This is a genomic window from Weissella fangxianensis (genome assembly GCF_024718545.1).
Taxonomy (GTDB): Bacteria; Bacillota; Bacilli; order Lactobacillales; family Lactobacillaceae; genus Weissella; species Weissella fangxianensis.
The window spans coordinates 1-57,671 of sequence record NZ_JAMXDB010000008.1; the positions used below are offsets into that span (position 1 = coordinate 1).

Annotated in this window: 53 protein-coding genes, 1 pseudogene, 1 riboswitch and 1 other annotated feature (1 of these 56 running past the window's edge); of the genes and pseudogenes, 28 read left to right on the plus strand and 26 right to left on the minus strand. The window is 38.5% G+C overall.

Annotation, left to right across the window (positions count from 1 at the left end; genetic code table 11):
• Positions 1-175 precede the first annotated feature (175 nt).
• Positions 176-961, minus strand: a complete 786-nt coding sequence (locus NGR58_RS03685) for a hypothetical protein (protein ID WP_258088299.1) — start codon at positions 959-961, stop codon at positions 176-178.
• 134 nt (positions 962-1,095) lie between these two features.
• Between NGR58_RS03685 and NGR58_RS03690 the strand changes: the two genes are divergently transcribed.
• A complete protein-coding gene (locus NGR58_RS03690; RefSeq protein ID WP_258088300.1) occupies positions 1,096-1,659 on the plus strand; it encodes a TetR/AcrR family transcriptional regulator in 564 nt (187 codons plus the stop codon).
• Between the two features lie 63 nt (positions 1,660-1,722).
• Here the strand turns inward: NGR58_RS03690 and NGR58_RS03695 are convergent, their stop codons facing one another.
• A complete protein-coding gene (locus NGR58_RS03695) occupies positions 1,723-2,325 on the minus strand; it encodes an aldose epimerase family protein (protein ID WP_258088301.1) in 603 nt (200 codons plus the stop codon).
• A gap of 245 nt (positions 2,326-2,570) precedes the next feature.
• Between NGR58_RS03695 and NGR58_RS03700 the strand changes: the two genes are divergently transcribed.
• The gene (locus NGR58_RS03700; protein WP_258088302.1) at positions 2,571-3,719 is read left to right on the plus strand and encodes an aminotransferase class I/II-fold pyridoxal phosphate-dependent enzyme; all 1,149 of its coding nucleotides are present in this window, start codon (positions 2,571-2,573) and stop codon (positions 3,717-3,719) included.
• 31 nt (positions 3,720-3,750) lie between these two features.
• Entirely contained in the window at positions 3,751-4,746 is a 996-nt protein-coding gene (locus tag NGR58_RS03705) for a D-2-hydroxyacid dehydrogenase (protein WP_258088303.1), read from the plus strand.
• Between the two features lie 93 nt (positions 4,747-4,839).
• Here the strand turns inward: NGR58_RS03705 and NGR58_RS03710 are convergent, their stop codons facing one another.
• Positions 4,840-6,147 carry an NCS2 family permease gene (locus tag NGR58_RS03710; RefSeq protein WP_258088304.1) on the minus strand — a complete coding sequence of 436 codons (1,308 nt, stop codon included), beginning with the start codon at positions 6,145-6,147 and terminating at the stop codon, positions 4,840-4,842.
• Positions 6,148-6,474: 327 nt separating this feature from the next.
• On the opposite strand from NGR58_RS03710, the gene NGR58_RS03715 reads away from it, so the two are divergent.
• Positions 6,475-7,158 carry a hypothetical protein gene (locus NGR58_RS03715; protein WP_258088305.1) on the plus strand — a complete coding sequence of 228 codons (684 nt, stop codon included), beginning with the start codon at positions 6,475-6,477 and terminating at the stop codon, positions 7,156-7,158.
• Positions 7,159-7,520: 362 nt separating this feature from the next.
• Here NGR58_RS03715 and NGR58_RS03720 read toward each other — a convergent pair whose 3' ends face one another.
• From NGR58_RS03720 to NGR58_RS03730, 3 genes are read right to left on the minus strand one after another with little or no spacing between them, the layout of a single operon-like run.
• On the minus strand, positions 7,521-8,231 hold the full coding sequence (locus NGR58_RS03720; protein WP_258088306.1) for a hypothetical protein: 711 nt from the start codon (positions 8,229-8,231) through the stop codon (positions 7,521-7,523).
• Entirely contained in the window at positions 8,231-8,938 is a 708-nt protein-coding gene (locus NGR58_RS03725) for an ATP-binding cassette domain-containing protein (RefSeq protein ID WP_258088307.1), read from the minus strand. The genes NGR58_RS03720 and NGR58_RS03725 overlap by 1 nt, the downstream gene beginning before the upstream one ends.
• A complete protein-coding gene (locus tag NGR58_RS03730; protein WP_258088308.1) occupies positions 8,925-9,317 on the minus strand; it encodes a GntR family transcriptional regulator in 393 nt (130 codons plus the stop codon). Before NGR58_RS03730 ends, NGR58_RS03725 begins: the two co-directional genes overlap by 14 nt.
• Before the next feature lie 124 nt (positions 9,318-9,441).
• On the opposite strand from NGR58_RS03730, the gene NGR58_RS03735 reads away from it, so the two are divergent.
• The gene (locus NGR58_RS03735; RefSeq protein ID WP_258088309.1) at positions 9,442-10,140 is read left to right on the plus strand and encodes a ribonuclease H family protein; all 699 of its coding nucleotides are present in this window, start codon (positions 9,442-9,444) and stop codon (positions 10,138-10,140) included.
• A gap of 284 nt (positions 10,141-10,424) precedes the next feature.
• Here the strand turns inward: NGR58_RS03735 and NGR58_RS03740 are convergent, their stop codons facing one another.
• Positions 10,425-11,246, minus strand: coding sequence for an HAD family hydrolase (locus NGR58_RS03740; protein WP_258088310.1), 822 nt, complete (start codon positions 11,244-11,246; stop codon positions 10,425-10,427).
• A 52-nt stretch (positions 11,247-11,298) separates the two neighbouring features.
• Positions 11,299-12,642, minus strand: coding sequence for a TrkH family potassium uptake protein (locus NGR58_RS03745; RefSeq protein ID WP_258088311.1), 1,344 nt, complete (start codon positions 12,640-12,642; stop codon positions 11,299-11,301).
• Between the two features lie 733 nt (positions 12,643-13,375).
• Here NGR58_RS03745 and rlmH point away from each other — a divergent pair.
• The 3 genes from rlmH (at position 13,376) to NGR58_RS03760 (ending at position 16,093) form a co-directional block, all read left to right on the plus strand.
• Positions 13,376-13,855: a 23S rRNA (pseudouridine(1915)-N(3))-methyltransferase RlmH gene (rlmH, locus tag NGR58_RS03750; protein WP_258088312.1), complete on the plus strand. Its 480-nt coding sequence runs from the start codon at positions 13,376-13,378 to the stop codon at positions 13,853-13,855.
• 244 nt (positions 13,856-14,099) lie between these two features.
• On the plus strand, positions 14,100-15,194 hold the full coding sequence (locus tag NGR58_RS03755; protein ID WP_258088313.1) for an alpha-hydroxy-acid oxidizing protein: 1,095 nt from the start codon (positions 14,100-14,102) through the stop codon (positions 15,192-15,194).
• Between the two features lie 38 nt (positions 15,195-15,232).
• Complete coding sequence (locus tag NGR58_RS03760; RefSeq protein ID WP_258088314.1) at positions 15,233-16,093, plus strand: formate/nitrite transporter family protein; 861 nt, start codon at positions 15,233-15,235, stop codon at positions 16,091-16,093.
• A 136-nt stretch (positions 16,094-16,229) separates the two neighbouring features.
• On the opposite strand, the gene NGR58_RS03765 is transcribed toward NGR58_RS03760, so the two are convergent.
• Positions 16,230-17,162 (minus strand): hypothetical protein, encoded by a 933-nt coding sequence (locus NGR58_RS03765; protein ID WP_258088315.1) that lies wholly within the window; start codon positions 17,160-17,162, stop codon positions 16,230-16,232.
• Positions 17,163-17,456: 294 nt separating this feature from the next.
• Here NGR58_RS03765 and NGR58_RS03770 point away from each other — a divergent pair, with 294 nt between their 5' ends.
• The gene (locus NGR58_RS03770; protein ID WP_258088316.1) at positions 17,457-18,554 is read left to right on the plus strand and encodes a lipocalin-like domain-containing protein; all 1,098 of its coding nucleotides are present in this window, start codon (positions 17,457-17,459) and stop codon (positions 18,552-18,554) included.
• 57 nt (positions 18,555-18,611) lie between these two features.
• Here NGR58_RS03770 and NGR58_RS03775 read toward each other — a convergent pair whose 3' ends face one another.
• From NGR58_RS03775 to thiS, 7 genes and pseudogenes are all read right to left on the minus strand, one after another.
• Positions 18,612-20,009: an MDR family MFS transporter gene (locus tag NGR58_RS03775; RefSeq protein ID WP_258088317.1), complete on the minus strand. Its 1,398-nt coding sequence runs from the start codon at positions 20,007-20,009 to the stop codon at positions 18,612-18,614.
• A gap of 50 nt (positions 20,010-20,059) precedes the next feature.
• Entirely contained in the window at positions 20,060-20,512 is a 453-nt protein-coding gene (locus tag NGR58_RS03780) for a MarR family winged helix-turn-helix transcriptional regulator (RefSeq protein ID WP_258088318.1), read from the minus strand.
• A 123-nt stretch (positions 20,513-20,635) separates the two neighbouring features.
• A pseudogene (locus NGR58_RS03785) lies at positions 20,636-21,862 on the minus strand (dicarboxylate/amino acid:cation symporter).
• Between the two features lie 3 nt (positions 21,863-21,865).
• Complete coding sequence (locus tag NGR58_RS03790) at positions 21,866-23,071, minus strand: Zn-dependent hydrolase (protein WP_258088319.1); 1,206 nt, start codon at positions 23,069-23,071, stop codon at positions 21,866-21,868.
• A 2-nt stretch (positions 23,072-23,073) separates the two neighbouring features.
• Positions 23,074-23,844, minus strand: a complete 771-nt coding sequence (locus NGR58_RS03795) for a thiazole synthase (RefSeq protein WP_258088320.1) — start codon at positions 23,842-23,844, stop codon at positions 23,074-23,076.
• A gap of 13 nt (positions 23,845-23,857) precedes the next feature.
• The gene (thiF, locus tag NGR58_RS03800; RefSeq protein ID WP_258088321.1) at positions 23,858-24,508 is read right to left on the minus strand and encodes a sulfur carrier protein ThiS adenylyltransferase ThiF; all 651 of its coding nucleotides are present in this window, start codon (positions 24,506-24,508) and stop codon (positions 23,858-23,860) included.
• 18 nt (positions 24,509-24,526) lie between these two features.
• Complete coding sequence (thiS, locus tag NGR58_RS03805) at positions 24,527-24,724, minus strand: sulfur carrier protein ThiS (RefSeq protein ID WP_258088322.1); 198 nt, start codon at positions 24,722-24,724, stop codon at positions 24,527-24,529.
• Between the two features lie 225 nt (positions 24,725-24,949).
• Positions 24,950-25,039, minus strand: a riboswitch (TPP riboswitch).
• A gap of 248 nt (positions 25,040-25,287) precedes the next feature.
• Between thiS and NGR58_RS03810 the strand changes: the two genes are divergently transcribed.
• On the plus strand, positions 25,288-25,425 hold the full coding sequence (locus NGR58_RS03810; RefSeq protein ID WP_258088323.1) for a putative holin-like toxin: 138 nt from the start codon (positions 25,288-25,290) through the stop codon (positions 25,423-25,425).
• A 106-nt stretch (positions 25,426-25,531) separates the two neighbouring features.
• On the opposite strand, the gene NGR58_RS03815 is transcribed toward NGR58_RS03810, so the two are convergent.
• Positions 25,532-26,368 (minus strand): DUF368 domain-containing protein, encoded by an 837-nt coding sequence (locus NGR58_RS03815; RefSeq protein ID WP_258088324.1) that lies wholly within the window; start codon positions 26,366-26,368, stop codon positions 25,532-25,534.
• Between the two features lie 196 nt (positions 26,369-26,564).
• Between NGR58_RS03815 and NGR58_RS03820 the strand changes: the two genes are divergently transcribed.
• A complete protein-coding gene (locus NGR58_RS03820) occupies positions 26,565-27,089 on the plus strand; it encodes a GNAT family N-acetyltransferase (RefSeq protein ID WP_258088325.1) in 525 nt (174 codons plus the stop codon).
• A gap of 380 nt (positions 27,090-27,469) precedes the next feature.
• Here the strand turns inward: NGR58_RS03820 and NGR58_RS03825 are convergent, their stop codons facing one another.
• Entirely contained in the window at positions 27,470-28,828 is a 1,359-nt protein-coding gene (locus NGR58_RS03825) for an amino acid permease (protein ID WP_258088326.1), read from the minus strand.
• Between the two features lie 291 nt (positions 28,829-29,119).
• Entirely contained in the window at positions 29,120-29,788 is a 669-nt protein-coding gene (locus tag NGR58_RS03830; protein WP_258088327.1) for a potassium channel family protein, read from the minus strand.
• A gap of 194 nt (positions 29,789-29,982) precedes the next feature.
• Between NGR58_RS03830 and NGR58_RS03835 the strand changes: the two genes are divergently transcribed.
• From NGR58_RS03835 to NGR58_RS03875, 9 genes are all read left to right on the plus strand, one after another.
• Positions 29,983-33,687, plus strand: coding sequence for an NEAT domain-containing protein (locus tag NGR58_RS03835; protein ID WP_258088328.1), 3,705 nt, complete (start codon positions 29,983-29,985; stop codon positions 33,685-33,687).
• A gap of 4 nt (positions 33,688-33,691) precedes the next feature.
• A complete protein-coding gene (locus tag NGR58_RS03840) occupies positions 33,692-34,465 on the plus strand; it encodes an NEAT domain-containing protein (RefSeq protein ID WP_258088329.1) in 774 nt (257 codons plus the stop codon).
• A 6-nt stretch (positions 34,466-34,471) separates the two neighbouring features.
• Positions 34,472-35,335, plus strand: coding sequence for an ABC transporter substrate-binding protein (locus NGR58_RS03845; protein ID WP_258088330.1), 864 nt, complete (start codon positions 34,472-34,474; stop codon positions 35,333-35,335).
• A gap of 9 nt (positions 35,336-35,344) precedes the next feature.
• Positions 35,345-36,286 (plus strand): FecCD family ABC transporter permease, encoded by a 942-nt coding sequence (locus tag NGR58_RS03850; protein ID WP_258088331.1) that lies wholly within the window; start codon positions 35,345-35,347, stop codon positions 36,284-36,286.
• On the plus strand, positions 36,273-36,959 hold the full coding sequence (locus NGR58_RS03855; protein ID WP_258088332.1) for an ABC transporter ATP-binding protein: 687 nt from the start codon (positions 36,273-36,275) through the stop codon (positions 36,957-36,959). The genes NGR58_RS03850 and NGR58_RS03855 overlap by 14 nt, the downstream gene beginning before the upstream one ends.
• 145 nt (positions 36,960-37,104) lie before the next feature.
• On the plus strand, positions 37,105-37,473 hold the full coding sequence (locus NGR58_RS03860; protein WP_258088333.1) for a hypothetical protein: 369 nt from the start codon (positions 37,105-37,107) through the stop codon (positions 37,471-37,473).
• A 136-nt stretch (positions 37,474-37,609) separates the two neighbouring features.
• Entirely contained in the window at positions 37,610-38,350 is a 741-nt protein-coding gene (locus tag NGR58_RS03865; RefSeq protein ID WP_258088334.1) for an ABC transporter ATP-binding protein, read from the plus strand.
• Positions 38,328-39,491 carry an ABC transporter permease gene (locus NGR58_RS03870; RefSeq protein ID WP_258088335.1) on the plus strand — a complete coding sequence of 388 codons (1,164 nt, stop codon included), beginning with the start codon at positions 38,328-38,330 and terminating at the stop codon, positions 39,489-39,491. The genes NGR58_RS03865 and NGR58_RS03870 overlap by 23 nt, the downstream gene beginning before the upstream one ends.
• Positions 39,492-39,504: 13 nt before the next feature.
• A complete protein-coding gene (locus NGR58_RS03875) occupies positions 39,505-40,149 on the plus strand; it encodes a TetR/AcrR family transcriptional regulator (protein ID WP_258088336.1) in 645 nt (214 codons plus the stop codon).
• A gap of 80 nt (positions 40,150-40,229) precedes the next feature.
• Here NGR58_RS03875 and NGR58_RS03880 read toward each other — a convergent pair whose 3' ends face one another.
• The 7 genes from NGR58_RS03880 to rpmH all read right to left on the minus strand — a co-directional run bounded on the left by NGR58_RS03880 (position 40,230) and on the right by rpmH (position 45,795).
• Positions 40,230-40,892: an amino acid ABC transporter permease gene (locus NGR58_RS03880; RefSeq protein WP_258088337.1), complete on the minus strand. Its 663-nt coding sequence runs from the start codon at positions 40,890-40,892 to the stop codon at positions 40,230-40,232.
• An 11-nt stretch (positions 40,893-40,903) separates the two neighbouring features.
• Positions 40,904-41,755 carry a transporter substrate-binding domain-containing protein gene (locus tag NGR58_RS03885; protein ID WP_258088338.1) on the minus strand — a complete coding sequence of 284 codons (852 nt, stop codon included), beginning with the start codon at positions 41,753-41,755 and terminating at the stop codon, positions 40,904-40,906.
• Positions 41,756-41,926: 171 nt separating this feature from the next.
• Complete coding sequence (locus NGR58_RS03890; RefSeq protein ID WP_258088339.1) at positions 41,927-42,733, minus strand: sugar phosphate isomerase/epimerase family protein; 807 nt, start codon at positions 42,731-42,733, stop codon at positions 41,927-41,929.
• Between the two features lie 815 nt (positions 42,734-43,548).
• The gene (lepB, locus tag NGR58_RS03895; RefSeq protein WP_115470570.1) at positions 43,549-44,178 is read right to left on the minus strand and encodes a signal peptidase I; all 630 of its coding nucleotides are present in this window, start codon (positions 44,176-44,178) and stop codon (positions 43,549-43,551) included.
• A gap of 156 nt (positions 44,179-44,334) precedes the next feature.
• Complete coding sequence (locus NGR58_RS03900) at positions 44,335-45,168, minus strand: YidC/Oxa1 family membrane protein insertase (protein WP_258088340.1); 834 nt, start codon at positions 45,166-45,168, stop codon at positions 44,335-44,337.
• 27 nt (positions 45,169-45,195) lie between these two features.
• Positions 45,196-45,552, minus strand: a complete 357-nt coding sequence (rnpA, locus tag NGR58_RS03905) for a ribonuclease P protein component (RefSeq protein WP_075270587.1) — start codon at positions 45,550-45,552, stop codon at positions 45,196-45,198.
• Positions 45,553-45,660: 108 nt separating this feature from the next.
• On the minus strand, positions 45,661-45,795 hold the full coding sequence (gene rpmH, locus NGR58_RS03910) for a 50S ribosomal protein L34 (RefSeq protein ID WP_075270588.1): 135 nt from the start codon (positions 45,793-45,795) through the stop codon (positions 45,661-45,663).
• A gap of 696 nt (positions 45,796-46,491) precedes the next feature.
• On the opposite strand from rpmH, the gene dnaA reads away from it, so the two are divergent.
• The 8 genes from dnaA to NGR58_RS03950 form a co-directional block, all read left to right on the plus strand.
• Positions 46,492-47,910, plus strand: coding sequence for a chromosomal replication initiator protein DnaA (gene dnaA / locus NGR58_RS03915; RefSeq protein WP_258088341.1), 1,419 nt, complete (start codon positions 46,492-46,494; stop codon positions 47,908-47,910).
• Positions 47,911-48,112: 202 nt separating this feature from the next.
• Positions 48,113-49,243 carry a DNA polymerase III subunit beta gene (gene dnaN / locus NGR58_RS03920; protein ID WP_258088342.1) on the plus strand — a complete coding sequence of 377 codons (1,131 nt, stop codon included), beginning with the start codon at positions 48,113-48,115 and terminating at the stop codon, positions 49,241-49,243.
• A gap of 189 nt (positions 49,244-49,432) precedes the next feature.
• The gene (gene yaaA, locus NGR58_RS03925; RefSeq protein ID WP_075268726.1) at positions 49,433-49,675 is read left to right on the plus strand and encodes a S4 domain-containing protein YaaA; all 243 of its coding nucleotides are present in this window, start codon (positions 49,433-49,435) and stop codon (positions 49,673-49,675) included.
• Positions 49,675-50,826, plus strand: coding sequence for a DNA replication/repair protein RecF (recF, locus tag NGR58_RS03930; protein WP_258088343.1), 1,152 nt, complete (start codon positions 49,675-49,677; stop codon positions 50,824-50,826). Before yaaA ends, recF begins: the two co-directional genes overlap by 1 nt.
• A 23-nt stretch (positions 50,827-50,849) precedes the next feature.
• Positions 50,850-52,796 carry a DNA topoisomerase (ATP-hydrolyzing) subunit B gene (gene gyrB / locus NGR58_RS03935; protein ID WP_115470565.1) on the plus strand — a complete coding sequence of 649 codons (1,947 nt, stop codon included), beginning with the start codon at positions 50,850-50,852 and terminating at the stop codon, positions 52,794-52,796.
• Positions 52,797-52,817: 21 nt separating this feature from the next.
• Positions 52,818-55,409 carry a DNA gyrase subunit A gene (gyrA, locus tag NGR58_RS03940; protein ID WP_258088344.1) on the plus strand — a complete coding sequence of 864 codons (2,592 nt, stop codon included), beginning with the start codon at positions 52,818-52,820 and terminating at the stop codon, positions 55,407-55,409.
• 102 nt (positions 55,410-55,511) lie between these two features.
• Positions 55,512-56,927, plus strand: a complete 1,416-nt coding sequence (locus NGR58_RS03945) for a C69 family dipeptidase (protein WP_258088345.1) — start codon at positions 55,512-55,514, stop codon at positions 56,925-56,927.
• A gap of 91 nt (positions 56,928-57,018) precedes the next feature.
• Positions 57,019-57,241: a binding site (T-box leader), on the plus strand.
• A gap of 361 nt (positions 57,242-57,602) precedes the next feature.
• Positions 57,603-57,671, plus strand: partial view of an acetoin reductase gene (locus NGR58_RS03950; protein WP_258088346.1) — the 5' portion only. Its footprint extends 702 nt past the window's final position; only the first 69 of its 771 coding nucleotides appear in the window; the start codon lies at positions 57,603-57,605; its stop codon lies off the right edge, out of view.

The following is a 57,671-nucleotide window of genomic DNA, read 5'->3' on the forward strand; positions in this document are numbered from 1 at the left end:
TCCGTATTTTATAAGGCGGAATACCTTGTAGATACATTGTGACAGCTTCAATTTGTACTTCTTTTGAAAACATAGTAAAACCCCGTAAGTTTTGGAAATTACTCCAACTTACGGGGTTCAGTTCAGGCACACAAGAAAATGTGCCAACCTTTTTTACTAATTTACGAAAAATATATTAATCTAATTTACCAGTTTCTTTTAAACCACCGTAAAATTCCATGGCCAAATGTAAAGCATGACCATCTACAATTTCATCAGGTGTATTTTCTGGCCAATAAACTGCCATCTTAGCCTCAAAACCATCTTCGGTTGGCTTAAATTGATGGAATGGAATGTTCACAGCAACTTCACCACCGGTCAAAAACGTTTCCCCAGCCATTGCAATTGGGTACTCAGGATCCTTGTCGGCTTTAATCGCATCACCTAACTCTTCGTCTGGAACCATCTTAACTTCTACTAAGGTTGGCGTACCGTACATTCCAAAAGGTTCAATCCCAACTAATTGACCGTCGTCCCAAGTCACTGAACAAATAAAGTGCTCAGGATGAACAGATAAACCAACTCGGTCATCTGTTTGCATAGAACGCATCATAGCCATGTATTCTTTCAGACTAACGCCACTAACCTTCATTTCAGTTCTAGAAACCTTCATTGGTTTATCTTGACTGAAGCCAAGTTCTTTCCAGAATTCATCAGACTTTTTGATTGAGTCTTTATAAATATTAATAATATCTTCACCAGTATGTTCCAAACGATTGTCAATTGAAACATCCCACGCCTTTTGCGTAGTTAGATAATCAATATCATCATCGCTTAAAGTCTGGTTGCCATCTTTAATATCAATGCCATGTTGCTTCATTGAATGCAAAATGTGTAAATTGCGTTCATATTCTAACCGTTCTAATTGCTTTTTATTCCATGTTTCACCATTTAATGTGAAAGAATATTGTACGTCACTCATTAAAGGTTCCTCCTTAAATTATGGCTATTACACACTATTATTGACTTTGTACAACAACACGTTGTACCTTTACACTTATAAGATAACAAGTCACACAACAAAACACTACAACACGTAAGGGGGATACTGTTGTTTTGAGTAATAAAAATGAAAAAAAGTCTGCGCAAACGCGACAATGCTTGATAACTGCCTTTTGTCTCATCTACCAAGAAAAATCATTCGAAAAAATATCTGTCCAATCTGTCACCAAAAAAGCTGGATTTGACCGCACGACCTTTTATCAATATTTCTTAGATTTAGATGATTTATTGAATCAACTGGAAGAAGAGCTTTTAACCTATATTACAAGTAAACGTCCTACCATCACAGAAGAAAACAACGAATACTACTTTATGAACGCTTTGGTTGATTTATATCAAGCACGTGCAGTAGAAGTTAACGCCTTATTGGGTCCTCATGGTCAATCTCATTTTACCGCAACGCTCAAAAACAAGTTAAACTTTGAATTATTTCACCTTGATAAGGGAAAGAAAAGCCACTATCAACCATACTTAATTGAATTTCGCTTGTTTGGCGCCCTGGATCTTTTTTCACTATGGCTAGAGCGTGGCCAAGACTTAACCGTTGCTGAACTGGTCAAAATGGTCATTAAACTTTACCAAACAAATCCTGGACTAAAAGAGTTGGCAGATCAGTAATTATCAAATCATTTTAAGTAAAAAGAGATTGGGACCTTTTTGTCCCAATCTCAAAATACATAACTAATAATCAATCTGGTAAGTAATTTCCTTCGTCTTGGCATCACCTGATTTTAGTGAAACGTCCCCAAAGCTTGGGTGATTGACCGCGTCAGGTAGCGTTTGTGGTTCTAGCGCAATTGCCGCATGCTGATGACCAGCTCCAGATTCAAACGTTAACTTCTTGTCGATCGCATTACCCGAATAAACGACCAACCCATTACGTTCTGATAAGAAGGTCACTGAACGATCTGTTTTTGGATCAGATAGCTTAGCAATTTGCTTATCTTTATCTGGATTAACCTTGAACATCGTATCAAAGCCTTGCTCCTTGGTACTCATCAACGGATCAAGATGGTCCTTCAATGGCTTAGCCTCAGAGAAGTCATAGGCTCCCTTATTATCGAGCAATTTACCAGTTGGCACCTTTTCTTTATTCAACTTCAATCGTTGCGTTGAATTCATTGTCAATTCTTGGTTTTTAATTGTCTTTTCCTGACCTAAGTTAAAGTACGCGTGAATTGTTGGATCGAAAACAGTGTCCTTATCACTTTTAGCACTCATTAACACCTTAACTTGATTATCATCAGTCACAACAGTCTTTACCAATCCGTTATTATGACTCATGACAACCACGTCCTTTCTTAAGCTTGTTTTAAATATCACTAATTTAACATTATAAGAAAGCGGTTACAATGAAAAGCCCTTCAATTAATTTAGTTATTATTACGAATAAACAATGAACTAATTATGCCCTTTCCTATGTATTAAAATACAATTTTTGTGTATATTTTCAAAAAATTCTTCGCACAAGCCACCAAAAAAATGTATAATATGATTAAAATAAAATGAGAATTTATGGGGGATTTCACATGGCACGTAGCCTTTCTAATTTATTTCAAAATCCAGCTGCCAATATCATGTCTGATATTGGTAAGAATGCAGCATTAATGACTGATGTTATCAATCTATCAATCGGTGATCCAGACATGATTACACCTGAACCAATTCTAAATGCTGCCAAAGATGCTTTAACAGTGGGAAAAACACATTACACCGCTAGCGATGGTGATCCAGAATATCTTGATGCGATTATTAATTTTTATCAAAAGAGCTTCAATCTAACCTATGCTAAAGAAAATGTCCGAGCAACTGTCGGTGCTGGTCATGCGACCTTTTTAGCTTTTGGTGCAATTCTTAATCCTGATGATGAGGTCATCATCTTCTCACCTTACTTTTCACCTTATGAAGTACAAATTGAGGCTCATCACGCAAAGGTTGTTGTTGTTAACTGCACAGCTGAAAACAACTTCCAACCAACCAAGGAAGATATCGCTGCAGCAATTACAGACAAAACGAAAGCCATCCTAGTTAACACACCTAATAATCCGACCGGTGCTGTTTATGATCAAGAAACCTTACAAGCACTGGCCGATTTGGCTAAAGAAAATGATATCTACCTACTTGCTGACGAAGTTTATTGGCCATTTGTCTATGGCGATAACGACTTCATTCCTTTGGAATCACTTACACCTGAACATACTTTGGTAGCCGGTTCTTTGTCAAAAGTGTTTGCCATGACCGGATTTAGAATTGGATACTTGATTGGTCCTGCAGATGTTATTGCCGCTGCTGGTCTGCTCAATGAAGGAATTGATTTTTCAGCTCCAAGTGTTTCACAAGCAGCTGGTGCGTATGGTCTGCAACATATTGATGAAATCACGCCCGCATTAATAGCACAATTTGGTGAGCGTCTAGAATATGTAACAACTGAACTCAATAAACTACCCTGGTTAAAGATACTACCAGTTGCTGGTAGTATTTATCTTTTCGCTGACATTTCTGCTACTGGTATGGATGATATTGAATTCAGTAATTATTTACTTGAAAAAGCTGGTGTACTAGTTATTCCTGGTCAGGCATTTGGAGAAGCTGGTAAAGGCTATATCCGCATTGCGGCCACACAAAACATGGCGACTCTTGAAAAAGCAGTAGCTGCTTTCTCAAAGCTGTCATTTTAGATTTAGTTATCATCGATAAGGGAGATATTTAATGAAAAAGGTTTTACTGTATAACATCATGGATGATGAAGAAATTGTTGTTAAAGAATGGCTAAAAACCCATCCAGATGTGGAGGTAGATTCTAATAAGGTCACGTTAAACCCTGATACAGTCGATTTAGCCAAGGGATACGATGGTATTTCTACCGAACAGGACAATCTAATTGATGATCCCGTTGTTTACCAAAAATTACATGAATTCGGCATTAAGCAAATTACATTACGTATCACTGGTTATGACACGATCGACTTAGATTTAGCTACTCAAAACAAATTAAAAGTCACGAATGTTCCTGCTTACTCACCACGTTCAGTATCGGAAATGGTCTTAGCACAAACTATGTGGCTGCTACGCCATCTGCATGTTGCACAAAGTCGCGAGCAATCATACAATTTCACCTGGGAAGGTCTAGAAGCCCGTGAAATTCACGATTTAACAGTCGGTATTATTGGTGCTGGTAAAATCGGTAGTGAAGTCGCTCGAATTTTCAAAGCATTAGGCGCAACTGTCATTGCTGCTGACCCTGTCCACCGTCCCGAACTCAATAGTATTTTAGATTATGTCGATCACGAGACTGTGTATAAAGAAGCAGATATTGTGACGACCCATACACCATTATTGGATAGCACTTACCACCTGTTTGATGAGAGCATATTCAAAAAAATGAAGCCAAGTGCTATTTTTATTAATGCTTCCCGTGGCGGTGTGGTGGATACACCTGCGCTAATTGCTGCTTTGCAAAATCATGAGATTACAGCTGCTGGGCTAGACACTATTGAAGGTGAAGCCAATATATTTAGTGATGACTTCTCAGAAAAGCCATTTGAAAATGACTATTTGAAGACGATTTTGGAATTGCCAAATGCAATTATTACACCACACATTGGTTTTTATACTGACAATGCCATTCGCAATATGGTCGATATTTCTATGGATGACATGTTGACCATTATTGCAGGTGGCGCCAGTGCTCACGAGCTCAATTAACAGGCAATAAATTTATAAAACGATTTACAATATTTTCCTATATAAAAAAGTCGGGACAAAATGTCCCGACTTTTTTTGTTTCACATGAAACAATCAACCATTTGTTTGTAAGATAATAACGAATATGATAAAAATGATGCCCAAGGCATACATAATTGGATGAACCTTCTTACCACGTCCTGTAACTAGCATCAACAATGGATAAACGATAAATCCTAATGCAATACCATCAGAAATTGAGTATGACAATGGCATACCCAAAACTGTTAGGAATGATGCAGCAGCAATTGGGAAGTCTTTCCAATCAACTTCGGCCAAATTACTTGCCATCAAAACACCAACGATAATCAATGCTGATGCTGTCACATTAGATGTCACAACAACTAGCAATGGTGAAAAGAACAATGACAATAATAAGAACAATCCAGTAAATAGTGATGTTAATCCGGTACGACCACCAATGGCAATACCCGTTGAAGATTCAACATAAGCCGTTGTTGGTGATGTTCCCAAAAGTGAACCACCCAACATACCGATGGCATCAGCCATCAATGCTTTACCTGCACGTGGCAATTCATTGTTGACCAAGTATCCACCAGAACGTGCAATTCCGATTAACGAACCAGCTGTATCAAAGAATGCCACTAGCAAAAATGTCAGAATAACCGGTATCATCTGCCAGGTAAACACATCCTGCAACCCGAAAATAGCTTGACCAAAAGTTGGTGCCAAACTTGGGACACCAGAAACGATTGATGAAGGCATCGGAATTAGTCCTGTAACCAAACCGATAATTGAGGTTGCAACCATTCCAATAAAGATAGCTCCTGGCACTTTACGAGCATATAGCGCAAAGGAAATCAACACACCAACAAGCGTTAGCATGACCTTAGGATCACTCCAATCACCCCAACCAATAATAGTTGACTTGTCAGCAGCAATCACGCCACCGTCAACTAAACCAATCATTGCGATAAAGAAGCCAATACCACCAGCGATAGCTGCTTTTAAGTCAGCCGGAATGGCATTAATGATGGTTTCACGGATTTTGAAAACCGTCAATAGCCAGAAAATCACGCCGGCAACAAAGACACCTGCCAAAGCAGTTTGCCACTTGATTCCCATACCAATAACAACACTATAAGCGAAGAAAGCATTGATACCTAGTCCGGGAGCAATCGCAAATGGGTACTTGGCAACAAGCCCCATAAAGATGGTTGCAATAGCACCAATTAGACCTGTGGCAACAAAGACAGCATTTTTATCCATACCTGTTGCACCAAGTACTGAAGGGTTAACGAATAAAATATAAGCCATTGATAGGAAAGTTGTTAAACCAGCTAATAACTCAGTTTTAACAGACGTTCCTGATTCAGATAGCTTGAAGTAACGCTCAAACATGTAAATCAGACCCCTTAATAAATAATTCAATTTTAAAACAACCAATTTATTGTATTATATATACCCGTAAAAAATCAAAGAAAATCTTATTTTTTTCGTAAAAAGGTGCTGATTAATAGCAAAAAGCGAACTTTAACACGCTTTTCCCGAACAATAATAAAATTACCTGACAATATGAGACAACTTAACCTGTTACCGGGCAACCCCTGATCACTGTTCAATTTTTCTAACACTTGCTGAACATCAGTATTCCTTCAAAACTTGTCAATCACTTCACCAAAAGTTTGTTAGAATGAAAACCAAGGTTATTTATTCTAGAGGTATTTTATGTATAACGAACACGGGCATCTTCGGCGACTATCTTCACATGAAATCGTCATCTATTTTCTAGCAGGACTACTATTTAATACATTTGGCAATGGTATTACAGTTGCGACTAACATGGGTTCAGCACCTTGGACCGCATCTGCAGCTAATCTTGCCAATGTCACGGGCACATCAATTAGTACATTTTTATTCTTTTACGGTGTTTTAGCTGCAACGTTGGTCTGCATCCTGCAACGCAGTATTGACTGGCCACACGTCATTGGTAATATTATCTTCGTGGTTGCTTTCAGTGGTATTATCGGAATTGTTTCAACGCGTCTAGCGGTTCTTGAAACTTTCCCCTTAGCTTGGCGAATCATTATTGATTTTCTTGGGATTATCAGTATTGGCTTTGGTGTATCAATCACCCAACGGTTGCAATTCATTCTTCATCCAATTGATGATTTGACAAATCTAACGCGATTTATGTTTTTTAAAGGCAATGCGGCAATTTCTCAAATTATCAACTTTTCATTTCCAATGTTGATTTCATTACTTGTTTGGGCATTTTCAGGCAAGATAACCGCCATCAACATCGGTACCCTATTTTCATTTTTCTTACAAGGTATGTTCGTCGGTTACGCTGACCACCACGTCTTCAGCCACCTCGACCATAAACTTAGTAATATTAAAATCAGCCATTAACAGAGAGCGTGACAAAAATTGTTTTGAAGCTGGTGTGTAACGTGGTTTGTGGCATTTTTGGCCGTAGCGCAGCGTAGGACAGGAATGCCACAAATTTCGTTACATTGAAGCTTCAGATTTTTGGAACGCGTTTATACAGAGCGTGACAAAAATTGTTTTGAAGCCGGTTGTAACAATTATGGTGCTGTTTTGACTCGTAGCGCAGCGCAGAGGCAGAATTGCGCCATTGTTGTTACATTAAGGCTTCAGATTTTTGGAACGCGTTTATGCAGAGCGCAACAAAAGACGTTTTGAAGTTGGTTTGTAACAAGAACTTGTGCAATTTAAAAGGTCGGGACAAAATGTTCCGACCTTTATTTTTATTATTTTGCTTCATTATGATATCTTAACAAATACCAAATTAGTCCAAGCATGATAATATCAACGATTATATCAGCGATCCAGTTATCTGGTACCCAAGAAATTGCATAACCCATGATAAAAATCATCGTAATCAATCCTAAGACTTTTACGCGTTGCTGCCACTTATCACTGACGAACCCCATCAACCAATTATTTGTAACCACTGCTAAATTAACAAACAAATAAAGGGCAATCGTCGCATCAAACGCCATACCAATTTCGGACAGCGGAATCGACGTTAAAACGCCCACAATACCCGCATGATATGAAGAATTCAAGAACCATTCGAGTCCTAAGAACGCAATAGACGTCACAAATATCGAAAATAAGCCGACTACAAAGCGCGCAACTAAATTCCAAACAACCACTTGCCAAACTTGTGCAGGCAACAAAATGTATTTTGATTTATTCCACGACTTGGCGGCCGAAATAAACATGCGCGCACCAAGCAGCAAATTAATACCAATAACTAACGTCCCCACATAAATAATTAACCGATCGGTAAACGATGTTGGTGTTATTGTGCCGGTAATTTCTGCATGCGGTACAAAAGGTAATAATTGCCAAATAAAAATAAAAATACCGACAATGGCGCCAACCCCGATAATAAATAGATTATGATTTAAGGAATCTTTCGCAAAAATTTTAAAGAGTCGTGTGTTGGTTAACATTATTCACGTCCTCCATTATCTTCGATATACAACTGTGTATAGTATTTTTCTAATGACAACCCTTCTTCTTTACGAATCTTTTCTACAGATTCATAAGCTAGCAAACGACCATCCTTCAAAATAATCGCATCATCTACCAAATTTTCAATTTCCTGGATATAATGCGTTGAAATAAGTACTGTAGCTTCCTCAGGTAACCAGTGTAACAAAGACTGCATAATTTTTTTACGTGCAATCACATCAACACCACCAAAAGGCTCATCTAATAAATAAACCGATGTGTCCCGCGAAATCGTTAAGGCAATCAGTAATTTTTCAATTGTTCCCGTTGATAGTTTAGCAATGCGGCGCGTACGGTCGATACGCATGAATTTAATCAATTCATTCATCCGTTTCTCATTGAAATCCGGATATCCCATCTTAAAATAGTCTACAATGTCACTGACACGATCATAGTTATTTGCCCAGTCTAGTGTCGAAACATATGACAAATGCGCTTTTATTTTTGCTCCCATGATACCGTCAATCATGATATCTGAATGTGGATTGGGCTCAATAATCCCTGAAATTAATCGCATTAAAGTTGTCTTACCAACACCGTTTTCTCCCAGCAAAGCCACCGTACGATGTGTTGGTATCTTAAAGCTCAAACCACGCAGAATAACGTGGCGGCTTTTTGTATAATGCAAATTGTTAACCTGTAACATTGTTCCTCCTAGCCCGTGCGCCCTCATACTCTTTCATCGCATTTGCGACTAAGTCCGGTATTTCTTGTGCCTGTGCAACATGCATAATTTCATTAATGTATTCTTGCGTGATACGCATCTTCTTATTCAATTTAATATTGTCAATCTTGGTGGCATCTTCAGTCACAAAATTGCCTTGCCCACGTTTTGTGATGATTAACCCACTCGTCACTAACTGATTAACGGCATTTTGTACTGTACGTGTACTAACAATCAGATGAACTGCCAAGTCACGGACACCTGGAATCTTATGACCAATTGGATATTTTCCTTCAAGAATCTGTTGTTCCAACCAAGTTGCTACTTGTAAATATATGGGTTGATTTGAACTAAATTCCATATTGGCTCCTTTCAGTGTTGTACTGTTATACTACACTGAAACAAATAGCCCTGTCAACTTGGCAAACAAAGGAAAAATACGTTATTATTAGAGGCAATAACTTCATGATTAAGGACGATTTATAATGAAAACATATGCTATTGTTGGTAATCAATACGAAGGCCTTTATACCAAGCCTTGGTCAGCAGTGAAAGCTTACACACAAACAAAACCAGCCCCAAAATTTAAAGGATTTACTACCAAATCCGCAGCTCAGGTATGGTTTGATAGCCAGGTTTCAGCGAAAAATGATACATCACGCCAATACACCACTGCCTATAACGGTACATTTCGTGCCGATCCTAATCAGTATTATATGTTTACTGATGGTGGTAGTCGCAATACCGGCAATGTGGCTGGTGGTCACGTCAAAACGACCGATAAAGCTGGTTGGGCCATCGCGATTTACCGTGGTTCTAACCTCAATGAACCGGTATTCACTGATAGCGGCGCAGATTGGGGTCGTACCAACAACGAGATGGAGATACTCGCACTGATCAACGCCCTACTACAAGCCGCAAAAGTGTCAGCACCAGTCACAATTGTTAGTGATTCTAAGTATGTGCTAGATACTGTTACCAATTGGATGTATAACTGGGTAGCTAATGGCTGGCGTAAAAGTTCTGGTGAAATTGCCAATCTAAAAGCCTGGCAACAAATTTACGCGCTCATTCAGCCAATTGCACCGCGTTTATCATTTATTTGGGTTAAAGGTCACGCTACTAGCCATGGTAATATCACGGTTGACCAGTTATTAAATGATGCGATGGACAAATTATCATAATAAGTTTTAAAGATTCGTGCCAAACGGGTCTTTTTTATTTTCTAATCATTGTAACATTCATCACAATACAATGGTTAATTATCACGCCATTACTTTCACACGCGTTCCTTTATAGGGGAACAAATTATTAACAGGGTTAAATAGATGGGTTTGTTACGATAATTCTAGCGGATCTCCTAAATGCATATTTATACACAGAAAAAGCCAGCCTTGAACTGAACCCCGTAAGTTTTGGAAATTACTCCAACTTACGGGGTTCAGTTCAAGGCTGGCTTTTTATATTGTTATTTGATTAGCGTATCTACCGTTTTTAAGACACCGTCATGATTATTATCATCAACAGCTAACGGATAAAAGGCCTTTAGTGATTCATCACCATTAATCATGGCAAAAGGATAGGCGGCTGCTTTCAACATTTCAGCATCATTTAATCCATCACCAAAAGCTACCAAATTTTCATCTAATTTCAATCCATAATGACTAGCTAGTACTTGTAGGCCATTTGCCTTATTAATATTTGGCGCCACGATATCTACCGATCCATAACCAGATGTCGTGACATGCGCACGACTGCCTAAACGTAATCTTGCTAAGTCAATAAACTCTTGTGTTTTCTCTGTCTCAAAGGTAATCGTTACTTTTAAAATAGGTTCGTGAATTTGATCCACAAAATCGATGAACTGTAAATTTTCATGCACTTTTTTCATTGTTGCCTTATGCAATAGATTCAAACTTGCTTGCGATTGTAACATAAATGTTGTTTCAGCCCCGGTAAAAACAGCACCATGCAATGGTTCAAACGGCATTTCATTGACAACTGCCATGATATCCGTAACGTCTGCCACGTGCAAACCAACCATTTGTAGTAATTCGCCATCCGCCGTCTTAACAACAGCACCGTTATCAGCCACCAAATCATACCGACCGGCAAACGACTTAAAAAGGGGGTCAACAGAATCAACATCGCGACCAGACGCAATAATGAAATGACCACCTTGTACAGTTAGCTTGTCCAAAACTTCCGCAAAATGGGTTTTATGATAATGCTTTTTATCATTAAAGAAGGTGCTATCCAAATCTGAGGCAATCATCTTGATTTCTGACATGCTTAAACTCCTATCATTTTCTACCTATATAGTGTACGAAATTTGTCACTTTTTAGCCAATAATTACTTCCTCAGTCGGATATTGATAACTTTTTGGCTTATCACGGATATTCATGACTGAAAACATCACAGTATACAGACCAACACGACCGATAAACATGACAATCATAATCACGATTTTACCGAAACTAGTCAAGTGAGAGGTTAAGCCCAACGAAAATCCTGTTGTTGAGAAAGCAGAAATAACTTCAAAGACAATATATTCCATACCTTGACCTTTAGGAATTATCTCAGTAATCGTCAGCAAAAGTGAAGCCATCGCCACGAAAACAATCGAAATAACGACTAGCATCATTGCCTTAATCACAACTTTTGGACTAAAACGCCGCCCACCAAAGTTAACCTGTTCCTGACCACGTAATGCGGCTAATGTTTGCATCCATAAAATACCCAGTGTAGTTGTTTTAATACCACCAGAGGTCGAACCTGGCGTTCCACCAACAAACATTAGTAGGGTAATAATCATAATACCCGCCGTTGAGACATTGGTCAAAGGCACAACATCTAGACCCGCTGTACGAGGCGCAACGGCCAAAAACAGACTATCAATAATACGGTGACCAATCGATGAGGTATCTGCTAAAGGTGCCAAGAAATTCTCCGTAAATAAAAACATGACAAAACTCAACCCGATTAACCAACCAGATACATGCAAAGCTACCTTAGTATGTAAACTAACTCGTCGCCGCTTATAAAATAGTAATAAATCTCGCCAAACTAGGAAACCTAATGAACCTGCCATAATTAACAACATCCAAATGATCAATACATACGGATCATTTTGTAAAAACGTCACTGGTTGATCAAAGAATGTGAATCCCGCATTTCCAAATGCCGAAATAGACGAGGCAACGCTCAGATAAACACCTTTTGTCATCCCAAAACGGGGCACAAAGTCAGGCAACATCAGTACCGCACCAACAATCTGAATAATAGCTGATAGCGAGAAGACGTATGATAATACACTTTTAACATCCGCTAAATTACGTAAATTTAGCGCTTGCTGCGCCATCAACCGCGCTCTTAAGTCCACCCGTTGGCCGGTTATCGCAAATAGCAAGACGGCAAACGTAATAAAACCAAGCGCACCGATCTCGATCATAATCAACAAGATAACTTGGCCAAACGTTGACCACGTTGCTGCCGTATTCACAACAGTCAATCCCGTAACTGTCGTAGCAGATACGGAAGTAAACAGTGCATCAAGGAAATTAACATGTGCACCAGTTTGCTGTGAAATAGGCAACCTTAATATAAAAGCCCCAACAAATATAATCGCCAAAAATCCAAACGTTAATACCTGAGGTGGCGTCAATTTGTTAAATAATTTTTTCATAATTAAGTATCTCCCAACTTCCTTATATTATACAGGAGCAACGCCAAAGTTTTTCACAGAATTTTGTGGACAACTAGGGGAAAAGTCCACGTATTCCACTGCTTTCTGTGGAAAACTTGTTAATAACTCCTGATTTGTTGTTGAGAAAGCCCATTAAATCAATACATATGCAAATGTGGATAACCTGTTAAAACAAATTGTAATAAGCAAAAGTCTGTTAAATTGGGGTTTTATCTTAAAATTAGGTTAAACCTTGCAAAATTAACGACATTTTACCTAACTTTCAGTTATTTTCCAAAAATCATCCGTTTTTAAAACGTTTTATTTACAAATATACAGTCTATTATTCCTAAAAAGGGGCAAAATATCGAATGTTAACTTAGCTTTTTCCTCATATATTTTGTAAAATAATTAGACACCAATTTCTTGTATTGTGTATAACTTTTTTTATACTTATTTTTAATGAGTATAATTTCACTAATTTAGCGTTTACAAATGCCGTTATCATCACTTTTTACAAGTTTTCCACAACCAGCATTCACAACAGTGGATAAGTGACTTAAAATATTCACAAAAACCGGCGCACACTTTGATATAATAGTGCTCGCGGGCTTTTTTGAGGTTGTGGTTAACTTGTGGATAACCTGTGTATTACAATTTATTTTAGTGTTTATCCACATCTTACAAAGCAATTGATAAAAATAACAAACTATTTAAGGAAGGTAGACGAACAATGAATATAAAAATCATCGGCGTTGGCAAATTAAAGGAAAAATATCTGAAAGATGGTATTGCAGAATACACAAAACGTTTGCATAAATTCGCTAAAGTAGAAATTATTGAAGTGCCTGATGAAAAAGCACCTGAACAATTATCTCAAGCACAAATGGATCAAGTCATGTCCAAGGAAGGTGAACGTATCCTTAATAAAATTAAAGATAAAGAATACGTTTTTGCACTAGCCATTAAGGGAACCGAACGTTCTAGTGAAGAAATGGCTGCTGAAATTGATCGTTTAACAACCACAGGTAAATCTGATTTAACTTTTGTGATTGGTGGTTCCTTAGGATTATCGCCAGAAGTACTCAAACGCGCCAATACACAAATCAGTTTTGGACGCTTCACACTACCTCATCAATTAATGCGTCTTGTATTAACTGAACAAATTTATCGGAGTTTTATGATTAATGCACATACGCCATATCATAAATAGGTCATATAAATCACGGACGGGCTCCTCGTTTTTGTATATATAAACATAATGAAAAATATGTACTCATTTGTATCGAATGTCCCATATGTGATTTAATAAACAATGTATTTGCATGATAAATGGTATTAAATTTAATATTAAATCTTGTATTTCGGAATTAAATAGTGTAATGTACTCCTTGTAGGTTTAGTGTAAGCGGTTGCACCAATTGAGATTTTATTTAATTATTAGGAGATTTATACACATGACAGAGTACATTACTAGTGAACGTGAACAAAAAATCGATTTTGTTAATACAACCGATTTGGAAGAAGGCGCTGCAAAAGTCATTCCAAAGGGTGGTTATGGTTATATCCAGAGTGGTGCTGGCGATTTAATTACATATAAGAACAATGTTAAGGCATTCGATAAGAAGGTTATTGTTCCTGGTGTCTTACGAGATGTTGAAGATCCCGATACATCTGTTGATTTCCAAGACATGCACTTAACAGCACCAATTATTATGGCACCTGTTGCTGCCCACGGTTTAGCTCACGTTGAGGGTGAGAAGTACTCAGCAAAAGGGGTTTCTAACTTTGGTTCAATCTTCACTGCTTCTTCATTCGCATCAACAACATTAGAAGACATTCGTGAAGCTGGTGGTCAAGATGCTAACCAATGGTTCCAATTCTATATGAGTAAGGATAATGGCATTAACGATCAAATCATCGAAACTGCAGAACGCAATGGTTCAAAAGCAATCGTTTTGACTGCTGATGCAACACTAGGTGGTAATCGTGAAGCCGACAAGCGTAATCACTTTACGTTCCCACTACCAATGCCAATTGTGGCTGCCTATCAATCAGGGGTTGGCCAAACAATGGATGCTGTGTATAAGTCTGCTAAGCAAAAGTTAGCTCCACGTGATGTGGAATATATTGCTAGCCATACTGATATTCCTGTTTATGTTAAGGGTGTTCAAAGTGCTGAGGATGCTTACCGATCACTAGAATCTGGTGCTCGTGGCATCTGGGTCACTAACCATGGTGGTCGTCAATTAGATGGTGGTCCTGCAGCCTTTGAATCACTAGAAACAGTTGCTGAAGCCGTTAATGGCCGCGCACCCGTTGTCTTTGACAGTGGTATCCGTCGTGGTCAACATGCCTTTAAGGCACTAGCTTCTGGTGCTGATTTGGTTGCCATTGGTCGTCCTGCTATTTACGGTCTAGCACTTGGTGGTGCAACCGGTGTTGAACAAGTCTTCAACTTCTTTAAGGATGAATTAGCACTTGTTATGCAATTGGCAGGTACACAAACAATTGATGACGTTAGAAAATTCACCTTGCGAGACGCATGGTAATCAAAAATAAAAAATAAATTAACACTTTAGGAGAAGATATGGATATTCCACAAGATAGAAGTTATGAAGCTGATGTTCCTAGCGTAGAGGCTAAAGAAGCGCCTGCTGAGAAATCACCTTTATTCCAAAAAATTGATGCAGCTTTAATGAATAAAGTTGCGCTATTTAACAATAGTTATGCACGCTATGCTGCACGAGCAATGCTCGCAACTTTATTCCTAACACTAGGAACTGCTGCCGCATTCGGAACAGCGCTAGAAGCTGAAAAAATAGCCCCTGGTTCAGGAAAGTTTACTTTTGCTTTCATGTTTAGTTGGTCACTTGTCATGATCATCTTCATGGGGGCTGAACTTGGAACCTCAAACATGTTATTTATGACTGTTGGGGTCTATCGTAAAAAACTTTCAGTTTCTAAAGCATCTAAGATTCTCGGTACCACATTACTATTTAACCTAATCGGTGGGATCCTGTTTGCTTATATGATTTCCCTAACCGGCCCATTCCAAGATTTGCCAGCTGGTAATTACCTATTTACTGGTATCGCTGGTAAGTTGAGCAAGTCATCACTTCAGATTTTCGTCGAGGCCATCTTTGCTAACGTTATCGTTAACACGGCCTTCACGATTAACTTACGTATGAAGGATGACGCTGGTAAAGTGATGGCAATTATCTTCGTTATCTTCATCTTTGCTTTCTTAGGATACGAACACGTTATCGCCAATTTCCCAGCATTCTCATTAGCTTTCTTTGCTTCAAACGGTACAATTGCCGGTATGACGCTTGGAAGTGTACTACACAATCTATTCTTTGCCTTGATTGGTAATTATGTCGGTGGTGCATTGATCATTGGAATGACATATGCTTGGTTGAACCGTACCAAGACATCATATGTTGACTAATACAAATTAACTATAAAAAGCATTGCAATCAGTGAGTTGCAATGCTTTTTTGTGTTATTGAATTATTCTTCTAAAAAGAGTTTATTGGACAATAAAAACCATAGTCACATGATGTTAATGACTATGGTTTTTATACTTAATATTCAACTACTGTTTGACGCTTCTTAGGTGAAATAACACCAAATAGAAGGGTTATTACCATCAAAACCAAATGAACAACAACTAACCAAGGCTTATCCTGGAATACACCAATATAGAATCCCATATACATAGAAACGATATAGCTTAATCCAAATTGCAAGATAAATGCCCAGTCAATATTTTTGAAGAAATCAACTTGCCGTTTCATGAACACTGCGTAAAGCATGTACAGCAAAATACCAATGAACAAAGCCAAAAATGCAACGATAGCAAATGAAGCAACGAAATTATTGATTAACGCAAAGATTGCAACAACAACAATAAACGCAGCTAATCCTTCTAGATAGTTGATTAATGAGAACCAAAAGCTTCGTGCATTGCTGTCTTGTACGTGGAATTTACGCTTGTTGAACGCCATAATCATTGATAGCGGTACAATGGCACCTGAATATCCCAAGTAGTTCATCCATGGAATACCATACAATGCGTCAATCGTCACCTTCAAATCCGTTGGGTAACCATGCCAAATCCACATACCACCACTTGTACGAATAGCAATAATATCCCAAATCAAATCCCAACCAATAACGATTACATACGCAATGAGTCCAGCAGCAAAGGGCGTCTTCACAATTTTCTTAGCTGCTGAGATAGCTAATGGCATGAGCAATCCCCAGCCAAGACCAACCCATAAAGGCACACTCTTTAAGGCACCCGCGTCACCAATATTAATCAGAAAATGAGAATAATAGTGGTACGTTTTAAAGATATAGACACTAAATAACTCTAAAGAAACACCCAATAATGAACACGTAATCAACTGAAATAATTGTTCGGTTCGTTTATTTTTAACCAGCACCACGGCTGCCGAAAGATAAACAAAATAGAAGACCACTTCAATTGTTCGTGCTAATACCATATTAGTCACAACATTAAACCTCCTAGTATAAATGAGAGTAATAGCACAATAATCAGTTAAATCATAACGAACTAATTGATGTTATTTTAAGACTAGCCTTTACACGTGTCAAGTTTTTAGCGTTCGCAATTTTTCAGGCAAGGATTCAGCGAAAAAAGTAAATTCTTTGTGTTAGCTTAGCAGTAAAGCCAATAACACAATACCAAACTTTTTAGCCAGTTTTATTGGTTGAGTAACTACCAACTATGACACTATAATGAGTATGTAAGATTAATAACGAAGATATAAAAGGGGGAATTTTACATGGCAAAAGCACGTTTAATGGACCAACCCGCAGATTTTGAAAAATTAGGCATTGATCCTAATAAAGTTCAAACTTGGGAAGATGGTCGTCGCGATACTGACACACCTGGTACATCAGAAGTTTGGTATTTTGATGCTATTTTAGATGATGGTAGTAAAGCTGTTCTCTACTTCCATCCAAAGTCACCATATAAACTACAAGAAGCTGGTGACCATCCTGATATTGGTATCTTAATTACTTCACCAGAGGGAGAAACCTATGGTCAACAAATCATTGATTATCCAGCCGAGGAGACATATTTTGGTAAAGATAAGTGTGATGTAAAGGTTGGACCACACAGCGTTGTCGGTGACTTCAAAGATTACGAAATTCATATTGATCCAGTAGCTGATGTGGCTGCCGACTTACATTTCCATGCACTTGTTAAGCCATTCCGACAAGGAAATACTGGTATCATCACATTAGGAGACAATGATGAATATCACTACACTGACTTAAGTGTGGTGAAGAATCAAGTCACTGGAACCTTAACTTACAATGGTGAAACTCATGAAGTCACTGGTTCAGGTTACCATGATCACCAATGGGTAAATATTTCACCAATTGTAGCTTGGCATCACTGGCTTTGGGGACATTTGTATACTGAGAACTATACAGTAGTCATTTATGATTTCGTGGCTTCTAAGCAATTCGGTTATAAGCAAATTCCATTCTTCGGTGTAATGGATAACAAAACTGGTGAAGTTATTTTCCAAACAGATGGTAACTTCACAAAAGAGACCGAATTAACCTTACAACCAGAAATCAAGAAGCATTTCCCAAAGACTTCAAAGTATACCTTCGCAAATGCAGATGGTGAGACAGTTACGTTCACAACAAAATGGCAGCAAGAACTTGAGGTTCGTAACATGTATTGGGGTGCAACGGATGAAGTTCGCGCACAATATGATAAGATGGGCATTCAACCCGGTTATATGCGTTACTTTGCAAAGGGAACCTTGTCATTTGAAAAGGATGGCCAGCAAGTAACTGAATCAGGAGATATGATTTACGAGTATAATTACGGTGGTAAAGAAGATCCTGAAGCACACGTTTAATTTCACAATTTAAAAATTAAAAAACAAGGCACATGTTAATAACATGTACCTTGTTTTTTATCGCACAACTTTTTTCGTAGGTAAAAATAGAGATGCCAATAAACCAATCAACGCAAACCCTATCATCAAAATAAAGGCCCAATAAAAGCCATGCTCAAGCGCAATTTGATGGGGCCTATGCGATTGCAAAGTAATCGTTAACGTAACAATCAACATCGAAATTGCTGTTCCAAATGAACCACCAACTTGTCTAAGGGTTGATGACGCTGCATTCGCATGTGCTGTTAAATCAGACTGTACCGCATTAATAGCTGCCGTAAACGTCGTCATCATCGTAAAGGAAATACCAACCATACGTACAGCGTAACTGATACCAATAACTAACAAACTAGTTGTTGTATCAAACATCAACATTGGCAATGTCCCCAGTATCAGCATACCAAAGCCGAATAACGATAATTTCTTGATACCCAATTTATCGTACAAAACACCAGATACCGGATTACAAATCATCATGACTATTGCACCTGGCATCATAATCAAGCCAGAGGTCAATGCCGTTTCATCTCGGGTAGTTTGTATATACAATGGCAATACTAACTCAACACTAACCATCGCAATATTACTGATCATACTTAATAATGTGCAAATATCAAATTGAATATTTTTAAACACACGAATATCTAATAATGGTTGAGATAGCTGTAATTGTCGGCGACCGAAAAGATAAATTGTCACAAGCCCGATGATAAACAAAACTGCTAACAACGGCGTGACTTTACCGGTATTACCAACTTCTGACAACGCATATAACAATAAACCAAAGCCGATAATTGATTCTAAGAACGATAGCATATCTGTTGTTTGCTTATTAGGTACATGTAAATTACCAATCGTAAATATAGCCACAACACCAATTAATGCACTAAGCGCACTTAAGATAATAAACAACATTTGCCAGTGGCTATACTGTAAGATTACCCCTGATATCGTTGGGCCGATTGCGGGACCAAATCCAATAACCAACCCTGTAATTCCCATCGCCATCCCACGTTTTTCTGGTGGAAACATCATCAAAATAACATTTTGAATAAACGGCATTAACCCACCAGCTGCGACCGCTTCAATTATTCTACCGGTCAACAAGATACCGAAATTAGGTGCGAAAACACAAATCAACGAACCAACAAAAAAGATACCAATCATGGTTAAATAATTTTGTCGTAGATTAAATGACTCAAAAATCCAAGCAGACAAGGGAATCATTAAACCGACAACCAATAAATAGGCCGTCGTTAACCATTGTGCTGAAGACTGTGTCACTTGAAAAGCCGACATGATCGTTGGTATTGCATTATTTAGAAACGTTTCTGCCAGCAAGGCGACAAACGCACCGGCTAACAACACAATCATCATGACGGTTCTCTTCTTTGTACTAATTGCTTGAGACGTCATACTTCCTCCTTAAAATATGTAGCATGCTACACTTTATGCAAAAAACACCATTAAAAATGATGAATAATCGTACTTAGATACTGTTGTAATTGTTGAATATCTGTATCACTTAACTGACTGACAATTTGCTTATTAACATCTGTCATCGTTTGTTGGATATCATCAATATGCTTTTCAAGTAATTGAAAACCCTTATTTGATAAGGAAAGCGTCACTTGGCGATGATCCGTCTCTAAATAACCAACATCAATCAAGCCCTGATTAGCTAACCGTTTGACAATACTACGAATCGTTGGGTGACTTAACACAAATTTGTCAGCAACTTCCTTTTGCGTGATCGTTCTACCTTTTGATTCATATAAATAAACCATTAGCGTAATTTGCGGTCCCGTTAAAGGGTATTCGTTAATTAAACTTGCGACCCGACTATTTAGTTCCTTTTCAATTAACGTATTCGCGATTTTTATCTGTGGTCCAATTTCATCCAAGAATGTTTGTTGCATAAAACCTCTCCAAAAATATGTTGCTTGCTACACTAAATTCTAACACTTACATTTACTTTGTAAATAACCTAAAGGACACAAAAAGCGTTTAGAAATCGCTATATCATTTCTAAACGCTTTTAATTAATTTTTCGCTGGTAAACCAACTCGTTTTAACTGCTTCTCATCAGCAGCAATCATAATAGCCGTTGTTGTATCACCAACAACATTGAGCACCGTCCGGAAAATACCGGCAAACCAATCAATACCTGCCAATAAAGCAATACTCTCTAAGGGCAGACCGAGCGTTGGTACGATAATCGTAAGGGCAACTAAACCACCGCCAGGTACCGCAACTGTCCCTAAGCAAGCCACAATGGCTAACATCACGATTTTAAACATCATGATAAATGATAAGGACAAGCCATAAAATTGTGTCATGGTCACACAAGATAATGCTAAGTACATCGCGAGGCCGTTACTATTCAGTGCCATCCCCAAAGGTAACACTAATTCACTAATTTCCTTCTTAATACCTAATCGCTTTTCGGCATCATGCATTTCAACAGGTAGGGAGGCTGCTGAAGATGTTGTCGTCATTGCAATAATTAAGATATTAGCGAAACCATACATGACCGTTCGTAAAGACATATGCGCGCGAATCATAATCATACCAAACAAAACGGCTAAGAAAAGCAACGTACCCACGCCGAATAATGCCAAAAATTTAAATAACGGAATCAATACCGTTAAGCCGTTTTCAGCAGTCACTGAGGCAATTAAAGCCCCAATACCAAGTGGTGCGAGTCGCAAAACTAATTGAATCAAGTCAACCAATAATTGATTGAGCTTTTCTAATCCATTAACCAATCCCTGATACTTTTGCTGGCTATTTGCCTTACTCAATACAACCCCAAAGCATAGCGCAAAGATAATGACTTGAATCGTATTACCTTTGGCAAGTGCATCAAAAATATTAGTCGGGAAAAAGCCCAAAATCATATCTGAAGTAGAAACTGGATGACCAGTTAATTTTTCGACTATCTCAGGATTTAGTTTTAGATCAATCCCAACACCTGCCTTGAACCACCAACCTAATACAAGGCCTACTAAAGCCGCTATAAAGGTCGTGCCCATAAACCAGGCTGCTGTTTTGACTCCCAATCGTCCTAATTATTTGATTGGTAATTTACCAATGGCTGCAATTACCGTACAAAAAACTAGGGGAATGACGGCCATTTGGATGAGTCTTAAAAAGATATCACCAATAATTTTGACACCGGCAATTTTGGTACCGAAAACAGCGCCCAAAATCACCCCAATGAACATCCCAATAATAATTTGCGTTGTTAGTTGGATTTTTCCTCGCATTTTTTATGCCTCATTTGCTTGAGCAGACAGACTAGCAGTTAACAATGCCACACCAATTAATAAATCAGACATTTTTGTATGTTCAGCCGGCGCATGACTAATGCCTGTCTTACTTGGCACAAAAATCATGGTTGTTGGCACGACTGTGTTCATAATCTGACTATCATGACCGGCACCCGAAAATAACTCTTGGAAGGGGAACTTCATTTGAGTAGCTATCTTAGCATTTCGCTGTCTTAATGCCTGTGATAGAAGGGTAGCAGGAACATGTAATGTCTGTTCGACTGTGACGTTATCAAATTGCTTGATGACTGTGTTCATAGCTGACAAAAAGGTGGCTAATCGTTCATCGGATTCCTCGCGACAATCAATCGTAAATGTACAACTTTCAGCAATGACGTTGCTAACATTAGGTGACACGCGAATTTCACCAATCGTAAACGTCAAACTATTCGAAGACTTATCTGCTAAATCATATAAACTTGCCATTAGTCGGCTCGCAGTGGCAATCGCATCTTGACGTTGCGCCATCGGTGTCGTACCAGCATGATTTGCTTGCCCATGTACCGTCACTTTATAACGGTTTTGCGCAACAATGCCTGTTACTAACCCGATTGGTTGATGTGCCTGGGCCAAACGTGGTCCTTGCTCTATATGCAATTCCGTAAAACTAGCTGGCAAGGGCGCTCGCTGTCGCCTAACATTCATAGCCTGCAATTGCTTAACCGCATTTGACCTAGCTTGTTCAAATGTTATCCCAGTCTCATCAACCAAGGCAGCCACTTGCTGTTGTTGGCCTGTATAATACTTTGATCCCGTAAAAGCTGCCGGAAACCGACTACCTTCTTCTTCGCTAAAAGAAATTAACCGTAGCGGCTTTTTAGGCAAATCGCCTTGTTGATACATTTTTTGAATGGCACAAAAACCACCAAGGACACCATACAAACCGTCATAACGACCACCTTGTCGGACTGTGTCCATGTGTGATCCGGTCGCAATAGGTAATGTCTCTTCTTGTCCTGGAAAATCTAATGACACATTGCCATAATCATCAACCATTGCTTGTGCACCATGATTTTGGCCCAATAAAATCAATGTTTGCTGATTGTGCACCCACTGTTCACTATAAACTAAGCGATTTTGACCAGTATCAGCTGTCGTATTAAATTGATTTAACAAATCAGCTAGTTGGCACTCTTCACTAAACATAATTATTTACTAATACCACTAACTGGTGATGATGCAGCGGCCTTTTTGTCCAAGACACGTCCTGGATGAGCCAGATAACCTTTACGACCAGCTTCAACAGCCAACTTAAAGGCTTCTGACATTAGTGGAATATCACCAGCCGTTGCCATAGCTGTATTAGCCATGACCGCTGCAGCACCCATTTCCATCGCTTCGGCAGCTTGGCTTGGACGACCAATACCAGCATCAACGATAATAGGTTCATCAATCTCGTTAATCAAAATCTGAATCAATTCTTTAGTTGCCAAACCTTTGTTAGTCCCAATTGGTGCACCTAATGGCATCACCGCTGCGGCACCTGCTTCGACCAACTTACGGGCAGCATTTAAATCAGGTAGCATGTATGGCATCACAATGAATCCTTCATCAGCCAACACCTTCGTTGCCTTAATGGTTTCCTCATTGTCAGGTAACAAATACGTTGAATCTGGCACGACCTCAAGCTTAATAAAGTCACTACCACTTAACTCACGGGCAATGCGTGCCATACGAATAGCTTCCTCAGCATTCTTACTACCAGATGTATTTGGCAAAATAGTCACATCATCTGGAATATAATTCAAAATGTTCTCTTCACTCGTAGAAGTACGACGTAATGCCATCGTAATAATTTGGGCACCAGCATGGTGAATGGCAGAATCAATTAATTCATATGAATACTTACCTGATCCCAAAATAAAACGTGAAGAAAAGTGGTGACCACCAATAATTAAATCATCATTACTTTCGACCATGATTATTTATCTCCTATTCTGCTAAAACGGGTTGCTCAGTCAGTAACCGTAAAATGGCATTGGCTTCATGACCGGCACACACCATCACACGGGGTGCCATCAATCCTTCAGGGCCTTTACTATAACCATCCCCGCAAATATATACATTTGATAATTGCTGCTTCGTCTGCATCTCATTCGTTATATGCAATCCAGCCATCCCATTACCCATGACAAGTGGCTTGTCAGGATAATAATTAGTTACACCGTCTAACAACATTGCTTTTGCCATCGGATTATCGAAAGCCTCACAAACGATATCACAATCAGCAAATAACGTTTCAATATTGTCAGGTGTAATTTCAACTTGATGGATTTCAATATCAATAAATGGATTGAATTCTAACAAATTCTGCTTTAATGCCACGACCTTCGGCATCCCAACTTGGCTAACTTTATATTGTTGTCGATTCAAATTACTCATTTCGATGGTATCAAAATCAATAATTGTTAGATGACCAACGCCACTACGCGCTAATGCAATCGCAATATTTGAGCCCAAACCACCAGCACCTGCGATCGTGACACGTGCATTCTGTAAAGGCTCAGTTGTACCAGCCACGTTACGTTCCTTCATTCCCATAAAGAAATCGTTAACCGCAACTCCTTGAAACTTTGGCGTCATTTTATTTTTTCCTCTTTTCTAACCACCACCAACAAAAGAAATTAGTTCAACATGGTCATTTTCTGACAATGTTTGCTTTTCTAATTCCTCACGATGCATAATCTTGCCGTTTAACTCCACCACAACGTTTTGCATCATATCTGTTTTTTCTTGTAATAAATCAGCTAATGTTTTGCCAGCCATGTTGGCTGTTTCTTCACCATTTAAAATAATCAAAAAAACGCCCTCCTTTCTGATCTTGAAAGAAGGGCATTTGCACACAGTCAAATATTGCACTTCCTTCGATCGTATTAACGACATCAGGTTCATGGGTATGTTCTCAGCCTTTCGGCACCCCAGACGATGGTTGTTTAGATTTAGTTTTGCCAATTGCTCTATGCAATCCTTATAAAATAAAAAAGCAGTCTCTTTGTTTTCACAAAAAGACTGCCCATCAAAATCTATATACGGACTGTATCTTCCTGCGCAGGTTTTAACCAAATCAGGTTCAGTGGGTATGTTCTCAGCTTTTCAGCACCCCAGATACGTTAATTAACTTAACAAGATAACCATAGCATGTTTATCTGTAGAATACAACCAATTTCAGAAACCGCTTTCAAAAAATGTTAATATATTGCCTTTATTAACGTTCAAAAATTAGATAATCAATCAATATTTGATTCTGTATAATACGACAAGTAGAAAAGTTAAGATGGTAGCTATTCCTATGCTAAAGAGGAGGTGGTGCTTATGGTGTAATAACCATATTGAAACCAGATTCTAAAGAAAGGGGTAGTTGGGTGTCGATTTCAGATGCCCTACAACTGATGCTGATGTTTGGCACTTTTATTGTGTCCTTAATCACATTAGTTGTTGAGCTAATTAAAATTAGCAAAAAAAATAACCGTCTTAGCTTGGCAGAGCTAACGGTTATTTAACCAATCTTTGCTACCGTCTAACGGTTCTACAAGGAGTCCTGTTGCCACAGGGCTCTTTTTCTATTCACATTATAACATGAGATTTTTACGTATAACAATCCCTCAACTACATCGTTGCAGGCTTAACCGTCTGTTCTAAACGACCCATCCACCAACCTAACCATGTTCCCAAAGCTAGTAGGCCAATTGAGAACAAGTAATGCCAAATAGTGAAGCCAGTATAATCTACGGGGACAATCATAACTGTTGAAGCCATGACAATACCAAAAATCATATGGAACAGCTTCGCGTAGGCAACTTTGAAAATATAGGCCATGACCTTAGCTAACACAAGGACAATCACTAGTAGTCCTAATATTAGCGGGACCAAAACCGTCAAATCACCGGTCTTAATACCATCACTCATCCCTTTATATAGTCCCAAATAAATCAAAAAATTAGATGGGCTTAATCCCGGAACGAGTAATCCTAGTCCAATCAAACCGCCCGCTAAGAACCAAGCATGCATACTTGGCTCAATCGTTGAGAATAATGGCCGACCAAACCATAAAAATACTAACATTAAACTACCCGCAAGCACGACTAAGCTAATGTCCCATTTTGAACGCCCCATTTTCCCTGCTTCATACCATAATGTGGGCACGGTTCCTAAAATTGCGCCGATAAAAAACCATCGGGCCACATTCTCAATTTCTCCGAGCATAAAGCTAATCAAAAATGATAGTAAAAAAATCCCAATCACTGCGCCAATACCCACAGGCATAAAGAAACGCACATTTGCTTTAAAATTTTTCAATGGATTAGCCATAAACAAAATTAATCGTTCATATAATCCAAATACGGCAGCTAAAGCACCACCACTAATGCCTGGTAAAATAAATCCTGATCCAATTAATGCACCTTTAACAGCACGGAAGATACTATCTCCTGGTCGTTTTTGCATTGATTATTTCCTCATTTCATTTAATTCATCGTGTATTAGTCATTACGAGCAAAAATCCCTTACTGTTAAGTATAACTAGACTTTCCTTATAATAAGTTAAAAAATCAGGTTTTATTAGCTTATTTTTTAAATACTGTCATGAACATTATTTGATATAATTAAATACAAAATTCAAACATGTAAGGGGATAAATCCTATGCCATTAACTTATACTCGTCAAGCGAGGTCCTCAGATATTGATGATATCTACCGCATCATTCAACAAGCTGTCGCCTATCTCGGTAGTCAAAATTCACCACAATGGCAAGGATCAGCCGAACCACGTCGTGAAGAATTCGAAAAAGATATTCAACAGGGCATTATGTATGTCTTAATCCATAATCACAAAGTGGCTGGGGTTGGCAAACTAGTCCCTGGTCCAGAAAAAGCCTACGAAGAAATTAATGGTTCTTGGTTAGGTAACGAAACCCAGTACATGACCTTACATCGTATCGCAATCGATGCTGAAGTTCGTGGTCAAGGACTGGCTCATCAACTTATCCATGATTTAGTGATATTATCTTTGGACCATGGGTATCGTGACATTCGCATTGATACGCATGAGATGAACAAAGGCATGCAAAAGACCGTTAAGAAAGCTGATTTTGATTATCGTGGTCACGTCCAGATGCCTGTGCCAAACGGGGATCGATTGGCGTTTCAATTGTTGTTGACGGATTAGTGATCAGGCCAAAATACGCTTAGAACAAAAAGTGGTTGAGACATTTACTTTGTCTCAACCACTTTCTTTAATATCCTATGGTTTGCCATTAAGTCCATCTTGAAATCCATCAATAAAACTCATTATAAAGTCGTTGATTGCTGGAATTAAAAATAAAATGACTGTAACGGCTATTAGTATAATAATATGTCTGGGAACAATTTGATCTAATTTATGCCAATCTAGTTTAAACATAATGATAATCAAAAGAATAGCACCTAAGTCCATAAAATACGAACTAATGTGATAAACATCAATACTAGATATTTTCAGACCAATAAATTTGAAGCAAATAAAAATTGGTTGGAAATTTTTAAGACACTTTCCAACCAATCAATAATTTATACTTTATTTAAATGTTTTGACCATGAACTATAACCAATCAACATCAATCCAAAGAAGATGATGGTTAAGAAGACCGATAATCTTGTTGATGGGTCAAATGCCAAAATAATTAGCACAACGACAAAGAACCCAATCGTTAAGTAGCTGGTTGCTGGGAACCAAGGCATCTTGTATGGATTATGAGCAGATTTCTCCGTTTGCTTATATTTAATATGAGCAAACAAAATTAATATCCAAACAAAAATAAAACTCATCGTGGCAACACTTGTGATCATTTCGAAAATTTTTGATGGGTAGAAATAGTTTAGCAACACGACTGCTAAAAAGACGATTGCTGATGCTAACATCCCGGTAACAGGCACCATATTTTTCGAAACTCGCGCCAATGACTTTGGTGCTTGTTTATTTTTAGCTAACACATATAACGTACGTGACGTTGAGAAAATTGCTGAATTAGCAGCCGATAGGGCAGCCGTTAATACCACAAAGTTTACTAAGGTTGCGGCAAAGTTAATCCCCATCCCTGAAAATACTTGAACGAATGGTGATTGTGACGTGTCAATTTGGTCCCAAGGATAAACTGACATAATAACAGCAATTGCACCAACGTAGAACAAACCAATTCTTAATGGCACCGAATTAATAGCTTTAGGTAAATCACGTTCCGGATTTTCTGTTTCACCAGCAGTTAAACCAACCATCTCAATTCCGGTAAAGGCGAAGATTACCATTGGAAAAGCCATGATAAAGCCCTTAAATCCAGTGGCAAAGAAACCACCATGTGAAACCAAATTACCAAAGCTGGCAGTATTACCACCAGTATGGAAGCCAGAAAGGACCAAGCCAATTCCAACCACGATTAAGGCAAGTATCGCAAATACCTTAATAGAAGCAAACCATGACTCCAACTCACCAAACCAACGAACATTAATCAAATTAAAAGTGACCAAGACAATAATAACAATTAATGGTGTTACCCATTGTGGCAAGGAAGGAAACCAATAACGCAAATAAATACCACTGGCAGTCAAATCCGCCATCGCCAAGCTTGCCCAACTTAACCAATATGCCCAACCAATCGCAAACTCCCATTTATCACCCAAATAAATTCGGACGAAATCAATAAATGATCGTATCTTTGTATTTGATAGTAGCAATTCACCAACTGCGCGCATCATTAAATATGCAAATAACCCTGTTATTGCATAAGCCAAAATAAGCGCTGGACCTGCCGCTTTGATTGCCGATCCTGATCCTAAAAATAGACCGGTTCCAATCGCGCCACCAATAGCGATCATCTGCACATGGCGTGCTTTAAGACCACGTGATAATTCACGTTCCGACTGATTATCCATAAATATACCTCACTGCATGAGGATACAAAAAAGTCCCCATGCCAAATTAAATTTGACATAGGGACGTTTAATAACGCGGTTCCACCCTAATTCTTAGTCGCTGACTAAGCCACTTAATTACAGGTAATTTTCGTCTCTCCAAAAGCTCCTTTACTAGCCGATAATAATTTGTTTTCACCAGACACAAATCTCTCTAGATATTATCAATAACTAATAACTTCTTTTTTCCGCAAGACACAAATTAGTATGACTAACTATATGCCGTTTGACCGTAATAGTCAATAGTAATGATTACCTAATTTTCGCTACTAATGATTCAAAGCGCTTCACATCTTTTGCTTCACCAGCAACAGTTAACACATCACCAACTTGAATCAGTTCATCAGGTTCTGGTGTGATAATGACGCGGTCTTCTGAACGGATAGCTATGATATTTAGACCATAAGTTTTCCTAATATCAATGTCTTCTATCGTTTTATTAGCAAAACGCAAACTGCCAATTTTGATTTCTCCCAATGAATATTTACCCCCTAAATCAATAAAATTAAGTAGGTTAGGGGTCATCAATTGTTCAGCCAAACGGTGCGCCATTTCATTCTCAGGCCTGACAACCTGGTCAGCACCAACTTTATCTAGTACGCGTGCATGCAAATTAGTCTCAGCTTTAGCAATCACATGACGAACACCATTATCCTTCAATAGAATAGTTGTCAAAATCGAAGCCTGTTGATTATGACCAATCGCTACCACAACATGGTCGAAACTGGCCAAATCTAAATCACGCAAAGCATCCTCATCCTGAGCATCCGCAATGACCGCATGGGTTGCAATATCCATATAACTTTCAACCAAAGTCGGGTCTTTATCAATCGCTAAAACCTCTTGATCAGCGTCTATTAGCGATTCTAGTAATGAGCTCCCAAAACGGCCCAAACCAATAATCGCATATGTCTGTTTCATATCGGTAACCTCTCAATTTTTCTTTAATTTATTCTATCACTAATGATATCGAGACTATAAATTTAAATAGCTTGATTAACCTAAAAATAAGCTTTAAAATTAGCTATGTTCAATTATGAACTTTTCATGAAATTTATGTGAAGTCTGATATATAGGACAAAATTAAATATTATATAGGGAGTTTTAGGACAGTTATGAGTACTTTTTCACGAACTGCATCATTGTTTTCAACAGTTGTTCTTGGAAGTATGCTAGCAACGACAACTGTTTCAAGTGTTAACACCGTTGTTAACGCTTCCGAAACAGGGACAACACAAGCTGCTACAACTAAAAAGAATTACGATTTGAAGATTTTGCAAGGAAACAGCGACGCAACCTCGACTGCATCGCAGTTTTATTTAGACACTATTTCATTGGAGAAGCAGGCTAATGGTAATTACTATGCTTACTTAACTTCAAATACACCCGTCAACCTAGGTGATAAGCCAATTTCGAGTGAAGATACCCAGCACCAAGTTGTTGAAATGGGCACCACCGAAAAAAATGGTCATAACCAGACAGTTTATCGTCTAACTTTGACCGCAGATGAATTGGCTAGTGGTCAACCTATCAAAACAAAGGTTCACGTTAAGCTTGATGCGATGGATTATGATCATAAATATGATATTCGCCTAGCAATTCAAGGATTTAAACCAGAAACGGCTACTAGCTCTAGCGCTAACACAAGTTCTTCTTCAAGTTCAGTTAGTTCTGCTAGCTCAGAAAGTTCTTCTGTAACTTCTTCTGTAAGTTCAAGTTCTTCAATTGCTAATTCAAGCACAACCACGAGTGTTGCACCTTCAAGCTCAAGTCAAACAAGTAGTAGCAGTTCACAGTCATCTAATAATGACACAACTGCCTCAAGTGTTGTGACTGACGATAAAGCAGAAAGCAATGACACTAAGTCATCAACTGTTGATGCCAAAGATAAGAGTGATTCGTCAACAGGATCAACAGTTAACATTACTGCCGATCAAGGTATGTCACGCTTTTTGAAAGACACTGCCAAAATTGACGTAAAGGGTGATCAAACAGATATTACGTTAAGCCTAAAGGATGCTTCAGCGGCAAAAATGATTCCATCAATAACACTTGCTGGTCAAAAAAAGTCAGTTAGTGGCCAAGAGACGACCTTTACTATTCCAACGAAGGATTTAACACCTGACGAAAATGGTAAGTTGACTCTTAAATCACTGACGCATGTATCTGCTCAAGGTTATACACATGATTATCCATCAAATATTACTTTTGACGTTAATAAACTGGTAGCCCAAAGTAACCTAAAGACAGGCGACTACAAAATTGCGGTCAGCCCTGATAGCCAGATGGATAAATTCTTCGCCAAGGAATTCAATTTCAAAGTTGGTGCGCTAACTAGTGTTGTTAGTGTAACTTACCAAGTTCCTAGCATGATGAAGATGATTCCATCGGTCACTTTTGATGGTCAGACAAAATCAGTTGTTAATAATGAAACCACAGTTGATTTCACTATTCCAACTAAGGATTTGACACCTGACAAAGATGGTAAAGTGACTTTGGCGTCATTCACCAGTGTACCAATGAGTCCAAGTAAGGGTTATAACTCAAATATTACTTTTGACATGACTCCTGCACTTGCTGGTACAACAAGTGATAGTAACAATTCATCTAGCTCATCATCAGAATCAGCGGCAGCATCTGACAAAGACATCTTGCAAGACGGCACTTATTCTATTAATTATAATGTCTACAAGTCAGGTACAACCACTGATTCAACGATGAAGACCTACATGAAGTCACCGGCAAACGTTACCGTTAAAGATGATCAAGCAACGATCAAATTTGCAACGCAAAACGATGCTATGTCAATGATGAAGGAGTTTTCGATCAACGGCGCCACCGCTAAAGCCGATGGTGATGACTGGGTAATAACTGTTCCTGTTTCTGCCTTGTCAAAGACAATGAAATCTGACATGACGATTTACGTGGCTGCAATCGACTTCACTGAGAAGCCAAGTGCAGATATCGTCTTTGATATGAGTAGTGCTAAAAAGACAGGGGAAAACGGTAGTGGTGGCTCTTCTAGCCAAACCAGTTCTTCTAGTTCTTCTCATTCATCAAGCACTTCATCTTCAAGTCAGACCAGCTCTAGTTCTGCTAGTTCTTCTAGCCAAAAAGATCCAAAAGCTGATATTACCAAAGATGGTAAGTATTCTGTAAACTATCGTGTTTACAAATCAAATACCAAGACTGCCTCTGCTATGGAAAAATACATGACTTCTCCAGCAAACGTCACTGTTAAAAACAATAAAGCAACCATTAAATTCGCAACAAAGAACGATGCCATGTCAATGATGAAGGACTTTTCTGTTAATGGTAAGGACGCTAAAGTTGACGGCAACAATTGGGTTGTAACGGTACCTGTTTCTGACCTTTCAAAGACAATGAAGTCTAAGATGACAGTTTACGTCTCTCAAATAGACTTTACTGAGCATCCAAGTGCAGACATTGTCTTTGATATGAGCAGCGTTAAGAAAACAGGAGACAATGGTAGTGGTAGCGCTTCTAATTCAAGTTCGGCTTCTAGCCAAGCCAATTCATCAAGTGCTTCATCTTCAAGCAAGGTAAGCTCTAGTCAAGCCAACTCTTCTACCACACCTAATAAAACTCCAAAAACTGATAAACAAATAGACATTCATAAAAATGGTCGATACGTACTTGGTTATCACGTTTACAAAACTAGTACTCAAACGCCATCAACAATGCAACAATACATGACATCGACAGCCGTTGTGGATGTTAAAAACGGTAAGGCAACCATTAACTTTAAAACCCAAAAAGATGCCATGTCATTAATGAGGTCTTTCACTGTTAATGGTCATAAGGCACAAGCTAAAGCACATGGTTGGCAAGTAACCTTACCCGTATCAGCTTTACTACACACATTAAAGTCTAATATGACAATTTATGTGCCAACTATTCACTTCACTGAACATCCAAGTGCAGACATTGTTTTTGATGTCAAAAATGCACAAACTACACACAAAGGTGGTGGTCTGGGTCCAGATAAGCAAGATAACCAATCAACAGGTGACCAGTCTGCAACGGCAAATAACCTTGGTTCTCAAAGTCGCCTAGGTATTCCAAATGCAACTTTGCATCAACTAACGATTTTGCAAGGTAATAGTAATAGCACCTCGGTTGCTGCCCAATACTTCTTGCCAACCATTCAATTGGTTAAGAATAGTAATGGCTCATATACTGGTTATGTCACAACGCATACGCCAACAATGATGGGTTCAGCACCAATCTCATTTATGGATGGTACTCATCAAGTAAAACGCGTAAGTAACATTAAAACTGGTAATTACTACCAAGCAACTTACAAGTTCTCATTGTCAGCAAACGAAGTGAAAGCGCCAATTAACACAAAGATTCATGTGCACTTCACAGCGCCATTGAACTATAACCACACTTACACGATTCGCTTGGTTATTGGCCGTGCGCTAAGCAATGCTAGTGAAGCAACCCAACCAGCAACTGGTTTGCCAAGCATGTCTGGTGATACAACGACCATGCCGTTGAACAACAGCGTTTCACATGGAACATTTGACCCAGCTGCAACAGGCACATTTGAAAATAATGATGCTAATACTGAGCAACAGGCCGATGAAAACACTGATAAGCAAGCTAACAAAAAGGCTGATTCAAATAAAAAGGCTACCGTTAAGTCTGGTACCAATGTTGCCAAGAATGCCAAAGCTGATCAAAAAGATAATTCAACCCAACGTAATGTCCTGATTATCGCTGGTGGTATTATTGCCGCTGCCCTAGGATATGTTGGTGTATCGCTATTGACCAACTTCTTTAAGAAGGGGTAAGTAGATGACTAACAAAAAATATTTACGCTATCTATTGACCACCTTTGCATTGCTACTATTTTTATTTGGTATACAATTACCGATTCATGCTGAATCATACAATGTACCAATGCAAGTGTTGGAGAATGGTTCATCGAATACATCCTATGCGGCTGCTTACTTTGCAAAATCTGCAACGGTAACTCCAACTGGGAACGGTAGTTATAATGTCACATCGTCAGTTACGACCCAAAAGGACCTTGGTAATTATCCTGTACAAATCTTGAATATTGACGGTGCAGGCGCTCATGTTTCACGAAGCGACTCAGGTGATTCACAAACGATTACCTACAGTTTCACGACAACAGACTTAAAGGCTCGTCATAATGCAGCGATTAAAGTTGATGTTAATAGTATTAACTACCATCATAACTATATCGTTGGTTTATCACTTGATGCCTCAGCGGTACCCGCTGCAGCATCATCAAGCTCATCTTCATCTGCATCTAGTCAAGCTTCAAGTTCAAGTAGTCAAGCAGCCAGTTCACAAGCAACGAGCTCAACTGAAACTGCAAGTAGCTCTAGTGTAACTGAAGCAAGCCAAAGCTCTGAAGCAACTGCTAGTTCTAGTGAAACGAACAAGTCGGCTACAAGTAAGAGTAGCCAAAAAACAACCAAGCAGGTAACCAAAGAAACTCATAAAGATAAGGATAAGCAATTACCTGTTGCTGCTATCGTCGGTGGTGGACTGGCAATTGGTGTTATTCTTGGGTTAGTAATTAATCTAAAAAAGAAGTAATATCCTATGCGAAAACAACAAAAAGTATTAGCCATTTTGTTGGTCATACTATTAATTATTAGTGCTGGCTGGGTTTGGCTAATGATGCGTCCAACTCATGACACAACGACCACTTCAAAGCGAATCGTTGTGACAACCAACGCACAGGCGCAAATATTTAATAAGCTAGATATACCTTTAGTTGGTGTCCCAACACCTGGTGATCAGCAATCACTCCCCAAGCAATATCGTGATTTACCGCAAGTTGGTAATCACGTTGCCCCGAATTTAGAGAAAATTGGTCAGTTAAAACCAGACTTGGTCTATTTGGATGCTGCGATTGCCTCTGATTATCAACAAAAACTAGACAGTGATGACATTAAGCATCAACAATTGAAGTTTGATACATTATCAGACCTCAAATCGACGGTAACTTCTCTTGGTAAGACTTACCATAAAGATGCTGCTGCTAAAAAGCTCAATCAATCACTGTCATTACCACAACAACATCCCAAGAAACAACAAAATGTTTTGTTATTAATGGGGATGCCTGGTGGTTCATTCTTAGTTGGTACCAAGCATAGCTATGTTGGTGATTTAATCAACCGAGCTGGTGGTCACGTTGTTGGTTCGGGTTCAAGTCCATTTGTCTCGATGAATGCTGAGCAAGTTGCGCAATCACAACCAACAGTTATCATTACAATGGCTCATGCAATGCCCGACAGTGTCTTTAAGAATTTTGATAGCTTGTTCAAACAATCAACCTGGCAAAACGTTCCGGCTGTTAAAGAGGGACAGGTTTACCGCGCTGAAGAACCAAAATTCAGTATGACGGCTAATTTAAATGCTCCTGAAGCTTATCAAAAAATTCGGAACTGGCTTAAAAAGTAGGAGGAGATAATGTCCAAATATTATCGATTTATTTTGGCCATCTTAGTGATTGTCAGTATCCTAATTGCATTGGTTGTCGGTAGCACACCGATTTCACTAGTAAAAGTCATACAAGGAAATCATGATACTTGGCAATTAATTATTAATTACCGTTTACCACGAATCCTAGTCGCTGTAATTAGTGGTGCCCTGATTGGTATCAGCGGACTACTACTGCAAAGCGTATTACGAAACCAACTCGTTGATACATCCATTCTAGGAATTATGAATGGTAGCCAATTTTTGCTAATTGCTTTTCTGGTTTTTTTTCCTAATTTGCTAAGCAGCAATGTGTTACTGGGGAGCTTTGCCGGCTTAGTGTTAACGGCTATCTGGTTCGTTGTCTTACCTAAACACCAGCCACCGTTACGGTTGATTTTGCTAGGTATTGCAACAGCAATGACTTTCCAAGCATTAACAAACATTACCAGCGAAGGGTTGGGTGTACCATTGCCATCGCTAAGCACAGTCACCTGGCCACAAGTCATGCAGCTGATTATGGTAACCATCATTGGCTGGATTCTGATTATCTTTATTTGGCCAAATTTGAAATATTTTGCGCTCCCTTCTCGCCAAGTAAAACTACTTGGCATTTCAGAAGAAAAAACAATTTGGTTCGTCCTACTAGCGATTGGCTTGTGGACTGGGGCTTTAACCAGTCTCATCGGAATTGTTTTTTTCCTAGGTGCTATCTTGCCAGAAATTGCTCGCTTTATGAGTCCGAAACAAAAAAGCCAGCATTTACTCTGGCCAACTGCTTTATGGGGAAGCTTACTATTATTAAACGCTGACACGATTGCGCGGACGGTACTGGCACCCAAAGAATTGCCAACTAGTGCTATCTTGTTAGCAATCAGTGGTCCATTGTTTGCCTTAATGTTAATCAAAGGAGGTCATCATGATCGACATTGATCATTTGTCTTTTAGCCGTGGTCAACATAAATTACTAGATAATGTGTCAGCGCGATTGCCGGCACATCAAATTACAGCATTGATTGGTCCAAACGGTGTTGGTAAATCAACCTTAATTCAACTATTAACGGCCGAGTTACTACCTGATAGCGGGTCAGTAATTAGTCAGGCGAAGCATGTTGCCGTATTATCACAACATAATCAATTATATGAACCTTTGACTGTCCGTGAATTACTACAACTTAGCCACGCAACGATGGATGAAGAACTGATTGAAACCTTACAATTAACACCTTTACTAGACCAGGACATGTTTGATTTATCTGGTGGGCAACAACAGCTTGCCTGGTTAGGATTTGTTTTACAACAACAACCAGATCTATTAATTTTAGATGAACCCACAACGTTCTTAGACCTACATTTTCAAGAATTGTTCCTAAAAACGTTGCAACGACTACAAGAAAAGCACCAAATGACTGTGTTAATGGTACTGCATGATTTAAATCAAGCGTTCCGCTACAGCCATCACATTTGGTTGTTACGACGTAGCGCTGATTTAGTTAGTGAATCAGCTGCATTGATGCATAATCAAATCGATTTGCTTTCTGAAGCTTTTGAAACACCGTTGCAATTAATAAAGACACCTAATCAGATGATTATTCAGCCAAAATAGGTTTGTCAGCTGTATGGCACAAAAAATAAAAACACTAATGGATGCGATACTATTTCGTCCATTAGTGTTTTTTACTTTTATAGAAGCATTTATCATTCGTTAAGTATGTAAGAATGTTACAATGTGCCCATAGAGGAGGGATTAGATGATTGATTGGAAATATGGGACATATGCAACAATTTGGTGGATTATATTATTAGCTACCTATTCAACTGCAAAAGAAGTCACCAATAATTTTGGTCGGTCATTCTTAACTCTATGTTTAGCAATAATCATAGTGATAATTGGTAGCTATTTTTACGAGCATACCCATCCCCAATTTCAAGAAAAAAATAGAACGTCGACGGTTAATCACTTGCGGGCAATCTGGGTGCTATTCATTTTAGTGGTTTATCTAGCTGTTGCACTTCAGGTACCCCATAGTGATATATTTTTCTTAACTTGTATGACACTCGCTCAGTCAGTACCAGCGTTCTTCACCAAATACGCCAAATCAAAATCTGACAAAAATTGAACAATCCTAAAAACATTAGGCCCACACAACCTAATGTTTTTTTATATTTTCTAACAAGTGCTATAATCGACTCATAGAGTGAGTACTCACTCATTTACAATTAAAAACTACGCAAAGGATATCGGGAGGATGCAAAATGGCAGAAGTCATTCAAGTGACAGATCTTGTCCAAGGCTATGGCAAAAATATCGTGATTAGCGATATTAATTTATCCGTTTCATCTGGGGAAATTTTAGGTTTAATTGGTCCAAGTGGTTCGGGTAAAACAACCCTAATTAATTCCATCATGGGGATGTTAAAACCAAAAAAAGGGTCGGTTACCGTGTTAGGCACCACCATGCCAAACCGTAAAATTTTAGCTCGTATTGGCTTTATGGCTCAAGCTGATGCTCTCTATGAAACCTTAACTGCTCGAGAAAATTTAACTTTCTTTGGCCAAATGCAAGGGATGGATACCAAGGATCTACCAGAACAAATTGACTATGCAACAAACGTCGTCAGTTTAAATGAAGATTTAGATAAACACGTTGGCGATTATTCTGGCGGTATGAAACGTCGTCTATCATTAGCAATCGCTTTAGTTGCGAATCCAGATATTCTCATTTTAGATGAACCAACCGTTGGTATTGACCCTGAATTAAGACAACAAATATGGCAAGAATTACACAGATTAAGCCAAAAGGGTAAAACAATTCTCCTAACAACTCATGTGATGGACGATGCTGAAGAATCTGACAGTCTATTAATGATTCGTAATGGCATCGCCATTGCACAAGGACGACCAGAGCAACTCATAAAAGAATTTGGTGTTAATAATATCGAAGAAGTATTCGTAAAAGCAGGGAGGGACCAAGATGCGCACACTAGCAATGATTAAACGCGTTTTACAAGAAATGTTGCGGGATAAGCGAACCTTAGCAATGATGTTCATTGCGCCCTTACTGATTCTCACTTTGGTGTATTTCCTTTTCCAGTCAAACAACAATCAAACCGCTGATTTGGCTGTTCGGCATGTCGATTCAACTTTAGTTAAAGCGGTCAATAATGATAACGTCAAGATACATCATGTTTCTTCAGATGATTCTGCTAAACAATTGATTCGTGATCATGATTATGCTGCCGTCATGACCCAAAAAGGCGATAAATTGACTTTAACACTACAAAATAGTAATCAGACAAAAAGTTCAATTATCAAAAAAAGTTTACAAGCAGGACAAGTTAAGCTGAAAAATCAAGCCACTATCGCAACTCTAAAGACGCAAAAAGAAGCAATTGGAAAATTACAACAACAGCTAACGACCTTGACCAAGCAAGCAGGTATGCAAACAGATGCCCAAGCAGACATGTCTAATCAAAAAAATAATGCTGCTAAGAACTATTCGGTTAGCACACATTATATTTATGGCGATAAGGATACCACTTTCTTTGATGCCTTCTTACCAATTATGATGGGCTTTGTCGTCTTCTTCTTTGTTTTCCTAATTTCCGGAATTGCTCTACTGCGTGAAAGAACCACAGGTACATTAAAGCGACTACTAGCAACGCCGGTTAAGCGCGGTGAAATCATTACTGGTTATTTAAGTGGCTATGGTATTTTTGCTCTTGTTCAAACGCTGCTAATCGTTTTGTACAGTATGTATGTTTTTGATATTCAAATTTTAGGTAGTATTTGGAATGTCTTACTAATCAACGTCTTAATGGCCGCAGTTGCCTTAACAATGGGATTATTTATTTCAACGTTCGCCGCATCCGAATTCCAGATGATGCAATTTATTCCAATTGTTGCAATTCCTCAAGTATTTTTCTCAGGAATCATCCCCGTCGATCAAATGGCGGGCTGGCTACAAGCCATTGGCCATTTAATGCCACTTTACTATGGTGCTAACGCCATGAGTGATGTCGTTACCAAGGGATTCAATATCACCCAAATTTGGCCAAACATACTGATATTGCTGCTATTCGCCGCAGTGTTCTTAGTTTTGAATTTGAATGCAGTGCGTCGGTACCGCGAAGTTTAAGGAGACTACCTAAATGGCCAATAATATTCCAACACTATTTGAAAAAAGTTTGCATACTATGGATATTTCAGATAAGCAAAAAGCTGTTCTACAGGCAAGTTTAACCTTATTTTCTGAAAAAGGTGTTGAAAACACCAGTACTAGTGATATCGCGAAGCTGGCTAACGTAGCAGAAGGTACTGTATATAAGCAATTTAAAACAAAAAATGATTTATTACAGGCTGTTGTCGGTTCTATCATCAATACAGTGGTGCCACAGATTGCTAGTGAATTCGTCAATGAAACAACGAACAATGATCAATCGGATTTTAAAGACTTTTTACAAAACCTGATTCAGAACCGTATGCAATTTTTCACTACCAATTTATCGCAAATTCGCATTTTGATACGTGAATCAATGACTAATGAAAAATTACGCTTACAGGTGATTGAAAAATTCACCCATTTACATTTAAAAAGGTTAGAAAATAGTTTTACGTATTATCAACAACAAGGCCAACTTGTTGATTGGGAGTTTAGTCGAATTATCCGCTATATTTTTAGTACAACTGGTAGTTACGTTGTCCCCTTAATTTTTTCAGGGAATACTGCATTTGATATAACTCATGCTAGCCAGGAAGCAACTGATTTCTTGCTTAAAGGCCTACAGCCTAAATAAAAAACGTAAATCCCCCGCTAAATTATTTAGCGGGGGATTTATAGTTAGAACAATTTCGTACACATTTTAATCAGCAACAACTATGCCAAACGCTTTTCTAACATCGTTTGCACAATCGTCATTAGCCAGCAGAAGAACCAATACAAAATTGCAATTGTGATATAAATCGTCATATAATCCTGATCAGCACCCGCAATAATTTGCGCATTCATAAACATTTCACTGACTGTAATCATGGCAGCTAGTGAGGTACCTTTAAACAAATCTAGCAAAATATTACCAAGTGCTGGAATAGAAATCCGAAAAACTTGCGGGAAAATCACTTTTCTAACCGTCTTACGATAGGGTAGCCCTAACGAATACGCTGCGTCCCATTGTCCCTGGCCAACGGCCAAAAATGACGAACGGTAAACTTCTGAGACGAAGGCACTACTACTAACTGTAAAAGCGATCACTGCTGCGGGAAAAGCAGCTGTTTCAAACCCAAAGTAGATCACAAATAAAATCACCAACATTGGCACGCCACGCATAAACGAAATAAAACTACGGGCTGCCCAATGTAAAATTTTAAAGTGGCTAAGTTGCGCCAACGTAAGTAGTAGACCTAAAAGCAGCGCTAAGCCAAAGCTGACGATTGTTAAGCCGAATGAAACTGGAAAACCGGCTAAAATTGATGGAATTGATGATATAGCTAGCGGCGCATCAAAGAAATTAGGAATTGAAAGATACTGTAAAAACGCCATAAGCACTTTCCTTAATCCTTAATCGTAAAATTCTTTGAAATATGAACATTTGGCTTCTTAGTCACATCTGCATCATAAAACTTTTCAGACAAATCCTTTAATGTGCCATCTTTTTTGAGCGATGCCAGCGCCTTATTCACTTGCTTGGCAAGCTTTTTATTATCCTTTTTCATCAAAATTCCAGTACCAGACCCATCATCTTTTGTTTTAAAATACATGTTTTTCTTAATTTTTAGATCATTATCAGGAACAGCTTTTAAGGCCAACTTTTGTAGATAATAATCGTTCATAATGAAATCAGTACGACCATTTTTAACATCACGGAGGTAGACATCATTTGAAACATTATTGTAGTTAACCGTCTTCGCATCAAGTTGCTTGGCTAAACGTTGGTAACTTGTGCCTGCTTCACCCGCAGCTTTTTTACCCTTAATATCATCCCATGAATTGATTCCTGAGCTATCACTCTTACGAACAACAATACTGTTAAATGAGTGCTTGTATGGGGTTGAAAGTCGATATGATTTCTTACGTTGTGGCGAAATACCAATATCATTGGCTGCCATATCAACCTTGCCCGTTTTAACCGCCGTTAGCTGACCATCGACATTCAACTGCTTAAATTCCACTTTGCGTCCCATTTTTTTGGCCACAGCACGAACCACTTCGATATCATAACCCGTTAACTTTTTCGACTTTGAGTCATGATATGAAGTTGGATATAGTGTTCCCGACGTCGCGACTTTCAGTGTCGACTTATCCGCCGAATTACTGCTCACTTTTTGGCTATATCCCACTGTTAATAACCCCGCAGCAGCTATTGTTGCGACTCCCATTACCAAACTAACTTTTTTCTTAACCATATGCCTTGCTCCTTTTCTGGAAACGCTTTCATTTATCAGTATAGAGGGCATATCTTGCTTTTTCAAGAAAATAACAAAGTTATCTTTTTAAGTGTCAAAATCATATATAAAAAGCTCACATCCTACAATTTTAGGTAGGATGTGAGCTTTTTATATGATTCAGATAATTAATCATTTGTCAGCAATTTGCGTTAAATATTGGTGACTCGCCATCATTTCTTGGCAATTTCCTTGATAAGCTAAATTAATTTCATAAATCCGGCTAGCAGCTGGATTTAATTCACCAATCACGCGCTGCCAGTCCACCAATCCAGTCCCTAATGGCAAACTATCATGGTCTTTACCCATCGAATCAACCAAATGATAATGTTTCACTTGTGGTTTGAGGTGTTTTAGACTCGCAATCAGTGCGTCATTATCAGCCTGGACCGAAATAAAGGCATGGCTAACATCAAATGCCAAGGGGAGGTCGGCTTGAATAATCCGGTCTTCAAATGTTGGATCACCATACCAGTAAACTGGTGAAATCCCATTCTCAAAAACCACATGCTCGGGTGCAATCTCTCTTAACCGTGACATGGCATCAAACACCGCATCTTGTGCTGCTGCAATCGTGGGCCATTGAGTCGTAATATCGCTTGCTGCAGATTTATAAGCCCCATGGACCAATGCATAACTATTAGTTTGTGCCGCCAACTTGATTAAACGTTCAGCACTTTGAATAACAAATCGATACAATGCTGGATTGATTGCTGGATTAGTATATAACTCACAACGCTGATCATGCCATTTCATAGGATGATGAAAAACGATGTGGGGAACTTGATCACTAACATAAGACACCATTTTTAATAAATGTTGCCAACCATCACTTGTAAAGTCTTGATCTGTTAAATGAAATTCAAATACATCAGGATGATACTTTAATCGATCATCAATTTGATTCTTATTAGTGCTAGCCTTTAATCCTAACTGCATGACAGTACCTCCGTTCATTTTATAGTATACACTGTTTAAAAATGGACGATTATTAATTTGTGTCCAGTCATTTGACTATCCGTGTTAAGCTCTTTAAAAATAAACGACTATGAACCGAGGTACTTTACATGCAAAGCATCCCCAAGTTATTTCACAAAAAACAAATATGGTTACTTCTTTTATTTCTAATTTCTATGACTGAATATCTATGGACATTATATATTAACCTCTACGGACCTGGAATTAACATAGCTTGGGGAGCAATTAATTTCGCTCTGTTAAATATCCTTCTATCATAAAGGTGGCGCTCCCGATTTTTTTAAAAACACACTGTCTAAAGAGTAGATATGAAAAATAAACTATTAATACCTATAAATTTTGTCTTCATATTAGTATTCGGAATAATAATTTCTATTAATTACTGCAGACAACAAGCAGAATATAAAATAACAACAATACAACCAAATGAATATCGTATAAACTTACAAAAGACATATCCAATTAATAATGTCCAATTAAAGGCCCTCATGAAAGGACAGTTTTTTCAAGGCTACTATATTTTTATTGGTTGTCCGACAAATCCTTATTCTCGAAAATTATCACCAGTTGTTAAACAATTATCACGGCGACAAACTGTCTACTATTTCAACACTACTAGATACCCATTGAACTCAGAATTACAAAAACTTATCTGTGATAAAAATCATTCAAAAAAGGACACTTACTTAATTCAAATACATCATGACAAACGTTATTTCATAAAATAAACCTCACAACATGAATCCATGTCGTGAGGCTTATTTGTCTAACTACTTTTATTCAAAATACGACTTCCAAGCCGTATTAATATTTTGTTTCTTAGTATCGTTACCCCAGAATGGTACCTTAACAACACCGAGTACTTTATCGTTATCTACAAATCCCCAATAACGAGAATCATTAGAAACTGTACGATGATCGCCTAATACAAAGTACTTACCAGCTGGTACTTTAACCGTCTTTTTACCGGTCCAACCTTGTCGATCACCCAATTGCTTAAGTGATGACCAATTACCAACTTGGTTGACGTTGTTGGTAGCTGCTTGTTCTGATTCAGAAATGTAATCCTGATCAACAACTTTGCCATTTACTTTAAGAACACCGTCAACGGCACTAACCGTATCACCAGGCAATCCAATGACACGCTTCACATAATCCTTACTTTCAGTTGCGGTTGGATCTTCACCGTAAGCGTCAAAAACAACGACGCTACCACGATGAATCGTTTCTGTTTTTATTTTATCCGTCCTAAAAACAAAAACTCGTTCGCTATTGGTTAGATTTGGATCCATTGATGAGCCATCAACTTTAACCATGGTAAACCAAACAGACCTTACCCCAAAAGCGATAAGTAATCCGACCAAAATTGGAATAACCCAAGACATTATTTCACGAAATGCTTTCATGGGTACGCTCCTTATAAATATTATTATCAATGCTTAATTTTACCATAATTAATACTATAAGGGTTTTAAATTAAAAATAGGTTAATCCAGCAATCGTAAATAAAAATAGCCAGAACAAAGTATTGCACCTTCATTCTGACTATTTATTATTGATAATTAACGCTTATGACGCCGTACTGCTTTACGTATTGCACGTTGCTTAGCACGTTCGGCCTCTTTCTTTGCTTCACGTTCACGACGTATTTCAAATGGGTTTTGAATTGTCCAAGTTTGGGCAACCTGGAACGCATTTGAAATCACCCAGTAAAGTGATAGGGCAGAAGGCACTGAAATGGCAAAGATGAAAATCATAATTGGCATGATATATGTCATCGATGTTGTCATACCGTTCTTTTCGGGTTGTCCCATCATCACCAAGTATGATGAAGCAAACGTAAACAAGGCTGCCAAGATTGGCAAGATGAAGTAAGGATCACGTTCTCCAAGTTGTACCCAGAAGAAAGTCCCCGTCTCCAATACCTTTGTCGTACGAATAGCCGTATACAAGGCAATCAAGATTGGCATTTGAACAAGTAGCGGAATAAAGCTAGCAAAAGGATTGACACCTGCATCTTTATACAGTTTCTTTTGTTCTGCTTGCATTGCCTGCATTGTTTCAGGATCACGACTTGAATACTTTTGTTGTAACTTCTTTAACTCTGGTCCAATTTCTTGCATTTTGCGCATTGAACCTGTTTGATAAACCATCAAAGGTAGGATCAATAAACGAATCAGTACAGTGAAAACAATGATTCCAAAACCATAGTTATCACCAAACCAAGCTGATACACCTAAAATTGAACGTGAGAAGTTAGCAATAATGATACCACGCCAGAAACCATCGCCTGCAACATGTCCATCATACATCACTGCTGCAATAATCATAATCAATAATGCAACAAGTGCTGTAATTGCCGAACGCATTGTAAACATTTTTCTAAGAGTCTGCATTCGTTCTCTCCATATTATATTAGTTTTTTATTTCGTTTCCTCATCAACAAAAACATTTGCTAACTTAAAAACGTGTTCTAAATTCTTTTTGATGATCGCCATGTCTTGATCATGTGCCGATGGGCGTGCAATAACTAAAATATCAATATCCGAACGCATTTTTGGCTTAAATTCCAAAACACTTTGGCGAATACGACGCTTTACCCACACACGCTCATGACCACGTAGACCCACTTTTTTTGAAATAGAAATTCCTAGACGAAAGTGGGTCGGTTGTTCACGCGTCATTGTGTAAACAATAAACATTTTATTTGCGACCGAGTGATGCTGTTCAAAAACTAATTGAAAATCAGCTTCTTTTTTTACACGGTAACTCTTACGCATTTGTTTTTGCTCCAAACTTTTTCACGACAAAAGAAAACGCACGAATCAGCCAAAAAGCCGACTCATGCGCGATCATTATCAGTAATCCTAATAGAAGGCCTGACCTAATTAGGCTGACAATACCTTGCGGCCCTTTTGGCGGCGACGTGCTAGCACCTTGCGACCGTTACTAGTGTTCATGCGCTTGCGGAAACCATGTACGCGTTCGCGGTGACGCTTCTTAGGTTGGTATGTACGCTTCATATGAATACACCTCCCATTCGTAGTTAGATTTGGCCTGCGGTTGGCAAGGCCAAACCACAATTCGTATTCAATTGTACCATCACAAATAAACCAAATCAAGAATATTAAACATTTTATGCTTTCTTAAGCACTTTTAAACTGAAGAAATATCATGATCACCAACTGTCTTTAAGAAAACTTTATATTTTATATAATTATCTTTTTCCAAAAGTTTTCCAAAATCTAACGGAGCGTTATGTTAATAAAAACAGGCAACATAACGGAGCGTTACATGAGTTTTCCCCATAATCCACAGTTTATCCACATGTTCCACATATCGGGAAAACCAATCCCTAATTACCCTGTGGATATGTGTATAACTAATTTTAGAACGATTATGACAAGCTTTGGTTGTTAACAATTGCTTGTATATTTCTCTATTTTCCGCTAAGTTATCCACATTTTCCAGAATCGCCCTAAAAATTTGTTTCACATCCAGTTGATAACTCATATTTAGATTTCCACAGCCTGTGAATCTACCAAATTGTTACTTAAAATGGGTAAATCATTGATATAACAAGCATATTCCTTGTGGAAAACTTATCCACATACTGATAAAATGAAATTTGTCGAATTGTGCTATTTATGAAAATAAATTCAGCAAACGTCCTGTGGAAAACCCACAAAATAGATAAAACTTTTAAAGGAGGTTACCAAATGGATCCTATCCAACTTTGGAACGCCATTAAAGAAGAGCTACGTCAAACAATCTCGCAAGGCTTTTCATATACAAATTACGTTGATACGCTCAAACCATTGCAACTGGTTGAAAACGAAAATAACACGGTAACCTTACAGTTAACCACCGCATACGAACAAGTTGCATCAGAATGGTTGAACGCAAGTAGTTCGTATTACCAAGCATTCATGCAGGCTGCCATGACTGCAACGCTAAAATTAACAGGCCAACCAACATTCATCATTCCTTCAGTAACTTATGTTTCGCCAACACCAACAACATTATTTGACTTACCAGAAGATCAAGATAAAGATGAAGAGAAAGAGCAACAACAAAGCAAAGACAGTTTGGCATCTGAATTTGTAACGCAATCAATTCTCAATCCAGAATTCCGCTTCGAAACATTTGTTTCTTCTGACGAAAATCGTGAAGCCTATGCTGTTGCACAAGCAGTAGCCGATAAACCAGGTACACAATGGAATCCACTTCTTATATATGGTGGTGTTGGTTTGGGTAAAACCCACTTGATGCAAGCAATTGGTAACAAAGTACTAGAACGTACACCCGATGCAAACGTTAAATTTATTACAACCGAAGATTTCATCAATGACTTTACTGAAGCACTACGTCGTGGCCAAAAAGAAACCGAAGCTTTTAAACGTGAATACCGATCAACTGATTTACTCATGGTCGATGATGTGCAGTTCTTAGCTGGTAAAGAAAAAATCCAAGAAGAGTTTTTCAATACATTTAATGCAATTACTCGTGAAAATCACCAAATTGTCCTCACATCTGATAAATTACCAAAAGAAATTCCTGGACTAGAAATGCGACTAGTCACTCGTTTCGGTCAAGGATACTCAGCAAATATTACCAAGCCTGACTTACCAACACGTGTTGCCATTTTGAGAAACAAGTCTGATCTCGAAAATCTCAGCATTCCAAACGATGTTATCGATGAAATCGCGGCTGCCGTAGATACCAACGTTCGTGATCTAGAAGGTGTGTTCAACCAAGTTGTTGGAAAAATGCGTTTTTCAAATGTACCGATCACAGTTGAAACTGCTCGTACAATATTAGAAGCCATGAACTTCAAACGACAACGTGCGATTACCATTCCAATCATTCAAGAAGCAGTCGCTAAATTCTTTAATGTCACTGTTCAAGATTTAAATGGTAAAAAACGTAATAAGGAAATTGTTGTCCCTCGCCAAATTGCAATGTATATTGCCCGCGAGCTAACACAGGATTCCTTACCTCAAATTGGACGATCATTTGGCGGCAAGGATCATACAACAGTCATGCATTCTACTGAAAAAATTGAAAATGCCATCGAAAATGATAGTATTTTAGCTGAACAGGTACAGAAAATTCGTGAAGAATTGAGCAATGGGTAAGGAATGACATTGTGAATAATTCACTAACTATCCAAAAGTTATCCACAGGTTTCTATACATAGACCAATTCGTGGTGTAATGGTATAGATTATGGTTATCCACATTTTCCACACCCCTTATTACTATTATTATCTTTTTTATTTATAATTAAGTAAGGCATTACGCACTTCATAATTATGTTTTTGTGCATTGAGGAGATCTTATGGAATTTACAATTAATCGAGCAGCTTTTATAAAAGCAATGAATAATGTTAATCGTGCTATTTCTTCACGAACATCAATGACGATCTTAAAAGGGATCAAATTAGTTCTTGATGAAACAGGATTGACCTTAACTGGATCAAATACAGATATTTCAATTGAAATTTTAATTCCAGTTAATGATGATGAAGCCAAATTACAAATTGTCGAATCAGGTGCCATTGTTTTACCAGCCACTTTCTTTTCAAATATCGTTAAGCGACTACCTGGTGAAACATTTAAGTTAACTAACGCTTCTGGTTTACAAACAAAAATCGCATCTGAAAATGCTGAATTTGATATTAATGGGCAAGATGCTAATAATTATCCACACCTCCCTGAAATTGAGGTTCGTAATGATTTGACGTTATCTGCTGATACATTAGATGAAATTATCCGTCAAACCGTAATTGCGGTTTCAAAGCAATTAAGTCAACCCATATTAACGGGTGTTCACTTTATTCTTGCAGGTGGTAATCTAACAGCAGTTGCAACTGATCGTCATCGTTTAGCACAACGTTCAGTTGCCTTTGATGACTCAGATGTTAATGCGGACATTATCGTGCCAGGAACTTCATTAACACAACTACAAGCCATGTTGGATGAAGTTGAAAAAGTTGACGTTCGTGTTGCTGAAAATCAAGTAATTTTCCAATTAGGGGAAAATACAACCTTCTATTCACGTTTGTTAGAAGGAAATTATCCTGATGCATCACGGTTGATTCCAACTGAAAAGCGCACAACTTTGACAATCAACGCACGTGATTTACTACAAACAATTGAACGTGCTGCTCTGCTGAGTCACGAAGGTCGTTCAAATGTTATTCAATTTGCAATTGCTAGTGAAAAGTCTTTGATTTCATCAAATTCACCAGAAGTTGGTCGTGTTGAAGAACAAATTTTTGCTGCTGAAACCGCTGGTGATGACCTGACGATTTCGTTTAACCCAGATTACATGCGAGAGGCATTACGTTCATTTGGGGATGAACAAATTCAAATTGGCTTTAAAACAGCGTTGGATCCATTCACATTAGTGCCAACAAACAATGAAACAAACTTTATTCAACTGATTACGCCAGTTAGAACTTATTAAAAATAGTTAAAAAGCCGAAAATTGCTATTTCACGACAAAAAAGCGATTTTCGGCTTTTTTATTTAAATATCATTAAACAACCTGAGAGACGCTATGAAGCCGTAATTAGATTGTGAAATGCAAAAAAAAGGCGTATAATATACACAATATGGAACCGTGTAAATGCCGTTTTAACAAACGGTAGAAAGGATGGAAAAATTGGCAACAGAAGTGCAAATTCAAGCACCCTTTATTACATTAGGGCAATTGTTAAAAGAGGAAAGTATCATTGCAACAGGTGGTCAGGCAAAGTGGTTCTTACGTGAAAACACTGTCTTAGTTAATGAGGAGCCTGATGATCGACGTGGTCGTAAACTATATCCAGGAGACATCATTGCCGTCCCATCTGGTGAGCGTTTTGTTATTAATGGAACAGGTGCTAGTGCAAACTAATGGAACTAATGTCGTTAAAACTAAACAACTTTCGAAATTATGAAGCATTAGATGTTTCATTTTCATCGGGGGTTAATGTCTTTTTGGGTCCAAATGCACAAGGTAAGACCAATTTATTAGAAGCCATTTATGTTTTAGCTTTAACTCGTTCACATCGGACGTCGACGGATAAAGAATTAATTAGTTGGCAAGCAAAAGAAGCACAAGTTGCTGGAACGGTTGCTCGTCAATATAGCAATGTACCTTTATCCTTAAAATTCACGAATAAAGGTAAAAAGGCGCGTATTAATCACTTAGATCAAGCAAAATTAGCTAATTATATTGGTCAATTAAATGTCATCTTATTTGCTCCAGAAGACCTGAATCTCGTGAAAGGTTCGCCAAGCGTTCGACGTAATTTTATTGATCGTGAATTTAGTCAAATGAGTGCGAAATACTTATATACTGCTAATCAGTATAAAGATGTTTTAAAACAACGAAATCGTTATTTAAAACAATTACAGAGTAAACAAGCATCGGATAAATTGTATTTAGATGTTTTAACCGAACAATTAGTTGATTTTGCGAGTGAATTAATTACTCGTCGCGTCGTATTGATTAAAAAATTAGATGCAGCAGCGCAACCAATACAAGCTGCAATAACACAAAATAATGAACAGTTGCATATTCAGTATGTTTCTCAGCTTGATGATGAGTCATTAACAGACGTTGCATCGGTCAAACAGGAAATGTTAGCAAGGTTCAAAAAATTAGGTGAACGTGAAATTATAATGGGCACAACCATGTTAGGACCGCATCGAGATGATTTACGTTTTGATGTGAATAAACATGATGTTGCTAACTTTGGCTCACAAGGCCAACAACGCACAACAGCTTTAGCAGTTAAATTAGCTGAAATTGAGTTGATGAAAGAAGAAACGGGTGAATATCCGGTGTTGTTATTGGATGATGTCCTTTCGGAGTTAGATAGTGACCGACAAACACATTTATTAGCGGCAATGCAAGATAAAGTGCAGACGTTCATTACCACACCTTCGTTAAGTGATGTTGCACGTCAATTGATTCATGAGCCGAAGATATTTCATGTTGATTCAGGACATTTGATAGAAAATGAAGATGTTAAGGCAGAGGATACTAGTGAAAATAACTAGTTGTTAAGTTTAAGGAGGGAAGCATGGCTGAAGAAGATGTATCTCAAATGCATACACAAGCAGATGATTATGATGCCAGTCAAATTCAAGTTTTGGAAGGATTGGAAGCTGTTCGTAAGCGTCCGGGTATGTATATTGGATCGACATCAAGTCAAGGACTACACCATTTAGTGTGGGAAATTGTCGATAATGGTATTGATGAAGCCCTAGCAGGGTTTGCAAACCATATCACAGTAACGATTGAAAAAGATAATTCAATCACTGTTATTGATAATGGTCGTGGTATCCCAATCGATATTCAAGTTAAGACTGGTAAACCAGCCCTTGAAACCGTCTTTACGATTTTACATGCCGGTGGAAAATTCGGTGGCGGCGGATACAAGGTCTCAGGTGGATTGCACGGAGTTGGTGCATCAGTTGTTAATGCCTTATCAACTAATTTGGATGTTTTAGTTGTCCGTGATGGTAAAGGTTACGCAATGGACTTTGAGCGTGGTCATGTGAAAACAGGTATGCATACTGTTGCAGTAGATGACGAACCTGTTTCACGTGGAACAATTGTTCATTTTGCGCCAGATCCAGATATTTTCCGTGAAACAACAACATTTGATTATAAGACGTTGATGAATCGTGTTCGTGAATTGGCTTTCTTGAACAAGGGCTTGCGTATTTCAATCAGCGATATGCGTCCTGAAGAGCCAGTTGTCGAATCATTCCATTATGATGGTGGTATTAAAGAATATGTTGATTTCTTGAATGTTAACAAAGATGTTATTTTCAATGAACCTATCTATGTCGAGGGCATGGAAAATGATATTGATGTTGAAGTGTCATTGCAATATACGGATGATTTCCATAGCAATTTGCTGTCATTCACTAACAATATTCACACTTATGAGGGAGGAACCCATGAAACTGGGTTCAAGTCAGCCTTAACACGTGTAATCAATGATTATGCTCGTAAAAATAAATTACTAAAAGACAGTGATGATGCGCTTTCTGGGGATGATGTTCGTGAAGGATTGACAGCCATCGTTTCAGTAAAGCATCCTGACCCACAATTTGAGGGACAAACGAAAACGAAGTTGGGTAATTCAGATGCCCGAACAGCTGTTGACCGTATGTTCTCAGATACTTTTGCTCGATTTATGATGGAGAATCCAACGACTGCCAAGCAAATCGTTGAAAAAGGAATTTTAGCTGGTAAAGCACGTATGGCTGCAAAGCGTGCACGTGAAGCAACTCGTAAGAAGTCAGGATTGGAAATTGCTAACTTACCCGGAAAACTTGCTGATAATACATCAAAAGATCCAGAAATATCAGAACTATTTATCGTTGAGGGTGATTCAGCGGGTGGTTCTGCTAAGCAAGGTCGTGAGCGTTTAACACAAGCTATTTTGCCAATTCGTGGAAAAATTTTGAATGTTGAAAAAGCATCAATGGAAAAGATTTTAGCTAATGATGAAATTCGTTCGTTGTTTACGGCAATGGGTACTGGTTTTGGTGGCGAGTTTGATGTCACAAAGGCAAAGTATCATAAGTTGATTATCATGACCGATGCCGATGTCGATGGTGCTCATATTCGTACGCTGTTGTTGACGCTAATTTATCGTTACATGCGTCCATTATTGGAGGCAGGCTATGTTTATATTGCCCAGCCACCACTTTACCAAGTTCGCCAGGGTAAATTTATTAAGTATTTGGATGCTGATGAGGAGCTCGATGCTTTGCTACCAACGTTGCCAGCATCACCTAAGCCAGTTATCCAACGGTATAAGGGACTTGGTGAAATGGATGCCAGTCAATTATGGGAAACAACTATGGATCCATCAGTTCGTCGTTTGTTGCGTGTTGAAATGGATGATGCGATTGAGGCAGATATGATTTTCTCAATGTTAATGGGTGACAAGGTTGAGCCTCGTCGTAAGTTTATTGAAGAAAATGCACAATATGCTGAATTAGACGTCTAACAGTAAAAGAAAGGAAGTCAAATGGCTGAAGAAGAACAAACAAACAGCCGCATTAAACCCGCTAAGCTTGGCGAGCAAATGCGAACATCTTTCTTGGATTATGCCATGTCAGTTATTGTGGCACGTGCACTACCAGATGTACGAGATGGGTTAAAACCAGTTCATCGTCGTATTCTATATGGTATGAATGAACTGGGTGTGACACCTGATAAACAACACAAAAAGTCAGCGCGTATTGTTGGGGATGTTATGGGAAAGTATCACCCACACGGAGATTCAGCAATCTATGAATCAATGGTCCGTATGGCTCAGGACTTTTCATATCGTTACATGCTAGTTGATGGACACGGTAACTTTGGATCGGTCGATGGTGACCCTGCCGCCGCCATGCGTTATACCGAGGCGCGTTTGAGTAAAATTTCGACCGAAATGTTACGTGACATCAATAAAGATACGATTGATTTCCAAGAGAATTATGATGGTACTGATCGTGAACCTGTTGTTTTACCAGCTCGTTTTCCTAATTTAATAGTTAATGGAGCAAATGGTATCGCTGTTGGAATGGCTACTAATATTCCACCACACAATTTGGGAGAAGTTATTTCGGGTCTTCATATGTTAATGAAGAATCCTGATGCGACAACGGCTGACTTAATGGAGGCTATTCCAGGACCTGATTTCCCAACTGGGGCAATTGTGATGGGAAAATCTGGTATTCGTAAGGCTTACGAAACTGGAAAAGGTGTTGTGACCGTTCGTGCTAAGACGGAAATCGAAACTGAAAAATCAGGTAAAGAGCACATTATTGTGACCGAATTGCCATATATGGTTAATAAGGCTAAATTAATTGAGCGTATTGCTGAATTGGGTCGTGATAAGCGTATCGAGGGAATTACTGGTGTCAATGATGAGTCTGACCAAGACGGAAATCGAATTGCGATTGAAATTCGTCGTGATGTGTCAGCTTCAGTTGTATTAAACAGCTTGTATAAGAATACCTTGATGCAGACTGGCTTTAGTTTCAATATGCTTGCCGTGCAAGATGGTCGTCCAAAGTTACTTAGCTTGAAAGACATGCTAGTTGCTTATCTAGACCATCAGCAAAAAGTTGTTCGTCGCCGAACAGAATTTGAATTGCGCAAAGCGCAAGCACGTGCCCATATCCTTGAAGGATTGCGCATCGCTTTGGATCATATTGATGCCATTATTAATATTATTCGTCAGTCAGAAACATCAGAAATTGCCAAGCAAAAGTTAATGTCTGACTACGCTTTATCTGATAAGCAATCACAAGCTATTTTGGATATGCGTTTGGTTCGTTTAACTGGTTTGGAACGTGACAAAATCGAGAAGGAATATCAAGGATTGTTAACATCAATTGCTGATTTCCAAGATATTTTGGCAAAGCCTGAACGAATCGATGAAATTATCTATACTGAATTACTTGAGGTGCAGTCTAAGTATGGTGATGATCGTCGTACTGAATTGCAAATCGGTGATGTGACAAGCATTGAAGATGAAGATTTGATTGAAGAAGAAGACATCATTGTCACATTGACTCATGCTGGTTATATCAAACGAATGCTACAATCTGAATTCCGTGCGCAAAACCGTGGTGGTCGTGGTATTCAAGGAATGGGCGTCAATGATGATGACTTTATCGATGAATTGATTGGTACATCAACCCATGACACACTGTTATTCTTTACAAATTCAGGTAAAGTTTACAAGATGAAAGGTTATGAGATACCAGAATATGGTCGCACAGCCAAAGGTATTCCAGTGGTCAATTTGTTAGGTGTTGAACCTGGCGAGAGTATTCAGGCGGTAATTAACGTCCGTGGTGATGCAAGTGAAAGTGAAGACTATTTGTTCTTTACCACACGCCAAGGTGTCGTAAAGCGTACACCAGTTAATGAATTTGGTAACATTCGTACCCATGGTTTGAAAGCTATTAATTTGCACGATGGGGATGAATTGATTAACGTACTTGTGACCGATGGTGATCAAAATATTATTATTGGTACGCATGGTGGTTATGCCGTTTCATTTAACAGTGAAGCAGTCCGTTCAATGGGACGCTCTGCTGCCGGTGTTCGTGGCATTACCCTACGTCCGGATGACTATGTTGTCGGTGCCCAAGTACTGATTGAAAATGGTCATGTGCTTATCATTACTGAAAATGGTTATGGTAAGCAAACGGCTGTTGAGCAGTATCCAATTAAGGGCCGTGGTGGTAAAGGGATTAAAACCGCCCAAGTAACAGAAAAGAATGGTCCATTGGCTGGCTTAAAGGTCGTGGATGGTAGTGAAGATATCATGTTGACCACTAATAAGGGTGTCATGATTCGTTTCACGGTCGATTCTATTTCTGAAACTGGTCGTGCCACACAAGGTGTTCGTGTCATTCGCTTGGATGATGATTCAGCTGTGGCTACGTTTGCTAAAGTGGCACATATTGTGCCAGAAGAGGATGAAGCCGAAACAGTAGCGAGTGAAGAAACAGTTGCTGCTGAAACCACTGGTGAGTTACCAACGGCACCTGCTGATGGTGAACAACCAGCAGAAGTCACTGAATTATTACATCGTGCTGAAGATGATGATCAGGAGTAGTTTTATCTGATATCATTCATGCATTTTAAAGAACACAGGCTGGGACAGATATTGACGTCCCAGCCTTTTTCAAAACTATTTTAAATGTAGGGGGAGCAAATAATGAATCAACTAGGTTATCAAGCACATCAAAAAACGTGTACAACTATTTTAGTCGGTAAGCATGCGACTATCGACGGATCAACCATGATTGCTCGTAATGAGGATGGTGGTGATGAGCCAAATCCACAAAAATTTGTGGTCTATCCAGCAAATGATGCCGGAATGGTTTATGAATCTGGGGCCAATCATGTCAAAATACCATTACCTGAAAAGAGTTTTCGTTATACGGCTACACCAGATGCTGATGATTCATTTGGTGTCTGGGCTGGAGCGGGTATCAATAGTCAAAATGTGGCAATGACCGCAACTGAAACCAGCACAACGAATACCCGTGTATTAGCTGCTGATCCTTTAGTTGATGGTGGCATTGGTGAAGCTGATATAACAACACTCGTATTGCCTTATATTAAATCTGCCCGTGAAGGTGTGACACGTTTGGGTCAGTTATTAACGACATACGGCACCTATGAATCTAACGGTATTGCTTTTTCTGATCGAGAAGAAGTGTGGTATTTTGAATCAATTGGTGGTCATCATTGGGCAGCAATTCGGATTCCTGATGATGCCTTTGTGGTTGCGCCAAATCGTTTTAATATTGATTATTTTGATTTTGATTCAGAAGATACCATGTCATCAGCTGATTTGGAACCATTCATCACAGATCATCATTTAAATCCAGATATTGACATGACGACACCTAATCTTCGGCATATTTTTGGTAGTGCAAGCGATAAGGACCGTGTTTATAATAATCCACGCGCTTGGTATGTGCATCGTTTATTTGCTAAGGGTACTGCAAATGAACAGCCTGAAGATCAAGATTTGCCATTTATCGTCTATCCCAAAAAGAAGTTGTCAGTGGATGATGTCAAATTTGCTTTGAGTTCACATTACCAAGGGACTGCGTTTGATCCATATGAACATGAACAAGCACCATTAAAGTATCGTCCAATTGGTATCAATCGTAATCAAGAGTCACATATCTTACAGATTCGGCCAAACATGCCAGCTAATATTGCTGGTGTTCACTGGTTAGGCTATGGACCGAATACCTTTAACGCCTTTGTGCCGTTTTATGTTAGTGTCACAACGACACCAGCAAGTTTTGAAAAAACAACGCCAACCTTTGATGTGTCAACGAGCTACTGGTTAACTCGAGTTATTGCGGTCATTGCAGACAAGGATTTTGCTACTTACCAAGATATGCAAGCAAGATTTGAACAACAAATTGTTGCCGATAATGTCAATCTACAACAGCAAACAGATCAAGCCATTCAAGCAGGTCAAACGGTTGATTTAGAAGCAGTTAACCAAAAAATGGCGGATAACTATATGCTGGCTGCCAATACATTATTGGGTAAAATGACTAAATTAGGGACGAAGAAAATGCAACTGCGTTTTTCAGTGGATGATTAGTTTTTAATGTACAATTGGATAAATTATTTTGTTTCGCTGCTTGACATGACATGTTAATGAGTTTAGAATTCATATCAGATTAAAATAAGATTAAAAAGCAATGATGAGATGAGTAAGATCGTGGCGTTTTCAGAGAACTTGTGGTTGGTGTGAACAAGTAACTAAGCGAACTGAAGATGGTCTTTGAGCGAAAGAGCAGTGAGCGCTGGTAAGCTGTCGATGGTTAACTACCAATATCAAGTTCATTATGGCAACATAATAAGCTGGTTTTTTACCAGGAATTAAGGTGGTACCGCGCGTAAAACGCCCTTAGGAAGATAGTTCCTAAGGGTGTTTTTTATTTTAATAATGAAGTTAAATAATGTGATTCGGAAAGTAGTTACAACACAAATTTACAGAAAAACGACAACTGTTGAGAGTCGTGATTTGGATTGTAAACGAAAAATGGCCGATGATTAAGCAGTGTGAGAAAGTAGTAAGCACTGTTCGGGTTGTCTCCGTTATCGGACAAACCGTAAAATAGACAAAAGTAGTCATTTTGCGGTTAATGAGGTTTGTCTGAGTAATTGGCAAACAAATCAGAATGGTAACGTGATGCCCTCACTTCTGTTATTACCAACAGAAGTGAGGGCTTTTAGTTTAGTAAAAATATGTTATTGAAAAGGGGATTTAAACATGGGACAAACAGCAATTATTACCGGTGCCGGTCAAGGAATTGGGGAGGCTGCAGCATACCGCTTAGCT

What these genes read in the sequence shown, in the direction of transcription:
- NGR58_RS03685 (WP_258088299.1), bottom strand. Translation starts at nt 961, where the DNA reads ATGAGTGACGTACAATATTCTTTCACATTAAATGGTGAAACATGGAAT.
- NGR58_RS03695 (WP_258088301.1), bottom strand. Translation starts at nt 2,325, where the DNA reads ATGAGTCATAATAACGGATTGGTAAAGACTGTTGTGACTGATGATAAT.
- NGR58_RS03700 (WP_258088302.1), top strand. Translation starts at nt 2,571, where the DNA reads ATGGCACGTAGCCTTTCTAATTTATTTCAAAATCCAGCTGCCAATATC.
- NGR58_RS03705 (WP_258088303.1), top strand. Translation starts at nt 3,751, where the DNA reads ATGAAAAAGGTTTTACTGTATAACATCATGGATGATGAAGAAATTGTT.
- NGR58_RS03710 (WP_258088304.1), bottom strand. Translation starts at nt 6,147, where the DNA reads ATGTTTGAGCGTTACTTCAAGCTATCTGAATCAGGAACGTCTGTTAAA.
- NGR58_RS03715 (WP_258088305.1), top strand. Translation starts at nt 6,475, where the DNA reads ATGTATAACGAACACGGGCATCTTCGGCGACTATCTTCACATGAAATC.
- NGR58_RS03720 (WP_258088306.1), bottom strand. Translation starts at nt 8,231, where the DNA reads ATGTTAACCAACACACGACTCTTTAAAATTTTTGCGAAAGATTCCTTA.
- NGR58_RS03725 (WP_258088307.1), bottom strand. Translation starts at nt 8,938, where the DNA reads ATGTTACAGGTTAACAATTTGCATTATACAAAAAGCCGCCACGTTATT.
- NGR58_RS03730 (WP_258088308.1), bottom strand. Translation starts at nt 9,317, where the DNA reads ATGGAATTTAGTTCAAATCAACCCATATATTTACAAGTAGCAACTTGG.
- NGR58_RS03735 (WP_258088309.1), top strand. Translation starts at nt 9,442, where the DNA reads ATGAAAACATATGCTATTGTTGGTAATCAATACGAAGGCCTTTATACC.
- NGR58_RS03740 (WP_258088310.1), bottom strand. Translation starts at nt 11,246, where the DNA reads ATGTCAGAAATCAAGATGATTGCCTCAGATTTGGATAGCACCTTCTTT.
- NGR58_RS03745 (WP_258088311.1), bottom strand. Translation starts at nt 12,642, where the DNA reads ATGAAAAAATTATTTAACAAATTGACGCCACCTCAGGTATTAACGTTT.
- rlmH (WP_258088312.1), top strand. Translation starts at nt 13,376, where the DNA reads ATGAATATAAAAATCATCGGCGTTGGCAAATTAAAGGAAAAATATCTG.
- NGR58_RS03755 (WP_258088313.1), top strand. Translation starts at nt 14,100, where the DNA reads ATGACAGAGTACATTACTAGTGAACGTGAACAAAAAATCGATTTTGTT.
- NGR58_RS03760 (WP_258088314.1), top strand. Translation starts at nt 15,233, where the DNA reads ATGGATATTCCACAAGATAGAAGTTATGAAGCTGATGTTCCTAGCGTA.
- NGR58_RS03770 (WP_258088316.1), top strand. Translation starts at nt 17,457, where the DNA reads ATGGCAAAAGCACGTTTAATGGACCAACCCGCAGATTTTGAAAAATTA.
- NGR58_RS03775 (WP_258088317.1), bottom strand. Translation starts at nt 20,009, where the DNA reads ATGACGTCTCAAGCAATTAGTACAAAGAAGAGAACCGTCATGATGATT.
- NGR58_RS03780 (WP_258088318.1), bottom strand. Translation starts at nt 20,512, where the DNA reads ATGCAACAAACATTCTTGGATGAAATTGGACCACAGATAAAAATCGCG.
- NGR58_RS03790 (WP_258088319.1), bottom strand. Translation starts at nt 23,071, where the DNA reads ATGTTTAGTGAAGAGTGCCAACTAGCTGATTTGTTAAATCAATTTAAT.
- NGR58_RS03795 (WP_258088320.1), bottom strand. Translation starts at nt 23,844, where the DNA reads ATGGTCGAAAGTAATGATGATTTAATTATTGGTGGTCACCACTTTTCT.
- thiF (WP_258088321.1), bottom strand. Translation starts at nt 24,508, where the DNA reads ATGACGCCAAAGTTTCAAGGAGTTGCGGTTAACGATTTCTTTATGGGA.
- NGR58_RS03815 (WP_258088324.1), bottom strand. Translation starts at nt 26,368, where the DNA reads ATGCAAAAACGACCAGGAGATAGTATCTTCCGTGCTGTTAAAGGTGCA.
- NGR58_RS03820 (WP_258088325.1), top strand. Translation starts at nt 26,565, where the DNA reads ATGCCATTAACTTATACTCGTCAAGCGAGGTCCTCAGATATTGATGAT.
- NGR58_RS03825 (WP_258088326.1), bottom strand. Translation starts at nt 28,828, where the DNA reads ATGGATAATCAGTCGGAACGTGAATTATCACGTGGTCTTAAAGCACGC.
- NGR58_RS03830 (WP_258088327.1), bottom strand. Translation starts at nt 29,788, where the DNA reads ATGAAACAGACATATGCGATTATTGGTTTGGGCCGTTTTGGGAGCTCA.
- NGR58_RS03835 (WP_258088328.1), top strand. Translation starts at nt 29,983, where the DNA reads ATGAGTACTTTTTCACGAACTGCATCATTGTTTTCAACAGTTGTTCTT.
- NGR58_RS03840 (WP_258088329.1), top strand. Translation starts at nt 33,692, where the DNA reads ATGACTAACAAAAAATATTTACGCTATCTATTGACCACCTTTGCATTG.
- NGR58_RS03845 (WP_258088330.1), top strand. Translation starts at nt 34,472, where the DNA reads ATGCGAAAACAACAAAAAGTATTAGCCATTTTGTTGGTCATACTATTA.
- NGR58_RS03850 (WP_258088331.1), top strand. Translation starts at nt 35,345, where the DNA reads ATGTCCAAATATTATCGATTTATTTTGGCCATCTTAGTGATTGTCAGT.
- NGR58_RS03855 (WP_258088332.1), top strand. Translation starts at nt 36,273, where the DNA reads ATGATCGACATTGATCATTTGTCTTTTAGCCGTGGTCAACATAAATTA.
- NGR58_RS03860 (WP_258088333.1), top strand. Translation starts at nt 37,105, where the DNA reads ATGATTGATTGGAAATATGGGACATATGCAACAATTTGGTGGATTATA.
- NGR58_RS03865 (WP_258088334.1), top strand. Translation starts at nt 37,610, where the DNA reads ATGGCAGAAGTCATTCAAGTGACAGATCTTGTCCAAGGCTATGGCAAA.
- NGR58_RS03870 (WP_258088335.1), top strand. Translation starts at nt 38,328, where the DNA reads ATGCGCACACTAGCAATGATTAAACGCGTTTTACAAGAAATGTTGCGG.
- NGR58_RS03875 (WP_258088336.1), top strand. Translation starts at nt 39,505, where the DNA reads ATGGCCAATAATATTCCAACACTATTTGAAAAAAGTTTGCATACTATG.
- NGR58_RS03880 (WP_258088337.1), bottom strand. Translation starts at nt 40,892, where the DNA reads ATGGCGTTTTTACAGTATCTTTCAATTCCTAATTTCTTTGATGCGCCG.
- NGR58_RS03885 (WP_258088338.1), bottom strand. Translation starts at nt 41,755, where the DNA reads ATGGTTAAGAAAAAAGTTAGTTTGGTAATGGGAGTCGCAACAATAGCT.
- NGR58_RS03890 (WP_258088339.1), bottom strand. Translation starts at nt 42,733, where the DNA reads ATGCAGTTAGGATTAAAGGCTAGCACTAATAAGAATCAAATTGATGAT.
- lepB (WP_115470570.1), bottom strand. Translation starts at nt 44,178, where the DNA reads ATGAAAGCATTTCGTGAAATAATGTCTTGGGTTATTCCAATTTTGGTC.
- NGR58_RS03900 (WP_258088340.1), bottom strand. Translation starts at nt 45,168, where the DNA reads ATGCAGACTCTTAGAAAAATGTTTACAATGCGTTCGGCAATTACAGCA.
- rnpA (WP_075270587.1), bottom strand. Translation starts at nt 45,552, where the DNA reads ATGCGTAAGAGTTACCGTGTAAAAAAAGAAGCTGATTTTCAATTAGTT.
- rpmH (WP_075270588.1), bottom strand. Translation starts at nt 45,795, where the DNA reads ATGAAGCGTACATACCAACCTAAGAAGCGTCACCGCGAACGCGTACAT.
- dnaA (WP_258088341.1), top strand. Translation starts at nt 46,492, where the DNA reads ATGGATCCTATCCAACTTTGGAACGCCATTAAAGAAGAGCTACGTCAA.
- dnaN (WP_258088342.1), top strand. Translation starts at nt 48,113, where the DNA reads ATGGAATTTACAATTAATCGAGCAGCTTTTATAAAAGCAATGAATAAT.
- yaaA (WP_075268726.1), top strand. Translation starts at nt 49,433, where the DNA reads ATGGAAAAATTGGCAACAGAAGTGCAAATTCAAGCACCCTTTATTACA.
- recF (WP_258088343.1), top strand. Translation starts at nt 49,675, where the DNA reads ATGGAACTAATGTCGTTAAAACTAAACAACTTTCGAAATTATGAAGCA.
- gyrB (WP_115470565.1), top strand. Translation starts at nt 50,850, where the DNA reads ATGGCTGAAGAAGATGTATCTCAAATGCATACACAAGCAGATGATTAT.
- gyrA (WP_258088344.1), top strand. Translation starts at nt 52,818, where the DNA reads ATGGCTGAAGAAGAACAAACAAACAGCCGCATTAAACCCGCTAAGCTT.
- NGR58_RS03945 (WP_258088345.1), top strand. Translation starts at nt 55,512, where the DNA reads ATGAATCAACTAGGTTATCAAGCACATCAAAAAACGTGTACAACTATT.